Source organism: Methanoculleus sp. UBA374, assembly GCA_002508705.1.
Taxonomy (GTDB): domain Archaea; phylum Halobacteriota; class Methanomicrobia; order Methanomicrobiales; family Methanoculleaceae; genus Methanoculleus; species Methanoculleus palmolei.
In genome coordinates this window covers 196,885-254,555 of sequence record DAYL01000029.1, presented here as the reverse complement: position 1 = coordinate 254,555, position 57,671 = coordinate 196,885, and the positions used below count along the sequence as shown (strand labels likewise).

Here is a 57,671-nt window from a genome sequence, read left to right as displayed (position 1 = left end):
ACTGGCACCGGCGGATGCCCCGAGAATATCGGGAGAGACAAGAGGGTTCTGGAACATTCCCTGGTATGCGGCGCCGGCCGTCGACAGGGCGGCCCCGACGAGAAGTGCCGCAAGAATTCTCGGCAGGCGGATATTGAAGACAACGCTGTACATCGCATCGTCCCAGGCCTCCGTCGCGGGAACGATCGGCGAGAGGAGAATTTGAACAATATCGCAGAGAATCGGGATATTCAGCGATATGACGAATTGAAAGACCGACGAGAGGAGAATAAGAATAACGTCGGAGATGCCGATCGAGAATCTGCCGACGACAAAAGAGAGGATGACGCAGAGAGCGACGGCAATTACCAGAAGAACGAACCGAAGCAGGTAGTTGGGGAGGTCCCGATCCGACACGGACGGGGCTGATACCGCATCAGCCGTGTGCAACTGATCCGCCGATGTAGCGCCGTCTGGTCCTGTAAGAGGCGATCTCGTCGGTACTGCATCAACCATGGATAGGTACTGGTTCTTTTTCAAAGTTAATTAATTATCTTAAATAATACCCACAATGTTAATTAACTAACGCTAACAAAAGACGTGGCCGGATAAAAGTTCGGCCGCCGCTTTTCACCTTTCCGGAACGGGACTTCGGGAATGCGGCACAGAACTGCGAGCCATTTTTTCACTGCCCCTCGACGGAAGGCGGCGGATCGAGTCGCGATCGGATGGCCGGACCCCCCTGCTAACGGATCACGGGACAACGGCGGACGATCGTCTTCTCCGCGGACTTACCGAAGAAATGATACCCGGAACCGCCCTCTGCGATCATATCGAGCAGGTCGTTGGGGCTGGTGACGCTATCCCCCCCGAGTATCGTCACGCCGCGCCGGAAGAATGCATCCGGGAGCATGCTGGCGGTCGGCCCGACGACGACGATGGAAGCACCGGGCCGGGCGAGGGAAAGCAGGGGCTCGAGCGTGTTGTTGATGAGGGTGGTGCCGGTGATGACGAGCATGTCGGCCCTGCGGGTCTCCGCATCCGCTTTATCCTGAGGGACGGCATAGGGCAGTTCGTCGGGCTTCAATGTGCGCAGGTCGAGTTCGAGGATCCCAAAAGGCTTTCCTCGCGCTTTGAGCCGCCGGATGATCGGCACGAGCGCCCCCACCACCACGACATACCCGTCTTCAGGCAGCGGCACGGTATCGAGCACGTCCCGCCCGCTCTCCCGGATATACCCTCTTTCGGGCCGGCGCTTCCAGCAGGATTCGGAAAGTGCGTTCAAGATTGCAATACCGACCGCTTTTTTGAGCGGCGGCGCACGGGGGAGGTCGCGGAGAAACTCCCCGGCGCTTCGCCCCGTGAACCGGCCCGGATACGGCATGGCACGGGCTGAGCTGGGGCAGCAGACCGCTTCCGGGATCTCTTTTATCGGGGTAAAGCAGAGGCCACCGGAGCCGTCGCTGAGTTTCACGCCGGTAAAGAAGATCCCGATCACGACCCTCTCCACGGTGATGGAGTCAAAATCGCTCCCAAGGATTGTCTGGATCTCTTCAAGGGTCTCTTCGAGAATCGAACCGGGACGTACAGACGAGGTAATCATGGAGTTTCCTGGTTATAGGATAAGGGAGTGCGCCCATTTAACCTGTAGGATGAAGAGGGGGGAGCGAGAAGTCCATGGTCGAGAGATCGGGGATGGAAAGTTAAACCTTAATAACGAAATGCACAAGATCATAGACAACGGCTGTCTATGAAACAAAACTCGTTCTACCTTCTGACCGGCATCGTTGCGCTCGCCGAGGTTGCCATCTTCTGGCTCTCGGTGGAGAGTGAGCAGCCGCTCCTGATCCAGGTTGCGTTCGTCCTCGGCGTCCTCCTGATCTACGGAGCGCGGAGGACGGTCGAAGAGAGGATCGAGGACGAACGGACGGCGCTGATCACAGAGAAAGCAGCGCTCCGGACCCTGGAAATCTTCTGGGTGATCTTCTTTGCGGTCAACCTCGGAAGCGCGGTCGTTGCGTTTTCGAGGCCGCTCGGACTGCGTCCTCCCCACCCGCCGGGCTCTCCCGGCACGGCCCCTCCCGACATGTTCGAGTTCCCGGTCATCGGCAATTTTGCTACCCTCCAGATGGCGCTGCTCTGCCTGATGATCTTCCTGTATGTCGGATTCAGGGAATACTACGCGCGCAAGTACGGAGACTGGGATACCGATGAAGAACAGGATTAAGGTCTACCGGGCGATGCACGACCTCACCCAGGAAGGGCTCGCAAACGAACTCGGCGTCACCCGACAGACCATCCTCGCCATCGAGAAAGGGAAGTACGATCCGTCGCTCGAGCTCGCCTTCAAGATCGCCCGGTTCTTCGGCGTCGCCATCGAGGATATCTTCATCTACAGCGATGCGGCAGGGAGAACCTGATCCGTCGAAACGATCCCTCCAGATTCCCGGCGTCTGCTCATGTCTCACCGGGAAGTGTCGAAGTCACCCCAAAAGTATCTAGCGCTGAAGATTCATATCGTTCAGAGTATTTTGACACATCCTCGGGAGGAATTGAGCAATTTTTGGTGTCAAATTGCTGACACGGCTTCCCTCCGGGTATCGCCACGCGGGGAACGACTGCCGGTACGGCAGGAGTTTGAGAAGACCGGAGGTCTTCGAGTGAGGGATCGGGAGGTGCGCCCGGCGGAACGGCGGGTGCATGAGCACCGCTAGGTGCGATTGGGTTTCCCCCTCCCGGCTGAGGTGTTTTGGGACGACCTCGTCGAGACAGACTCCGACCCATGGAAAAACCCGGGAGACAGTAACGTTTTAATAACAAAATGTACACTATACCGAACGTGACGGTATAACTCCGCCGCCCCGCACGGGATCACCGCTGTGCCGCATCCTGGGGTACAGCGCATTTCACGCTCCGCCACCTCCCGTGCGGGATCACCTCCAACAGTTCTTGCATCCCAAGAGAGATGAAACCCGAACGTTTTTGCGAGAATGTCGAGTTTACGATCCATTATGTCTCGATTTTCTCCAATTAGTAACCAATAAATAACAATATGTAAAATATACATTACATTGTCGAAAGCCCCGCAGATACCCGGGCACGACAACGAAGCAGTTAACCAAGAGAGTGAAAACATGAAAACCACCGGAACAATGCCGGAACAGCATCTATGCCGTGAGATTCATGCAGATACCACAACGCGCCGGAGACAGAGATAATGAGGCGAAACCTATGCATTCTCCTCCTCCTTCTGTCGGCACTCGTGGGCGCCGCTGCGGCGGCCGAGACAACGTCGGCGGAAGCACAGATCGCAGTCACCGGGGTAAACGTCAGTCCCGACACGCTCATGCACGGGGATACGGGCACGGTGACGGTTGAAGTCAAAAACACAGGAGAGACAGGCGTTGCCGTCAACAGGGCTGAACTGCTACCCTATGGGATCTCGGTCGTCAACGACAAGACCTACGATGCAGTGGGCGTCATCGGTCCCGGGAACACCATGTCGTTCACGTTCACCGTGAGAGCCGATACTGCGGACGGCATCTACTACCCGGTCTTCTATCTGGACCTCCAGAACAGCGGGAGCGTCCGCTACTCTATTCCGGTGACGGTCGAGAGCACAGATCTCCGGGTCTCCGTCATCGACGCTCCGGAGACCTATCCGGCAAACAGCAAAGACACCGTGGTCCTGTCCGTCGGAAACCCCCGCGAAGGCAGCGTGAACGGCGTAACCGTCACTGCGACCGGCGAAGGCGTCAGGACCCCCAAGACAGCCGTCTTCCTCGGGGCTCTGGCGCCGGATGAGGAAAAGAACGCTTCGTTCGAGATTACAGCGTCGCAGTCTACCGAACTCACCTTCGACGTCTCCTACCGGAACGGGATCAACGAGCATCACGCCACCCTGACCATACCCGTAGAAATAGGCCAGAGAACGGTCGAACCGGATATCGTGGTCAACAACATTGAGGTCGTCCAAAGCGGCGGCACGGTCACGTTGACCGGAGACGTGACCAACGCCGGACTGAAAGACGCATATTCAGTCAAGGTCACCGTCGAGGACCCGGCGATCCCGACCGATCCCTACCCGGTCTATGTGGTCGGCGGCCTGGAGCCGGACGATTTCTCAAGTTTCGAAGTCACGTGCAATGCACAGGACGCATCCTCCATCCCGCTCGTCGTTCAGTACCGGGATGAAGACGGCAACATCTTCACCGAGACCGTGACCGTCTCCTCCGCAGGACGGGCATCGCAGACGGGCGCGGGCGGTGAGATCCCGGCCGGACCCGGCGGCGGCACGGGCAACGGAAGAGGAGGGATGGGCATGTTCGGATCGTTCGGCGGCGGATTTGCGCAGATCCCGGTCGTCGAGATCCTCCTCGCGCTCATCGGGTGCGTGGCTGTCGCCGTCGCATGGCGGAAGGGTTACCTCGGAAAGATCCTTACGCGGGTCCGGAAGTAACATCCGGGGATGAAGATCCATGAGCAGTCCGGTTATCGAACTCGATAACGTCACGAAGATCTACCCTCTCCCGGCAGGCGACGTCACGGCACTGAAGGGGATATCCCTCACCATCGACGAGGGGGAGTTCGTGGCCATCATGGGGCCGTCGGGGTCGGGCAAATCGACCCTTCTCAACCAGATCGGGTGCCTGGACCGTCCAACGTCGGGCAACCTCCTCCTCTCCGGAAAGAACACACGGGAGATGGACGACCGGGAATTGACCAGCCTCCGGCTCTCTTCCATCGGCTACATCTTCCAGAAGTTCAACCTCATTCCCCTTCTCTCCGCCTACGAGAACGTCGAGTACCCCTACATCATGAAACACCGCAAAAACGACGATACCGGACGGGTGAGAGATCTCCTCTCCCTCGTAGGGATCGACGAATCCCTCTCGACCCATAAGCCCAGCGAACTGTCGGGGGGCCAGCAGCAGCGGATCGCCATCGCAAGAGCGCTCGTCAACGACCCGGCGATCCTCCTCTGCGACGAACCGACCGGAAACCTGGACTCGCAGACGAGCCTCCAGATCATGGAGATCCTTGCAGACCTCCATAACCGGGGCCGGACGCTCGTCATGGTGACCCATAACCCGGAGACCGCCACATACGCGGACCGGACGATCACGATACGGGACGGGAGAGTGGCATGATCAGAAAGGATATCATCTTTGCGCTCTCGGCAAGAAGCGTCCGGCTTCATTTCCTCCGATCGGTCCTCGCCGCCCTCGGCATCGTGATCGGTGTCGTCGCCATCGCCTCGATCGGGATGATGGGGGCAAACATGACGCTCTCGGTCACGGAAGAACTCTCCGATATGGCAAACAAACTCACCGTTACCGCATACCGCGGAGGCGGAGGTGGAGGCGGTATGATGGGAGGACCCGGCGGTGGAAATTCCGACGACGAAGACGCGATCACCGAGGACGAGTTCCGGGATATCCAGCGCATCGTCGCGAAGTACGGTACCGCGTACACCATCAGATCCGAGTCCGACGAGATCGAGGTCGGGTCGGATACCGGGCGGGCGACGATCTACGGCCTCGACCCGGAGGTCATGCGTGAGATTCTCACCGTCGAGACGGGAGAGTACCCCAAGAGCACGACCTCGGTGGTGGTCGGGCCGACGCTCGCCGAACGGCTCGACCTCAAGGTAGGGAGCAAGATCGACATCGGCGACCCCGACGAAGGGGCCACAACAACCGTCCGGGTCGTCGGTATCCTCGAGGAGCGTGGAATGTCCATGGACCTCAACACGGACATGGCAATCATCGGCAGCGATAAACTCTTCGTCGGGATGTACGGCGGCGAGGGCGAGTACGATCAGATCAATGTCGTCGTGAACGATCTGACCAATATCGACACGGTCAAGACGGCGATCGAAGACGAGCTCAACAGGAAAGAGGATACCGTCACCGTCCAGGACAGCAGCCGCATGATGGAGAGCATCACCTCGACGGTCTCCACGATGACGACATTCGTGATGGCGATTGCGGGGATCTCGCTCCTCGTTGCCGCGGTCTCGATCTTCAACGTGATGATGATGTCGGTGAACGAACGGGTGCGTGAGATCGGAATTCTCCGCTCCATCGGGACGCAGCGAGCCGAAATCCTGCGGATGTTCGTTTACGAGGCGGGAATCCTCGGGCTCGTCGGGGCGGTCATCGGTGCCGTTGCAAGCATCATCATCGGCTACATCGTCGTGCTCGGCATGGTCGGCACCGCCGACTACTTCTTCGCACCGGGGAGTATCGTCTACGTCCCGATGGCCATGGCCATCGGCGCCGCGATATGCATCGCGACAGGCGTCTACCCTGCGTGGCGGGCATCGAATCTCGACCCGATCGAGGCGTTGCGGGCCGAATAGCGTAAGGACCAGAGAAAAAATCATTGTAAATGGAGATCAGAGTATGACTACGAAAGAACCGACAAACATTTTCGAAATCATCACTCGCACCGTTCACGCCCTTGCAGCCGCGTGCGGGTTTAAGAACGCGAGCGAAGAACGGCAGCCTGCAGGGCTGCCACCGGAAGGGACGGAAACACCGCAGACGAATGATGCGTGTCGACCGGACGGGACATTCCCTGCAGAGCAGGAACCTCAGGCCGGACCGGGCATCGGCTGTGACCCCCCGGCCATCCGGGAAGAGGGCGCAGGGAGCGGTGAGGGGGAGGGACGATGAAACTACCGATGGCAGGTATATTTGCAATCGCCGCTCTCGTCGCTCTTGTAACCGTATGCGGGTGTACGAGTACGGACGACGGAGCGCAACCTCCAGGAGTCCAACCGGAAGGTACGGGAGCACCGCAGATGAACACCTCGTTCCAGCCGAACGGAACGTTTCCAGAACAGCGCGGGCAGCCTCAGATGAACCTGACATCCGCTGCTGCCGCACTCGGAGTCACCGAAGAGGAACTCCAGACAGCGCTTGGTGAACCGGGCGAGGGACAGACCACCTTTGCTGTTGCGGCAGCAAAACTCGGGGTCTCCGAGGAGGAACTCATCGAAGCGTTAGGGATTCCAGAAGAGAGAGCAGATGGCGGAATACCCGGCGACAGGGAAGGCGATGCCTCTTCGGAGCCACGATAGAGGAGGATGTCCGGGAACACGCGGCGATTCGATGAAGAAAAACACCGGTCTTTGGAAGAGGACAAAAAAGGAATTAAAGATCCGTGATCCCGGCCGGAGACGCGATCGATCCCCCTCCGGGCTCTCCGACCCGCACATGTTACGTCCGGCATCGTTAGATCGACGACATCCCGTGCATTTCGCCGTCGAAGTCCCGATAAAGTCTGCCAGAGATACGTTCGCGGTCTTCATCGGTCGCATCCGCGACCCCCTGCAGGTGATCCAGGCCGAAACAGACCTTATGGAAGAGAGAGTAATCGCCGGGAAGATCCATGAACAGATACTCCGGATTAACGAGGTCCTCAAACGTCTCGAACACGACCGGGAAGAATCCCGGCGGCAATCGAGACGGACGGCGGAGGCCGGGAACCGTACCCGATCACGCCCGCGCCGGCGGGATAGACTCCGGAAATTCACGGACGGGGAGCAACCGGCCTCTTCCCCCTCCGGGCGAGTTCCCGAAGCACCGCCCGGGCCAGATCGACGTTATCAAAGTCCTGTTCGGTCACCACGTCCCGGACGCAGGCCGGGACCTCGACGAGCCGCTCCGCCTCCCGGATCTCGGATGCAAGCGCCGTGAGGTTCCCCCTCTCGCGCATACGCTCTCGGTGCCAGGCTGCAGACCTGCGATCCGGGTCGATCTCAAGGACCGCCTCGTAGCAGGCTGCCGCTTCATCGTACCTGCACATGGCTTCAAGCACCCAGCCCCGACTTTGCCAGGCGAGGACATGGTGCGGGTCCAGCCTGAGCGCTTCGTCGTAGCAGGCGACGGCGCCGCTGTGATCGCCGAGTTGAGCGAGAACGTATCCTTTCCTCTGCCAGGCGCCCGCATTCTCCGGGTCGATCTCAAGCGCCCGGTCAAAACAGGCTGCCGCCGAAGCGTAGTTGCAGGACTTAATGAGAGCGAAGCCTTTCCGCCTCCAGAGAACCGGGTCGTCGGGGGAAAGTTCAAGGGCTTTATCGTAGCAGACGACCGCCTTGTTGTAGTTCCCGGAGTTGCAGAAAGCCTGCCCTCTGTGATACCATGTTCCGGCACCCTCTTCTCTCGTCGTCATCGGACCTTAAATGGGGATCAATCCATAAGAACCTAACCCGTACCTCCCGCAACGAATAAGACCGGTTGAACGAGAGATAACTGTATCATGGCGGATAGATTTCTTGTTGCCTATGCCACCCGCTACGGCTCGACCGCAGAGGTAGCGGAGGCGATCGGCGACGAACTCCGGAAGGCCGGCGAAGCGGTTGATGTCAGGCCGGTCGACGAAGTCCGTGACCTCTCCCCGTACCGGGCGGTCATCATCGGGAGTCCGATATACATGGGAAAATGGCTCCCGGAGCCGCAGGTCTTCATTGAACAGCACCAGAAGCGCCTGCGCACCATACCGGTCGCTTACTTTGCGGTGGGGCTGACGATTGCAGACGGGGACCCCGACACCCTCCGGAAGGCTGAAGCATCAATGGACCAGGTCAGGATGCTCTTAAACCCGGTGGACATCGGGCTCTTTCCGGGGAGACTGGAGGACGGGAGCCTCTCCTTCCCGGACCGCACCATCATCAAACTTTCCCGGGCAAAGACGGGAGACTTCCGGGACTGGGACGCCGTTCGTGCCTGGGCGCGGGAGGTGCGCTCGAAGGTCACCGGGCCGTGACCCGACCAAAAAAGCGCATATAGGGCGACAGCTCACGTGTACGAAATCAAATTAGGTGAATCGGGTGAACAAATACTCCTTCATCGCCAGAATGCCGGACAAACCGGGAGCGCTGCACCGCGCAGCCGAGATTGTCAAATCTTACGCGGGCAACATCGTCCGCATCCAGTACGACCGCAGGATCGACCCCGCCACGGTCTTCTTCGAGGTGACCGCCACACCGGAGACCTACTGCCGGATGAAGGAAGATCTCCACGCGATCGGCTACCTCCAGGAAACGCTCCCTATGCTCGGGTTCCTCAAGTTCTCCGTATACCTCCCCCACGAGCCCGGGTCGCTCTTCGACCTCCTCACCTACATCACCGGGGCGGGGGCGAACATCGCCTATATCGACTTTGACGACCGGCGGTGCGACCTGGGAGGGTTCGTAGAACCGGAGCAGGAGCACCGAAGATGCGACTCAGGGCGTGTCACCATCAGTTTAAACGTCGAAGAGACCGTGATCGTGGAGAACCTGCTCGACCGATTGAAGTCACGGTACCGCCTCGAGATCCTCGAGTACGACACGACCGGCGAGAGACTCGACGACACCGTCTTCTACGTCAGGTTCACCCAGGCAGTGCGGGGGCTGATCGGTACGGCCGAGGACGGGTTCCTGCTCTCCTTCCTGCAGGATGTCAACCACATCGTCCAGGAACTCAACAGCCGCGGGCAGGACCCGCGAGAGGTCTTTGAGAGCATCCTGCTTACGGGAAGAACGCTTAAAAACACTACCGGAGACCAGTTTTACGCGGACGTTCAGCGTATCCCGGTCAGCGACAACGTCGAGGTCTTCTGCTTTCAGATGCCGGGCGGCGGGAACATCTTCCTGCTCCGGGCCCCGGACGAGACCGTCATGGTAGACACCGGATACGGGATCTACCACGAGGACGCCGTGCGGATGTTCCGGCATTACGGCCTGGGGGACATCAAGAAGATCAAACGGGTCTACATCACTCATGCCGACGCAGACCACTGCGGGGCGGGGGGGCTCTTTGACGCAACGGCGTATACGCACACCGGGTCCCTGGAGATCATCCGCCGGGCGAACCGGGCCTACGGCTCGCGCAACGAGACCTCGATCCTCGAAGAGGTCTACACGACCGTCATCAACCTCTTCTCGCACTTCGCTCCGCCGGAGAACCCCGAACTCTTCCCGGAGGAGCCGATCGGCATGCGGTCGATCTTTCCCATCCTTGCCCGATTCACGGTCCATGACCTTGAGTTCGAGGTCCTTGAGTCACTGGGCGGACATATGCACGGTCAGATCTATCTCTTCTGCCCCGATCACGGGATCATCTTCACCGCCGATACATTGATCAACTTTGGGAGTCTCGATGAGGACCGGAAACGCTACAATTCGCTCGCTGATTTTCTGGTGACGTCGGTTAACGTCGACAGCGAGTGTGCACGCCGGGAACGCAAGGCGTTGCTTGAGTTGATTCAAAAGCAAAATGAAATATTCGCCCCGTATGGGCGCCGGTGCCTGGTCGCCTGCGGCCACGGTGCCGTCTCCGTCCTGAACGATGGAAGACTGGAAGCGGTCGGGCCGATCGAGCGTTATCGGGCCGGTGAGTAGAGAGGGAGTTAGGCGGCCACCAGCCCGAAGGGTATGTCCCACGGCGGTGACGAAAACCCCTCCCTCATCGGAGGCAACTCTTGAGTTTGCAGTTACTTCACCGCCGCCCGAATTTATTGATCTCAGTAGCCGGGGCCGTATCCCGCCCATTGAAATGACCCGGGAATATTGATCCTAAAGCGTCGCCTGAGAAAAGAGGGTTTTAAGAGAGGCTCAGTCGATCCGGACAAAGCCCTCTTCTTCGACGATCGCCTGACCGTCAGGGCTGAGGATGAAGTCGATATACCCCTTTGCAAGATCGGTTGCCTCGCCCTTCGTGAACATGAAGACTTCGCGCGATATCGGGTATGTCCCGGCCTTCACGGTCTCGATCGTGGGTGCAACTGCGGCCCCCTCTGTCCCGACGGAAATGCCTTTCACGGTGTTATCGAGGTAACCGAGCCCGACGTAGCCGATGGCACCCGGGGTCTGGGCGATGGTCTGCGTCACGGCACCGTTCGAGTTCTTCTCGAGCTGACCGCTGACGAAGTCTTCCTTCTGCATCACGAACTCCTGGAAGTATTCCCGGGTTCCAGAAGCGCTGTCACGGCCGACGACGACGATCTGCTGGTTCGATCCGCCGACCTGGTTCCAGTTCGTGTAGGTGCCGTTGTAGATGCCCCGGATCTGATCGAGGGTCAGGTTGTTAACGGCGTTCCCCGGATTGACGATGACTGCAATACCGTCGATGGCAACGGTGTGCTTGACAAGGTCCGGGTATTTCTCCTTCTCAGCATCTTTCAGGTCCCGGGAAGCCATGCCGATGCCTGCGGTGCCTTCACCGACAGCCTGGATGCCGACACTGGACCCACCGCCGCTGACCTGGATATCAGCACCGGAGTGGTCGGCCATGAATGTCTCGGCGGCCCGTTGAGCAATCGGGAGAACGGTCGTCGAGCCGGTGACCGAGAGAGTTCCGGAAATCTCGTCCCCTCCCGGCGTTTCGTTTTCGGTACCTGCCGTACAGCCGGCAATAAGCGTTACAGAGACAGCAAGGAGCGCAAGAACCACCAGGAGCGCACCGCTGCGCCGTACAGACGGTTGGCCTGTCATGTATACCCGGTAGGAGACGAGGAGTATAGAGATTCTCGAAAGGAACTCTATCGGAGTATAGCACTTCTATATAATATATTGGGCTATCGTGCCGCCGCGCCACGGAACCGCCGCTCCCCTGCCAGTGCAATCCCGATACCGAGAACGATCAGGGTCCCGCCGACCAGCAGTACTAGGCGATCCAGCTGGGTGAGGAGGAAGAGACATGCGATGATCCCGACAACCGGGATGATCGGCAAGAACCCGATGGCTCCCGGTATCCGGAACGGCCGCTCAACATCCGGCGCACGGTAGCGGAGCAGGATCACGGATGCGTTGATGACGACGAACGTCACAAAGAGCGTGAAGTTGGCGACGTTCGCGACAAAGTCAATCTCGCCGGCAAAGAGGAAGACCATGGTGGCGAGGGCAACGGCAATGATGGCCGTCCACGGGGTCCGGGTCAGGGAATGCACCCGGGCGAAGACCGCAGGAAGCGAGAACTCGGAGGCCATGCCGTAGATGATCCGGGACGATGCCATCATCATCAGGAGAGCGGTATTCGCGGTGGCAAAGAGAGCGATAACGGAGATAACGGTGAACGCGACGGGACCGAGAGAGATGGATGCAACGTCGGCGAATGGTGCCCGGGAGGCGGCGAGTTGCTCCCAGCCGACGACCGAGACGGCGGCGAGCGAGACCAGGATATAAAGGAGAACGGAGATGCCAAGCGCGATGATCAGGGCAATGGGGATAGTCCGCTCCGGATTTTTGGTCTCCTCCGAGAGTTTTACCATCTCCTCAAATCCCATATAGGCAAAGAAGACAAGTGCCGACGCCCGCAGGAGACCGGGGATCCCCTGAGGCATCTCAAGATAGTTCACCTCTCCGAGGTGCGGGAGGCCGATCAGGATGACCATGACGATACCCCCAACCTCAATGAGCGTCAGGATGATGGCGACCCGGGCGGTCTCCTTGATGCCGGAGAAGAGTATCCCGGCAAGGATGAGGATGATCAGGATCGCGGAGAGGAGGAGAGGCAAGCCGACGAGGTCCGAGAAGTAGCCGGCAAACCCGAGCGATACGGTTGCGGCACCCAGGATGCCGGAGAGGATGATCAGCCACCCGACGACAAACGCAAGCTTTCTCCCGAAGGCATGCGAGACATACTCGAATTCAGCACTTGCGCGGGGATACATCGATGAAAGCTCGGCATAACTCAGGGCACTGAAAGCAGCGATGGCAGCGGCGATAGCGAACGTCAGCCAGACGGCGTTGCCGGCCATGCCGGCCGCCTCCCCGAGCAGGGCATAGATCCCGGCTCCAAGGATGATCCCTACGCCCGAGAGAGTGACTGCCGGCAACCCGAGCTCGCGTCGGAGGTGCGTACCGGGACTCAAGGCGTCCGATGCCTCTTCCACCATGTGATAATCGTATGCGCCTGTCCCATTTATGGCTTATCAAGCAACGTTCATCGGGCCTTTACTGAACGAATTTGCAGGACCTCGTGACTCCGCCACGGAAGGAGCGGGTCAAGATGATACCGAAGTCATCCTAAAAGTTTCCAGCGGCTGACGATTCCTATAGTTCAGAGCATTCTGTCGCCTCCCCGCGAAAAATTGAATGATCTCTGGCGTCAAACCTCTGATACGGCTCCCCTCTGGGTATCGCCACGCGGGGAACGACTGCCGAAACGGCAGTCGTTCGAGAAACTCGAAGAGTTTCGAGTGAGGGATCTTCGAAAGGTGTCCCCCTCCCGGCTGAGGTATTTCGGGATCACCTCACCGTAACTTCGGGAAGAGGGACAACGCTCTTCTTCTCACGCGTCGGGACCGGGCTCCAACCTGCGACCGCCGGGTGATCTCCTCCGGCTCTTCAAGGCGGAGTCCGGAAAACGAGAGTTACTGCCTGGAACCTGGAATCCGACATAACCCATATATACCAAACCTGTCCATGCAGGTCCTCCGTGCAGGAAGGAGGAAGCGATCGAATGGCGCAGAATATTATTGACACCCTGAAACAGGAACACCGGATGGTACTCTCGCAACTCTCAGAACTCTCAAGCAAGGGCGTGAGCGACCGGGGGAGAAAGTATGACGCCTTGAAACAGAACCTCGTACCCCACCTCGTCGGAGAAGAGAAAGCCCTCTATCCGAGACTCGAAAAAGAGGCAGATATGCGGGATACGACGCTTGAAGCAATCGAGGAGCACAATGCGGTCAAGATGCTACTAAACCAGCTCGATAGGGCGGCTATATCAGAGGAAGCGAACTGGGTGGCAAAACTGATAGTGATCCAGGAGAATGTGAAGCACCACATCAATGAGGAGGAAGAGCGGATCTTCCCGCAGATGCAGCAGAAGATGGACAGCAACGAACTCTCAAGCCTCGGCAGCAGGTATGAGGAGGAGAAACGAAGCGCAATACCGGTTGCCACGGCCGAGTAAAGCCCGGAACAATCGATGATGGAGGAGCCGGACCATCGTGCGATCCCGGCGCGGGGGCCCGACTCCGGGCGGCTTTGCGCGCCTGCCGTATCCGGAAGCGTACCGAACCAACCCTAGGCGACCGGCGGGCATCGGAGCAAAGCACTTCCCACCCGGGGTGCAGGACATAAAAGAAAACCGATCGTGACCACGGCCTCACTCAAGTCGACTCATGTAAACAGAATGAATTAACAGATAGATAAAGTTAAATACTTATGATTTATATGATCAGTATGGTGCCATCGCAAATAGCGGTGCATCATGGATCAACTGGAGGATAAACAGGAACACCAGAAGATTCCTCCCAAACGTCGACGACATGCCGATGCAGGTCGCAATCAAGCCCTGAAAAAGCCATTCTTCATTAAAACCCGGGGTACCCGTGGAAAGGAAAGGAAACGCACCGGACGATTGTCAAACCCGGATGCCCCGGGCGCTGCCATGTTGGAGAACAGGCTGGACGACCTCCCGTTCTTGCCTCATACCACTGCCATTCTTCGTGGAACCGGCTCCCCGGCGGGCTGCCGGGAAGGAGCGAACTCCTCCGGCAGCCTTTAAAACCTTAAACGATGGATGAATCACAAAAACGTGCGTTACCGAAAAGAAACATGCAGAAGAATGAACGCTCGTCGCATAACAGTAATAACAGTAAGAAAAACAGCACTTTACTGTAAAAGGAAGGTAATAGCAGCGAACCATGCTTCCCGAGGGCTCGCGCACCTCAGTACCACAGAGTACGTGAGAGGGCTTAACTTCTGGGTTCGGAATGGGTCCAGGTGTTTCCCCTCTGCTATGGCCGCTATTACCAGTTACATCCGGGTATGATGCGTCAATCGAGTCGAAAACCCTGACGGGTTTTCTTCCCCATCGGCCGCTACGCGCCCGAATGGAAGCCAAGGCCCGGACTTGAACCGGGGTGTAGTTGATCTGCAGTCAACCGCGTGGCCGCTCCGCCACCTTGGCAAGCTGTGTTGCCTCCTTTCCTACGTCCTCATCCTATTTAAGGGTTACACCCTCAACGGGACTGAGCACGAGAGGCTCAGGTGCGTACTCCGGATTTCGTCTGAGTTCAGCGGAAGGCATCGGACGTTAGTACCTGCGGACTGAACATGTCGTTGCCTTCATGCTTACATCCCAGGCCTATCAAACGGGTCTTTTACCCATGTCCTCAACGGAGTCTCTTTTTAGGTCAGGTTTCAAGCTTAGATGCTTTCAGCTTTTACCCCTTATCGCGTAGCTGCTCGGCATTGCCCTGTCGGACAACCGATCGACCAGAGGCGACGACGGAAAGTTCCTCTCGTACTATTTCCATCTTACCCTCAGACTCCCGACACTCCAGATAGATAGTAACCGACCTGTCTCACGACGGTCTAAACCCAGCTCACGATCCCCTTTAATAGGCGAACAACCTCACCCTTGGCCGCTGCTGCACGGCCAGGATGGAAAGAACCGACATCGAGGTAGCAAGCCGCCGGGTCGATATGTGCTCTTGCCGGCGACGACTCTGTTATCCCCGGGGTAGCTTTTCTGTCGTCAATGGCCCTCATCAATAAGGCTCATTGGTTCGTTAGACCCGAGTTTCCTCTCGCGATTACTTGCTATGCGTAATCGCGTCAGGCCAACTTATGCTCTTGACACTCTCCTGTGAGTTTCTGACTCACATGAGTTGACCATAGGGCACCCTTGATATTTTTTCGAGGGTGTGGCGCCCCACCCAAACTGCCTACCTACCGTTGTCCTCAAGAATTTGAGTAAGTGTTACAGTAAACCAAGGATGGTGTCTCATCGTCGGCTCCCCACCCCCCGGAAGGGATGGATCGACACCTCCCATCTACTCTGCGCAAGGAATACCGTAACACAGCGACAGGCTGCAGTAAAGCTCCACGGGGTCTTCACTTCCCATCTGGAGTCCCTAGTCTCTGCACTAGGACAAAATGTTCAACGGCTTCGTGTTAGGGACAGTAGGGCTCTCATTAATCCATTCATGCAAGTCGCCAATTAAGCGACAAGGTACTACGCTACCTTAAGAGGGTCATAGTTACCCCCGCCGTTTACGAGTCCTTCGTCCGGTTGAACCCGGTATTCAGATACTCGCACTGGGCAGGAATCAGTGACTATACTAATCGTTTCCGAGTTGCAGTCACCTATGTTGTTATTAGACAGTTAGAGCCCCCTAGTCACTGCGACCTGCCTGATCACCAGGCAGGCACCCCTTATCCCAAAGTTACGGGGCCAATTTGCCGAGTTCCCTTAACACGATTACACCGACACGCCTTAGCCTTCTTAGCTAGGGGCACCTGTGTCAGATCTCGGTACGGACATTCATCCCCCTTTTCACGGGCTCCAGGAATTTGCCGAATTACTCCATCACGCTTTCACTCGCTTCTCACCATGGCGGTACTCCACGAGTTTGAACGCTTGGACAAGGCGACGACCCTGCCCGGCATATCCCGAAGCGTCAGGGCGGTAAACCGCTACGGATGAATGGTACAGGAATATTAACCTGTTTCCCTGTCGATGTGCTCGAATTACGACACACCTTAGGACCGACTAACCCTCGGCTGACGAACATTGCCGAGGAAACCTAGCCCCTCCGGCGGTTGGGATTCTCACCCAACTTTGCTTCTACTAATGCCAGAATTCTCATTACTACCCGGTCCACAGGAGCTTACGCCCCTGCTTCTGCCCAGGCAGCACGCCTCTCTACGCCGTCACTCTTGCGAGTGGTCCGTGGTATCTGTAGTAGGCTTTAGCCCCGTCCATTTTCAGTGCCCCAAACCTCGACTGGTAAGCTGTTACGCACTTTTTAAAGGATAGCTGCTTCTGAGCTCACCTTCCAGTTGTCTTTGGCCTGGGACGCCTTTCAGTGTTGACACTTAGCCTACATTGAGGGACATTAACCACGGTCTGGGTTGTCTCCCTTACGGACTACAAGCTTACCCCGTAGTCCGGACTGCCAGCCTTCTTCGATGACGGGGAATTTGGAGTTTGACAGGGGGGTGAGAGATTTCTCTCCCAGCTCCCCCAATCAGTGCTCTACCTCACCGTCGATCTCCAGCCAGGTCATGCTACGGCATGTTTCGAGAGGAACCAGCGGATGCCCAGCTCGATTAATCTTTCACTCCTATACGCAGGTCACGCGAATGATTTGCATATCAAAACCGCATTCGGTCCTCCACGCGCCTTTCGGCACGCTTCAACCTGCCCACGCATAGATCGCTAGGCTTCGGGTCTTACCCTGCAGACTCCACGCACTTTTAATACGCCGTCCCATGCCCGAAAGCTACGGACCTGTTGGTTTCCCTTCGGCTCCCCTTTTGGGTTAACCTTCGCCTGCAGAATAAACTCTCTGGCCCGTTCTTCAAAACGTACGTTACGACACCGGCAACCACGCCCGTACTACCGCCTCGCGACGGGTTCCTTCACGTGGAAGATCCTTTCGCGCCGTAACTCACCATCACCTATCAGTTTCAGGCACTTTTAACCACCTTTCAAGGGTTACTTTTCAGCCTTCGCTCACGCTACTAATGCGCTATCGGTTTCGAGTAGTATTTAGCTTTGGAAGTTGATGACTCCCAGATTCCCGCGAGAATTCCGACCCGCGGTACTCAAGACACTACCAGGATACCTCGGCTTACATGTACGGGACTGTCACCCTCTCTGGTACCACATTCCAGAAGACTTCCACTTAACCTTGGTATCCGGACGGTAGGCTTACTACACCACATCTCCCCGTGAGGGGATTCAGTTTGAACTTTGTCGTGTTCGATCGCCTCTACTAGCGACATCTCGATTGATTTCTTTTCCTCCCCCTACTGAGATGTTTCAATTCGGGGGGTTCCCGATCCTTACGGATCAACACCGAAGTGTTGGGATGTCCCATTAGGGAATCTCCGGATCGTAGACTCCATGCGTCTTCCCGGAGCTTATCGCAGCTTGGCACGCCCTTCTTCGGCACTCGAACCGAGCCATCCACTGACAGGCATATCGCCGTTCCGCTGAACTCATTTAACGTCCAGAGTACGCACCTATACACAGCCTCTTCAGGTCAAAGACCTTCAGCCCTTCCCCGGGGACTCTCATCTCCGGGTGCATTGTCGGGCAGGACTGCTTGGCCCTGCCGAGTGGACTCAGGGGGATTTGAACCCCCGGCCTCCGCCTCGCAAAGGCGGCGCTCTTCCAACTGAGCTATGAGCCCGAATCTCTCCGTTGACATCGGCAATTTTACGTTTTGTCCAGCAACCGCAAAACCCAAGTAATTTCATTAGGAGGTGATCCAGCCGCAGATTCCCCTACGGCTACCTTGTTACGACTTAACCCTCCTTGCGGAACCTAGATTCGACTGCGGCAACGACCGCAGCCTCATCCAAACCCCACTAAGATGGTTTGACGGGCGGTGTGTGCAAGGAGCAGGGACACATTCACCGCGTTATTTTGAAACGCGATTACTACGGATTCCAGCTTCATGTGGGCGAGTTACAGCCCACAATCCGAACTACGGACAGGTTTAGGAGATTGCCTTCACCTTTCGGTGTCGATACCCATTGTCCTGCCCATTGTAGCCCGCGTGTAGCCCGGATAATTCGGGGCATGCTGACCTACCGTTGCCCATTCCTTCCTCCTCTTTAGCAGAGGCGGTCCCAACAGTGTCCCCATCAGTCCGGAGACCATGCTGGCAACTGTTGGCGTGGGTCTCGCTCGTTGCCTGACTTAACAGGATGCTTCACAGTACGAACTGACGACGGCCATGCACCTCCTCTCAGCTAGTCATGCAGAGTCTTCAGCCCGGCAATCATTCAGCTGTCTTATCCGGTGAGATTTCCGGCGTTGAGTCCAATTAAACCGCAGGCTCCACCCGTTGTGGTGCTCCCCCGCCAATTCCTTTAAGTTTCAGCCTTGCGACCGTACTTCCCAGGCGGCACGTTTCACGGTTTCCCTTCGGCACCTCGGTGACTCGTGGTCACCGATACACCTAACGCGCATCGTTTACGGCTGGGACTACCCGGGTATCTAATCCGGTTTGCTCCCCCAGCTTTCGTCCCTCACTGTCGAAGCCGTTCTGGTGAGGCGCCTTCGCCACAGGTGGTCCCTCGAGGATTACAGGATTTCACTCCTACCCCCGAAGTACCCCTCACCTCTCCCGGTTCCAAGATTGCCAGTATCCCTTAGACGCCTGACGGTTAAGCCGCCAGATTTCCCAAGAGACTTAACAACCCAGCTACGAACGCTTTAAGCCCAATAAAAGTGGCCACCACTCGAGCCGCCGGTATTACCGCGGCGGCTGGCACCGGTCTTGCCCGGCCCTTTCTTCAGGTGTGTTTTAGACACCTGGACAGCCTGCATATACAGGCACTCGAGGTTCCCTTATCACGGTTGCCCGCATTGTAAAGTTTTCGCGCCTGCTGCGCCCCGTAGGGCCTGGATTCGTGTCTCAGAATCCAACTCCGGGCTCTTGCTCCCACAACCCGTACCGATCACTGGCTTGTTGGGCCATTACCCCGACAACAACCTAATCGGCCGCAGATCCATCCTAAGGCGTCGGAACTTTCGATTACAGAGCATTCCAGCATCTGTAGTCTATAGGGTATTATCCCCAGTTTCCCGGGGTTATCCCCTTCCTTAGGGTAGGTTATCCACGTGTTACTGAGCAGTACGCCGAGGGCCGAACCCTCTCGACTCGCATGGCTTAATCGAACCCCGATAGCAGTGACCTCTGGCAGGATCAACCAGAATTTGGAAGTATGCACACTACTAAACTTGGGAGGAATTAGCGGTTACTGAACAAATTTCCGCATTGCCAATGCCAACGTCAGAATCAACCCGTGTCATGCGCGGTCGCGTTGATTCTCCATCAACAGGGAAACAATGTTTGTCTTACGAGTATTTAAACATTGTCTCCCTGCATCAGATTCAAGTTTGATGACTCGAACCGTCATTATCCATCCGGGAGGCAGGGAAACCCGGCTTGAACCGGTTCGCCTCACCCGTGCGAGATTAAATATTTATGCGTTCCCACATATAAACATTTGTTTCGCACAGAGATCCGCTCCGGAACCCCTGTGGGGTTCCCGATTCGCCCCGATCTTGAGGACCACAACATTTGCGCTTTATCGCATATAAACATTGTGTCCCCGCTGGGGGACGAACCGGAAATCCCTCAAACACCCCCGATCTGGCACCATCAGACCCACCGGTTTTCACCGGGGACCGGCATGCCGTGCGAGGAATTATGTTGGGCTTCCAGAGATATAAACATTGTCACCCGCATCAGACCCAAGCCAGAACTTGAGTCGTCACAACGGTTGAAGGGACAGAAGGACCAGACCACCCGGAAAGGGCTGCACGATCCGACGTCCTGACAACACAGCCTTACAATGTTGTCATCAATGATATATTATTGTTTCCCTGCTCCGTCGGATCCGAGCATCCGGCTCGGACCCCCATGAACGTCGGAAGCCCCGGACATTCTGCACAGGAATGCAGAATCAGGCTCGGAATTTCCTTCCGACTTGACTATAACATGTTATCCTCGGTGGTATTTATAGATTTACCCCAGATCCACACAGAAAGCAGGTTTCAGTTGCACGCTCACCCCGGACCGCCACCGAACGGGGCAATAACATATAACTGAAAAACAGATGGTGCCCGCGCGCGCAGACACCCGGGCCCCTGCCGAAGGAATTCCTTACGGCACCCGCACACAAACCAGCCAGTCAGGGGGACGCTTCGGTGCCATGCTCGGGAATGTGGTCGCCGACGTAGATCTCACCAAAGAACTCATCCTGCCAGAGAGCGAGTTTTCCCTCAAGCATCAGGAACAGGAGCGGGATGTAAACCTCGCGCTGGGTCCACCCCATTGCACCGGACAGGCCGTCGAGCGTCAGGACACTCCCCTCCCGCATAGCCCGCTCGAACTCTTTCATCACAGCCGGGACTGCCTTCTGGTAACCCTCATCATGCGCTACCGCCACAACATCCCCGGCGTTGAGGTTGAGATCCGGTTCCCGGAGCGCCGGAGTTCGCCTCCGTTGCTTCCGACGCTGCTCCTTTTCCGCCGTTTTCAACTGCTTGATGAGTTCATAGAGCGTGACCGGCGGACGCTTGCGCAGGCTTTTCCGGTCCAGACGCCGCTGGATCTCCCGCTCCAGACGTCCCATCGGTTCCCTCTCGTCGCCGGGCTCAAAATCAAAGTCCGGGTAGGAAAGAGAATCATCATCCTCTTCCTGTAACGATCCCTCATCCTCGTCATCATCCCACCCGTCAAGATAATCCGACTTCAAGCGCAACAGACACGCAGCATAAAAGAGCGTCCGCCCCGAAACCCGCAGGTCAAGTTCCTTACGATGGTCGAGTTCAGCGAGGAACCGATCCGTCACATCCACGATATCGATATTCCAGGGATCGACCTCCCCCCGCTCGGCCATGCCCACCAGGATCTCGACCGGTTCCTCATCCATTGTTCTGCACACCGGTCACGTAGGTACTCTTATCCTGGCGGATCGTCACGCCCACAATACGGTCGGCGCGCTCGATCATCGGTTTACGGAGCGAGACAATGATCGACTGTGCGTTCCCCGTAAGATCGCTGATCATGGCGGCGATCTTGCCGACATTGTTCCCGTCGAGGAACATATCCACCTCGTCCAGCGCATAAAACGGCGCGGGCATGTACTGCTGGATAGAGAAGATGAACGCGAGCGTGGTAAGCGACTTCTCGCCCCCGGAGAGCGCGGAGAGAAGGTGGACCTTTTTATCCCGCGGCTGAACCGCAAACGTCATGCCGCCGGCAAACGGGTCTTCCTCGTTATCAAGGACCAGTCTCCCGCTTCCATCAGTCAGCCGCGCGAAGATCCTCTGGAAGTTCGCATCAATCGCGGAAAACGCCGTCATGAAAGCATCGTACTTCATCTTCTCGTATTTCTCAATCCGTTCAAGAAGCGTCGCCCGCTCCCGCGAGAGCACCTCCTTTTTCGCGGTCCGTTCCTCGACGCGCGCACTGACCCGGTCATACTCCTCGATCGCGAGCATATTCACCGCGCCGATCTTTTTGAGCGCACGCTCGGCCTCAGCAATACCCGCATCGATGGCGGCAAGGTCGAGGTCGGTCTCCACATCGCCGGCCTGCTCCCGGAGCGCCTCAAGTTCCACAAGCAACGACCGCTCACGCTCCGTAAGGGCATCGATCTGCATCCGGGTACGTTCCATCGCACCCGAGAGTTCGAAGGCGTGCTGGTCCAGCACCCGGATCTCGTCGAGGATGCGGTCCCGCTCCGCCTGCAGACCGGCAAGCTCGTCGGAAAACTCCTTGCGGCGCGCTTCCAGCTGAACGATCAGGCGACGCTGGTTCTCGATCTGCTCGGTCGTGGCGGTGATCTCAGCGTCGATCTCCCGATTCTTTCCCTCAAGACGGGCCCGTTCCGCGGCGAGTTCTTCAATACGGTTTGCAAAGTGCTGCCGCTCGCGTTTGGCGTCGGTGATATCGGCGTCTTTGTTCCGGAGCCGGCGCTCGAGGTCCTCAACCGACTTTCGGCAGCCCTCATACTGCTCGGTGAGGCCGGGGACCTCGGTATCGTCGAGTTTCTTCTTGAGGGCGTCGACCTCCGCCGAGACCTGTGCAATCTCTCCGGAGGCTCGCTCGAGATCCGTTTCAAGCCGCGCAAGTTCCTCACTGCCCGTCTTTGCACTCTCGAGCATCTCCCGCAACGTCTCCCCGAGGGTCTGACTCTCCCCGGCGAGCACGTCGGTACGCTTCCGGAACTCCTCCACAAGCATGCGGTAACGTGCAAGTTGTTCGTCGATTGCGCTCCGTTCCGCTCGTTTCGCCTCTGCAGCCACAGTAAGGCGACCGATGGAGGCCTCGACCTCTCCCGCCTCCGCCTCAAGACCGACAAGCGCGGCACGGACCCGGGTGATCTCGTCGTCGACCGCCACGCCGAACCCCCGGATTTTCTTCGTCTGCGTGCCGCCGGTCATGGCGCCGCTCTTCTCGACAAAGTCCCCGTCCAGGGTGACCATCTTGTACCGGCCCATCATCCGGCGCGCCCGCTCAAGGGTGTCCACCACCACCGTCGCGCCGAAGACGACCCGGAACGCGCGGTCGAGCGCCGGGTCGAACTCCAGAAGGTCGACCGCATAGCCGACAATGCCCGGGTCCGCCTCAAGCGGCGAGAGGATCGGGGGACGGAGTTTGTTGAGCGGCAGGAATGTGACCCGCCCGAGGCGGTTCTCCTTCAAGTAGCGGATGGCATCGGCCGCAACCGCATCGGTATCGACGATCACCCAGCGGAGCCGGCCCATGGCCGCTACATCGAGCGCGGTCGCATACTCCGGCGGTGCCCGCCCGAGCTGTGCAACGGTGCCGTGGACGCCATCCATGCCGAGGACAACGTCCATCGCCCTCCCGCCGGCATCGCCCTGCGCCTGCTGCTGCGCTTCGTAGCGCATCAGGCTCTGCTCGTTCTCCCGGATCTCCTTTTTCAGCCGGTCAAGGGCCGAACGCCGCGCGAAGAGCGTACTCTCGGCCTCGGAAAGGTCGCGCTCGATCCGGCGCTTCTCCCCCTCGCAATCCGCCATACAGGAAGAATAGTCCGCGACCTGCGCCTGCTTGTTTGCGAGTTCCTCCTCGACCTGGCGGAGACGTGCCTCCAGGCGCTCCCGCTCCGACGTGCGCATCCGGCTCTTCTCGATGAAGATGTCCTGTTCGTGGAGGATCTTCGCCCGGAGTTCCTTTCTACTCTCAAGATCCTGCAGCCGGGCGAAGAGCTGGTCCTTTACCCCCTCGACTTCCTTGCTCTCGCTTGCGATACGAGCCTCGACCGCCTTCATCTCTTCGCGCTGCGTCGAGAGTTCCATCGCAAGGTTCGCCCGGTCTATCGAGAGATTGCGGATCTGTCCGGCACACTCCTCGACTTTTGCCTCGGCGCGCCTGCTGTCCATGTAGACCCGCTGGACCGCCTCAAGGTTCTCGTCCCGCCCGGTCTTCAGTTGCTCGAGAGTCTTTTCACCGACCTTGATCCCGCCCCGCGCCTCCTCAAGGCGTCCGACAAGTTCAAGATACTCGGGACCGCTCTTGCGGTTGATCTCTTCTTCAACGGCCTGCTGGCGCCCACGCGCCTCGTCAAGGCTTGCCCCGACAGCCTCCGCCTCGCTGGAAGTACGGCCGAACGCCGCCTGCTGATCCGCCACCAGGCTGCGAAGGGCCCCGATCTCCTGCTCCTTCTGGCGAACGAGCGCCGCTCCGCGGCACCGCTCGAGGTGTTCCAGCTCCCCCTGCCGCCGCCGGTACTCTTCCGCCTGTTCACGCTCGTGCTGGAGCGCATCCAGCCGCGTCACCAGTTCGGAAAGGAGGATCTCCTCACGCTCGATCCGCTCCCGCACCACCTCAAGCTCCGAGAACGCCTGTTCGCGCTTATGATCGAACTCGGCAACACCTGCGATCTCGTCGATGATCTTCCGCCGCTCTCCATCGCTCATCTCCATGATGTGGGTGATATCACCCTGCATCACGACGTTGTAGCCCTCCGGCTTGATCCCGATCTTCGCAAGAAACTCGATGACGTCGCTCTGTTTGCAGAGACGGTTGTTTAAGTAGTTGTAACTGTAGTATCCCGTAGGCGTCCGCTTGATCCGGCGGCGTATCGTCGTGCCGTCCGAGAACGTGATCGTCACCTCAGCGGTGTTCTTCCCGGTGTTGACGTTGATTAAATCGGTCAGTTTCTCGGCTCTCAGCCCCCGCGCGCCGGAGAGCGCCAGGACAAAGAGAATACTGTCGATGATGTTGCTCTTTCCTGACCCGTTCGGACCTGAGACGACGGTGAATCCTTCGAAAAAAGGAATTTTCGTCTTTCTGGCGAAAGACTTGAAGTTGTCGATCTCAAGCTGCGTGATGTACAAGGATCAGACTCCCTTCACCTACCGGTCGAGGTCGACCGTGTCATCCTCGTCAGCCTGGATGACGTCGTCAACCGGACGTCTCTTCTGTTCGACGAAAAGTGTCCGTTCGGATGGCCTGCCGCCCTTTCCCCGGCCCTTCACCGGAGCGTTCCCGGATCGGGTACTGGCGACGATATACTCCGAGGGCCTTCTCGTCTCCGGTTTCAGTGTCCCGTCGTTCTGCATGATGAGTTCCATGTCCCCGTCGTCCGGAATGGAGCGGGCCGGCCGCTTTTCCACCGGGCGCGCGGGAGCGCGGGGTTCCGCGGCACGCGACGGTGGCGCGGGTTCGGCACTGACCCGGGGCTCCGCCTGAAGCGTGGCTGCCGTCTTTCTTTCATTGGCAACCACCGGCGTCTTCCGGCGCTCGTCCGCATCGCGGGAGAGTTTCATAGCCACGGACTTCACATCCAGTACCTCTTCCGTCAGGCCTTTTACCAGGGCCTCAAGTTCCCGCACCTTCCGCTCCAGGTCGCGCAAGCGCTCTTCCCCCGCCTCCAGACGCTCCTCGCTCGCCCCCGACGCCCTCGGCTGATCGTATTCCTTCATCGTCTCCATCTCCTTCTCGCGCTCTGCGAGTTCGCGCTCGAGAAACCGTATTCTCGCATCTTTCTGCGCCATTATCTCCCTCAAACTAATCCTTGATAATAGTTACGTAATAATATTACTATAGATCCCTCGAAATGAAGAATTATTACATGTTATCGGGGATGCGACGGATACCGTGAACCGCGGCGACGCAACCGCTGCATTGCCGCCTCGACGCGCGGATTACGGGCAGGTGCCGTCGAGGCTTTTTCCCTCCGCGGCTTTGAGCGGGAAATGGACGCATAAGGGGAGAGTACGTTCGGGAGACGGACCGTATCGCGCCGGTAACACGACGAGGATGAACTCCGTTCTCGATCCTGAAGAAAGACTATTACCTCACCGGAGCAACCCTTTTTCTGCATGTCAAGTCTGGAAAACTTCGATCCTGAAGTCGCAGGCCTCATCGAGAAAGAGCGCCTGCGGCAGATCAACGGATTGGAATTGATCGCCTCCGAAAACGTCGTGAGCAAGGCGGTTCTCGAGGCGATGGGTTCAATAATGACCAATAAATACGCCGAGGGGTATCCGGGCAAGCGCTACTATGGAGGATGCGAGTTCCACGACATCGTCGAGAACCTGGCGCGCGACAGACTGTGCAGCCTCTTCGGAGCGGAGCACGCGAACGTCCAGCCGCACTCGGGAAGTCAGGCAAACCAGGCGGTCTACTTTGCCTATCTCAACTATAAAGACAGGATACTGAGCCAGAGCCTCACTCAGGGCGGCCACCTCTCCCACGGTTCGCCGGTTAACATCACCGGGCGCTGGTACTCCATCTTCCAATACGGCGTCGACCCCGAGACGGAGACGCTCGACTACGCAGCAATCGAGGAGATGGCGCGGATCGTAAAGCCGCAGATCATCGTCTGCGGTGCAAGCGCCTACCCGCGCGAGATCGATTTCAAAGCGTTTCAGGAAGTCGCCGATACGGTCGGCGCCCGGTGCATGGCGGACATCGCCCACATTGCCGGGCTCTGCGCAACCGGGTATCATAACTCCCCGGTCGGGGTCGTCGACATCGTGACGACAACGACGCACAAGACCCTCCGCGGCCCCCGGGGCGGCGCCATCATGTGCAGCAAGGAAGATGCCGCCGCCATCGATAAGTCCGTCTTCCCCGGCATGCAGGGTGGTCCGTTGATGCACATCATCGCCGCAAAGGCAGTCTGCTTCAAGGAGGCGCTGACCCCCGCATACAAGGACTACTGCGGACAGATTGTCAAGAACGCACGCACGCTCGCCGATGTCCTCATCGAAGAAGGGCTCGACCTCGTCTCCGGCGGCACCGACAACCACCTGATCCTGCTCGACCTGACCAGCATCTCCACAAACGGCGAGCACCTCACCGGCCTTGCGGCCGAGACCGCGCTCGGCGAGGCAGGCATCACCGTGAACAAGAATACCATCCCCCGCGAACACCTCAGTCCCTTCGTGACGAGCGGGCTACGGATCGGCACACCGGCCGTCACCTCCCGCGGCATGAAAGAAGAGGAGATGAAGCAGATCGGCCACTGGATCGCCCGGGTCGTCAAGGATATCGCCCGGGACAGGACCTCGAAGAAGGCAATCAACGAAGTGAGGGAAGAGGTTATTGCCCTCGCGAGTAAGTATCCCCTCAACCCAGAAGTAGCATGATACTCGACGGCAAAGCAACCTCGGAGAAGAGGCTCGAAATCCTCAAGGAGGAGATAGAGGAGTCCGAACTCTACCCGCGCCTCGCAACCGTCATCGTGGGCGAAGACCCCGCATCGCAGATGTACGTCCGCATGAAGCACCGGACGTGCGAGCGCGTCGGGATCGGGTCGGTCGGCATCGAACTCCAGAAGGATGCCTCTACCGAGCGGGTGCTCGAGGCGGTCGCACGCCTCAACAACGACCCCGACATCGACGGCATCCTGGTCCAGCTGCCGCTCCCAAGAGAAGTGGACACCACCCGCATCATCGATGCGATCGCACCCGAAAAGGATGTGGACGGGTTCCACCCCTACAACCTCGGGCGGCTTCTCGCCGGAACCCCGGTCTTTGCCCCCTGCACTCCGCTGGGGATCATGACACTCCTCGCTGAGTACGAAATCCCGACCGGAGGACAGCGCGCGGTGGTCGTCGGCCGGAGCATCGACGTGGGAAGGCCCATGGCCGCCCTGCTCCTGAACGCCGATGCAACCGTCACCGTCTGCCACTCAAAAACGGAGAACCTCGAAGACGAGATGCGAAGAGCCGATATCCTCGTCAGCGCGGTTGGGAAAGCAAAATTTGTCAAACCCGATATGGTCAAGGAGGGTGCGACGGTCGTCGACGTCGGTATCAACCACGACGAGCAGGGCAAACTCTGCGGCGACGTCGACTTTGAGGCGGTGCGCGAGCGGGCGGGAGCGATAACCCCCGTTCCCGGAGGCGTCGGTCCCATGACAATCGCGACGCTGATGGAGAACACCTTCCGTGCGGCCAGGCTAAGGACATGCTGCAACACCACTGTACGGTAAACCATCTCCGGATCGGCGGCGACGCGCCGGTTCGCCTGATGGGCATCATCAACTGCAGCCCCGAATCGTTCTACCGGGGCTCCTACACCCCGATAGGGGGAATATACGACCGGGGCCTCGCCATGCTTGAAGCGGGCGCCGATATGATCGACCTCGGAGCGCGGAGCACGGCCCCGGGCTCGCGCCCCATCACCGTCGCCGAAGAAGAGAAACGGGTGGATGCAGCGCTCTCGGAACTCGACGGGACCGGGATTACCCTCTCGGTGGACACCCGGTATCCGGAGGTGCTCGAGGTCTGCCTCCGCCATGACATCCATGCGATAAACGACATCTCCGGCCTTGCCGACGAGCGCTACGCGAGGCTGGTCGCCGACTCCGGGCTGCCGGTATTCGCGATGGCGAGTTTCAAGAAGCCCGGCGATGCCGTCGGGCTTGCCGCAACGCTCTCGGCACTCGAAACCGTCGTGACACGGTGCGAGAGCCTTGGAATCGACGAGTACGTCCTCGACCCGGCAGTCGGAGGATGGACCCCGGAGCGGACGAGTGAGGACGACTGGGAACTCTGCCGGAATTTCAAGGCGTTTTCGGCCTTCGACCGCCCGGTGCTCGCCGCAATCTCCCGAAAATCGTTCATCGGAAACCTGCTTGCCCGGGTTCCCGAAGAGCGGCTCGCGGCCACGCTCGCGCTCACGACGATGCTGGTGGACAAGGGAGCGGCCATCGTGCGGAGCCACGACGTGCGGGAGACCGCCGACCTCCTACGGGTCTATGAAAAGATGAAGCAGACATGACGGCACCATCATTCCATGTATACGGCCTTGCGACCCCCCTGGTCTGTTCGGGGGACGATATGACGGCCCATATCCTTGCGGCCGCCGAATGCTCGGAGTCCCGGGGCCTCCAGAGGGGGGACATCGTGGTCGTTGCAGAGTCCGCCGTAGCCACCGCCGAGGGGCGGGCCAGAAGGCTCACAGACATCAAGCCGTCGGCAAAAGCCATCCAGCTCGCCGAAGATTACCGGATGGACCCCCGCCTTGCCGAGGTGGTGCTCGGCGAGAGCGACCGGATCGTCGGGGGCATCCCCGGGTTCCTGCTCTGCATGAAGAACGGCACGCTCCTCCCGAACGCCGGGATCGACGCCTCAAACGCTCCGTCCGGCTCCGTCCTCCTCCTTCCTCTCGACCCGGATGCATCCGCCGCGCGTATCCGTGCAGCGATCGCCGCACGGACGGGAGTGGACGTCGGCGTCCTCATCGTCGATTCCCGGACGCACGCGATGCGGCTCGGGTGCAGCGGGGTTGCCATCGGGTGTTCGGGCATCCCCTCCGTGCTCGATGAACGCGGGAAAAAAGACCTCTTCGGCCGTGAACTCGAAGTCACAAAGCGGGCGGTGGCGGACTGCATCGCATCAGCCGCCGAACTCGTGATGGGAGAGGCCAACGAGTGCATCCCCGCGGTTATCGTGCGGGGGCTCGGGCTTCCCGTCGGCGACTACGCCGGGATCGCCGCCATCGACGCTTCAGAGTGCCTCTTTATGGGCGTCGCGCTTCACGCCGACCCGTCCCTTCTCGTCGATGGCAAGAGAGAACCCTGACTCTTCCAGGAACTCCCGGCTCTTTCTTCCCCTCCCATGGATGAGGATCTCGACCAGGTCCTCCTTCTCATCGATATCGGTCGACATCCGGAACGAATCGATCACTTCGACGGAGAAGCCGCACTCCCCGGCGACACGGAGGTGATCGAGGAAACTTGCGCCGTAGAAGTCGGCGTGGAAGCATCGCGGTTTCTTTAAGAATATGACGTTCGTCCCGCCGCCCCGGCCCGGCACGATGGACATATCCTTCTCGGTGCGGATCAGCCGCTGGATATCCCCGGCCGTCACCAGGGGAAGGTCGGCCATGATGATGAGCGCCGGACAGTGGAACTGACCGAGCGCCCAGTTGATCGCATCGTTCAACGACTCTTTCCGGACGGCAATGAGCGCGTTCTCGTATTTGAAGGGGTGGGTGCAGAGCAGGGTGGCGCTGCACCCCGACTTCAGCACGGAGGCGATCACGTCTCCAAGCATCGCCCGGGCGAACGCCTCACGCTCTTCCTGGGTGAGGATGCAGGAGAGGCGTGTCTTGGGGTTCGTAGGCTTAAAAGGAATGAGCGCGTGAAAGTACATTGTGAATCGGTTGTCGGGACACTCTCAAAAAGGCATCGTTACGGATGCGTCGCATAAAACCCATATCACTTGTCTTTAGACAATTTTATTGTAGTATCGCTTCGGACGCACCCGAGAGATCGCTCCCTAAAGTTCATGTCGGGGGGAGACGACATATATCCATGCGCCGCCGCGTGATCACCTTTTCAAAAAACGTATTCCTCCCCATAACAACAGTCTGCGCCAACCATTGCGGTTACTGCTGCTTCCGGACTCCGGTGCGGGAGGGGTGCATCATGCCCCCCGACGAGGCGATCAGGACCATGGATGCGGGTGCCGGCCTCGGCTGCACGGAGGCGCTCTTCACCTTCGGGGAGCGGCCCGGCAGGGTGCCCGGCTTTGCGGCGAAACTGGGGAAACTCGGCTATGCAGATATCCTCGACTACCTCTACGACCTCTCTCTTGCGGCCGTAGAAAGAGGGCTCCTGCCGCACACCAACGCCGGCATCCTCTCCTACGAGGAACTTGACCGGCTCCGCGAGGTGAACGCGAGCATGGGCCTGATGCTGGAGACGACCGCGGACGTCCCCGCGCACCGGGACTCGCCGGGAAAAGATCCGGCGGTCAGGATCGAGATGATTGAGAACGCCGGAAAACTCTCCATTCCGTTCACGACCGGGATATTAATCGGGATCGGAGAGACGCCGGAGGACCGGGAGGAGTCGCTCCGGGTCATCCGGGACCTTCATTCGCGGTTCGGCCACATCCAGGAGGTGATCGTGCAGAACTTCTGCCCTAAGCCGGGGACGCCGATGGAGGGCGCTCCGGCTCCCGAAACAGACGACTTACGCGCGACGATAACCCTCGCCCGGGAGATCCTCCCGGCGGATGTGGCTGTGCAGATACCCCCGAACCTTGCCGACGCCGCCCGCCTCGTCGAGTGCGGCGTGGACGACCTCGGCGGGGTCTCCCCGCTCACCATCGACTACGTCAACCCCGAACACCCCTGGCCGCAGATCGAGGAACTCCGGAGAGTGGCCGGAGACGCCGATCTCGCCGAACGGCTCTGTATCTACCCGCAGTACATCGAGAAAGGGTGGTATTCCCCCGTGCTCGAACCCCTGATCCGGCGGCTCGCGGAGAGGATCGCGGCACCAGGCCGGAGGGAGGGAGCATAACCTCATCATTTAGCCCGACAACATCTATCAGGAGATTTTGCCCATGAAACAGGTTGACCTCCTCTACACAGGGAAGGCGAAGTCCGTCTATCGTACCGACGACCCGGGAGTATACATCATGAAGTTCCGGGACGACATCACGGCCTTTGACGGCGAGAAAAAAGATACCCTGGGCGGCAAGGGGAGATATAACGCGGAGGTCTCCTCCTTCCTCTTCAGGTACCTTGAAGAGAACGGGGTCCGGACCCACTACCTCGAAAGCATCGAGCCCGCCACCCTCGCAGTGCGGGCGCTCACGATGATCCCGCTTGAGGTGATCGTCAGGAACGTCGCAGCCGGGTCCATCGTGCGCAACTACCCGTTCAGGGAAGGGGAGCCGCTCGACCCGCCGGTGATCGTCATCGATTACAAGAGCGACACCCATCACGACCCGATGTTGAACGACGACCTGATCTACGCTCTGAAACTCGTTGCGCCCGAGGAGCTCGACCAGATCAAAGCCGAGGTGCTCGCGATAAACGAGATCCTCCGGGAGTACCTTGACGCGCGCGGCATTACCCTGGTCGATTTCAAACTCGAATTCGGCCGTTACAACGAAGAGATCTTCGTCGGCGACGAGATCAGCATGGACTCGATGCGGCTCTGGGATAAACAGACCGGAACGTCTCTCGATAAGGATGTCTACCGCTTCAACAAGGGAGACGTTATGGAGACCTACGCCGGGGTCGCGAAACGCATTCTCTCCCCGCCCCGGGGTGAATCCGCATGAAGTACAACGTTACCGTCACCATTGGACTGAAAGAGGGAATGTTGAACCCCGAAGCGCGCGCCATCCAGCACGCCCTCACAAACCTTGGGTTTCCGACCGAGGATCTGGACACGGCACGGCTCTTCCGGATCACGCTTGATGCGGCGGACACGGCGGCGGCGCGAGAAGCAGCAGGACAGATGTGCGAGCGGCTCCTTGCAAACCCGGTCATTCACCACTACACGATTGAGGTTGAGTAAGGCATGAGGTTCGCTGTGGTACAGTTCGGCGGCAGCAACTGCGACCGGGACACCTACCACGTCCTTGCGGACGTCTGCGGGGTCGAGACGGATCTCGTCTGGTACAAGGACGGACTCAGACGACCATACGATGCGGTGGTGCTGCCCGGCGGGTTCTCCTACGGGGATTACCTCCGGGCCGGAGCCATCGCCGCACGGACCCCGATCATGACCGACATCATCAGGCACGCGAAAGAGGGGAGACTGGTCCTCGGGATCTGCAACGGTGCGCAGATCGGCTCGGAGGCCGGACTGGTCCCGGGCACCTTCACGCTGAACGCTTACCCCAAGTTCATCTCGCGGCATGTCTGCCTTCGCGTCGAGAGCACCGGATCGCCGTTCACCGCGCTCTACCACGAGGGCGAGGTCATCCGGGTGCCGATCGCTCATGCGGAGGGGCGCTACGTCGCCCCCGATGATGTGATCGCGCGGTTGAACCGCGAAAAGCGGGTCGCGTTCCGGTTCTGCGACGAGCACGGCAACGCGACGCCGGAGAGCAACCCGAACGGGTCGGCGGAGAGCATCACCGGCGTCCTCTCGGAAGCGGGGAACGTGCTTGCGATGATGCCGCATCCCGAGCGAGCGAGCGAACGGGCGCTCGGCTCGGAGGATGGGATAAAGATATTTAAATCGATGATAGCCCATATCGAAGAGTACGGGCGCCGGAAACCCGGATGATAGGAGTTAGTTGTATCATGACAGCAGAAGAGAAAATCGAAGCGGAGCGGACCAGGGCAAAGGTGTACGCGAAGGAGAAAGGCTTTGTCTTAAACGTCGACGAGAAGCAACTCTCGGCCGTTCTCCGCGGGCTCGCACGGAACCAGGAACGGCTCGGGGCGGCATACTGCCCCTGCAGGCTCCGGAGCGGGGACGTCGAGAAAGACCAGCTCATCGTCTGTCCCTGTATCTACCACGAGAAAGAGATTGAAGAGCAGGGGGCCTGCCACTGCAAGTTGTTCTTCAAGAAAAAGTCCGAATAACTTTTTTTACGTCCGTCTCAGCCCGCTGTCAGTCAAAACCCGGGTTTCACCGGAGAGCGTGGCCGTACCTGAGAACCCGATAGACTGCATAGAATCCGACAAGCACCGCAAACACGTAGCCCAGGGTGGCGAGGATCGAGACGTATCCAGGAACCGGGAGATCGGCCACCCGGAGCACCACCGACGAGCCCACGACGATTGCAGCGACCACCAGTCCGACGACGATCTTGTCGCTCGTCCGGTCGATGACGCCGACGATTGCGGTGAGGTCGCGGTTCGCGAGTTTGACCGTGATGGTGCCCTCCGAAAAGGCCTTCAGAGTCTCGTTCACGTTCCCCGGGATGGCAAGCAGATTCTCCGTCGCACTCACAAGGGACCGTATCGCACCCGTCATGTTATCCGGAGAGAGCCGCTGCCGTGCAGCGATCTCCGTCAGGTACGGTCGGATTCGCCGGTCAAAGTTGAACGTGGGGTCGAGCCGAACGCCGATGGCCATCACCATGACGATCACCTTCATCATGAGCATCAGGGTGGACGGCACCCGGATGCGATACCTGCGGAGGGCATCGGTCAGGCCCTGAATCGTTGTCGCAAAGTTCACCTGCTCGATCTTCGTCTCCCGATAATCAAGCAGCACCAGGTAGAGGTCGTCCTTGAGGGCATCGAGAACCGCCGGGCTGATCCGGACGTCGAGCCTCTGCAACGCTGTAATCACGCCGTCGACGTCCGTCCGGGTCATGGCGAGGAGGAGATCGACGAAGACCCGTCTTCTCTCCAGACGGAGGACGCCGACGATCCCGAAGTCGAGGAAGATGACCTCCCCTCGCTCCGTCACCAGAAGGTTTCCCGGGTGGGGGTCCCCGTGAAAGAAACCGTCGACGAAGATCTGCTTGACATAAGCCTCAAACCCGATCTCGGCAATATCTTCCGGGAAGAGACCAAATCTCCGTAGAGCCTCCACGTCGTCGATCCGGACTCCTTCGACGTAGTCCATGGCAAGCAGGTGGGGCCCGGAGATCTTCCAGTGGATGCGCGGGATCTTCACGCACGGGAGACCACTCATGTTTCGTCTGAGTCGGTCCGCGTTCATTCCGTCCTGGGTAAAGTCCAGTTCGCGCCGGATCTGGACCGAAAATTCGTCGACCATGCCCTGGAGGTTATAGACCCGCAGGTCAGGAAAGATCGACTCCGCCCGGGCCACAAGCGACCGCAGGATCACGAGATCGGTCTCGATGAGGTCGGGAATCCCGGGGCGCTGCACCTTGAGGGCGACGACCCGGCTGTCCTTCGTCACCGCGCGGTGCACCTGCGAGAGGGAAGCCGCTGCAACCGGCTCCTCCTCGACGACGGCGAAACACTCCTCGAGGTTCGGGCAGTACTGCGTGATCACCGGTCGGATCTCCTCAAACGGGACCGGAGCCACCCGATCCTGGAGCTTCTGCAGTTCCTGGATAAGCTCCGGCGGGAGGAGCTCCCGGCGTGTGCTCATTATCTGGCCGAACTTTATGTACGTGGGCCCCAGTTCCTCGATGGCAAGGCGGATACGTTCGTACACCGATCGCTTCTCTTCCGGGGCCCGGTGGAGCCCCCGGCGTCGTTCGCTCCGGGAGACGAACTCGTCGACGAGGATCTCAAAACCGTATCGGGTCAGCACATCCGCGATCTGCCGGTAACGCTGAAGCCGGGTGACCATCGGGGATGAATCGGCACTCCCGGTACTTAAGGAGTTTGGGGCGGGGTCGTCCCCCGGGAGGAGAGCCGGCTCCGTCCGAGGGATTTCCAGGGGTAGGAAGTGGCGAGGAAGAGCGGAACGGCAAGGACAATCGCAAGCGGGATCGTCATGAGGCCAAGGGAAAGCGAGGTCATATCAGCGATGGCGCCGGTGACCGCAACCCCTATCCCGCCCACGCCGACCGCGAGCCCGAGCATGAGGCCGGAGACGAGCCCGGCGTTCCCCGGGGCCATTTCGTGGGCCATGGCGACGGTGACGGCAAAGGTCGACCAGAGGATGAACCCAAAGATAATCAGCGCAACGATGGAGACGATACCACCGGTGGTCAGGAATACGGCGAAGGGCGGGATGGCGGCAACAAGTCCGCCTATCGTGAATTCTTTGCGGCCGTAACGGTCGGAGAGCGCACCCCCGACGAGTTGCCCGACGACCCCGGCGATAAGCATACCCGATACGATCAGGTTCGCGGTCACAAGGTCGATGCCGCGCTCGGTGAGGATGGTGGGAAGGAACGCGACCGAGCCGAATATGGCCCATGCACGGAGGCTTGAGGCCGCGACGAGAAGAACGATCGCCCGGTACGCGGACCGTTCAGTCCGGACCTGCGCCGCCGGGACCGCTGTATGTCCGGGAGCGGACAGGGTCCACCGGAGCACCGCCGCCATCACGAGGCCGGGGATGACAAGGACGGCAAGGCCCGGAAGGCCCATCAGCCCGACAACGATGCCGGCACAGATAGGACCGAGTGCGTAGCCCAGGTTTCCGCCGATGACGAAGAATGAGGTGATCCTGCCCCGGTGTGCATCCTGGGTCAGCCGGCTGACGGTCCCGAGCGCGCTCGGGTGGAAAGAAGCGTTTCCCAGCGCCGCGACGGCGGCGGAGGCGAGGACGAGGAAGTAGTTGTCCAGGAGGCCTATCACGGAGATGAACACCGCGCTGATGAGGACGCTCACGCTGATGGGGACGGCGATCCCCCGGGTATCGAAGAGCCAGCCGGCGAACGGCTGCACGAACGACGACGTGAGGGTGTAGACCGTGACGATCAGCCCGGCAAGGAAGAACGAGTAGCCCTGGTCGACGATGAGGAGCGGCAGGATTGCAGGGAGAACCGGCGAATAGAGATCGGTCACCAGGTGGGCGGCAGAGAGCCTCCAGATCGGTTTTATATCGGCGGTCACGGACGTCAGATCCGCCTTAAGCGTATGACTTCTACCGGGATATCCATGCGCTCCCGGCGGTGGTGGGCAAACGTCCGCTTGAGCGGAAACGCGCACCGGATCACCTCCTCAACCGTCGCCCGGCCCTCGGTATAGGCGGCGACAAACGGGGCCGAACCCTCGTTGAAGATGCCGTAGACCACCACCGCGAGTTCAAGCGAGAGGTCGATGAACGGCCGGTCGGCGTGCGCCCTCTGCGCTCCGAACGGCGGGTTCATCACGACGGTGTCGCAGGAAAGCCGCCGCCGATCGAGGTCGGGGTTTCGGACGTCGGCGACGAGAAATTCCACCGAAACGCCGAACTCCCCGGCGTTCCGCCGGGCCACATTTATCGCGGCCGGATCGATATCAAGCCCGATCACGGCGGCTGCGTCGAGGAGGGCCGCGCCCAGGGCAAGGATTCCGGTCCCGCACCCGAGGTCGCAGACCCGACGCCCCGTGATCGCCCCCTGCATGGCGGCATGGTGGAGGAGGCGGGCGGCCACCGGTGCCGGGGTCTGATACTGTTCGAGGCGCGTCGTCGGCCGCTCAAAGCCCTCCAGATGCTCAAGCCGCATCTCAAGTTGCCGGAGGTTCATGGTGCGAGGTACTCGTCGATTGTATAGTCGTCCCAGGCCCGGACCCCGCAGAGGATCTCGAACTCCGGCGGCGTCAGCACCGGGACCGGGAACCGGGCCTGGTCGTCGTAGGCGAGCCGGGGGCAGGCGGTGTTCACGTAAGCCGCAAACCCGAGGTCGAGCATCTCTCCGGGCGAGACCTCGCGCATCGCGACGATCACGGCCCGGTCGGAGAGGGCGACGAGCCGCCGGGCAAGACTCATCCGCTGCTGACCGCTCTTGGTGCTGACGATGATTCCGAAACTTGCGGCATCACGGGCTTTCTCCATAACCGCGGCACGGCGACGGACCAGGCGGGAAGCGTCCACCTCCTGCGCCTCGCGGGTGTAAGGGTCGAGCGCCACCACCCGCGCCCGGGTGGCGAGCCGGATCCCGAGGGGATGGAAGACCCCGGTCCCGACGAAGAGGATCTCGCCGGCCCCCGTCGCCCGTGCAGCGGCGAAGTTGCACCCGAGGACCTGTCCGGGGAGCGGCGTGCGCCCGTCGCCGGGGGCGACGACCGCTTCGACGCCGTGCTCACAGAGATATGCCGCCATCGCACCGATCAGGTGGGCGTGCTGGACCGTGGTGACGAGGCCGATGCGGCGGGAACGGAGGAGGGGGAGGGCCGTTTTGAGCACATCCACGTCAAAATCAAAGCGGACGGGTTCGTAGAGGACGTCCGGCCGCTCCTCGACCGGCGCATGGCCGAAATGGACCAGAACGTCGGCGTGGGCGAGGGCGTCGAGCGCAAGGTCGCAGGCGCCGTAGCAGGGATCGCCGCTGACGATCACCCAAAAGCCCGCACCGCGGAGTGCGGCGGCTACCTGCGGCGCCTGTCGCGCGAGTCCGGCGGGGAACTGGAGAGCAACGCTCCGCGCTCCACGCTCATGGAGCCGCTCAATAAGGTCGGAGACAGGTATCAACGACACGCACCTGCGTCTCGGAGACCTCAACCCGGACCAGGGTCTTGAGCGGCCGGCCAACATCCTCGTCGCCCCGGCCGATGACCACGCAGATATCGGCGATCTCGGCGCCGGTATGCTCGATCGCACCGATAAGAGCGCGGAGCGTGCCTCCGGTGCTGCAGACGTCGTCAACGATCACGACCCGGTCGCCCGCACCGACACCGTTCAGGTAAAGTTCTCCTTTCGAGTAGCCTGTGGTCTGGTGCACCGCGACCTCGCCGGGGAGACAATAGGGGCGCTTTCTCACGACAACCAGCGGGATGTCGGTCATCAGCGAGAGGACGACGCCGATGTGGATGCCCATCGCCTCGCAGACGACGATCTTGTCGACCCGCGAGAGGTCGAGGCACCGCACCATGGCGCACCCGATCTCGCGGAGAAGCCCGGGCTCAAGGAGCGGCACCCCGTCCGTGATCGGATGGATGAAGTAGTTGTACTCGCCCCGTTTCATAACCGGAGCGGTTTCCAGAGAATGGATCAGCCGTTCAAGCATTCAGGTTCCCCATATCTTCAAGGAATTTTTCGACCACGTCGCGTGTGACGTGGGGCATGCAGACGATCCGCATATGGCCGTTCCGGGTCCTCGATACCCGCCATCCGGCAGGCGCACGCTCACAGGAGAACGTCGCCACGTTGACGTCCGGGGTCACCGCTCTCGGGCAGCCGAGCGTCTCCATCCCCTCGATCAGCCTTCGAGCGTTCTCCATGCATCCGGCGACCACCGCTCGCATGCCGTCCATCCCCAGGTATTCAAGAACCGCGAAGGCGGCGGCCACCGGGGCCCCGGGTCGGGTGCCGGCGAGGGTGCACTCCCGCTTCACCGTCAGGTAGGGCGTATCGACGTTGAGGCACGCGAAGGAGTCCGGGTCACGGACGAGGAGACATCCGGCCGGGATGGTGCTCATCCCCATCTTGTGAGGGTCGACGGAGATGGAGTCGACGCCGGAGAGCCGGAAGTCGAACGGGACCGGGCGGTCGAGAAACGGGACGACCATGCCGCCGAAGGCGGCGTCGACGTGGAGGAAGACGTCCCGGTCGAGCGCCACGTCGGAGAGAGCGGCGACGGGGTCGACCATGCCGTACTCCGTCGTCCCGACGATACCGACAAGAGCGACCGTATTTTGGTCGATAAGGTCGTCAAGCCCCTCCATGTCCATCCGGAACCGGGCATCGAGCGGTGCCGTCCGGATCTCAAGCCCCAGGATATCGCCGGCCTTCTGGAACGAAAAATGGCTCGATGCCGGGACCACGACGTTCGGGAACTTCACCGGTTTTTGCTTCTTTGCAATCCGAAGCGCCTGGATATTGGACTCCGTCCCGCCGGAGGTCGCATAGCCTCCCGCGCCGGGGTGGTGCATCAGCGCACCGAGCCGTCGGACGAGGAGTTCCTCAAGCGCGGCCGTCCCGGGGAAAAGCCCCGGGTCGCCGAGGTTGGTCTCGAGGAACAAAGCATGCGCCCGCGCCGCGACCGGATGGGGCGGCGTGCACATCGAGCTTAAGATATGCCGGTACCCGAGGTCCTCCCGTCGTTTTGACGAGAGGAAGGAGAAAAGGTCTTCCTCAGGGCAGCCAACCTCACGCATGTCTTCTCGCCGCATCAAGGAGGATCTGCCGCTCTTTTCGTGCTACAGCCTCACGGATGCGCGGAACCGCATCGATGTTTGCGGAGACGCTGGTGATGCCGTGTTCGACAAGCCAGGCTGCCATACGGGGATCGGAGCCGGCCTGGCCGCAGATGGAGCACTCGACGCCGTGCTCCCGACAGGCCCGGATCGAGTGGTCGATCAGCCGGAGCACGGCGGGGTGCTCCGGCTCGTACATATCGGCGACGTTCTCGTTGTTCCGGTCGATGGCGAGCGTGTACTGGACGAGGTCGTTTGTTCCGAACGAGGCGAACCGGATCCCGGCCTTGATGAAGTCTTCGATCAGGATGGCGCTGCTCGGGATCTCGACCATAATGCCGAGAGTCACGTTCTCCACGTCGACACCCCACTCCTTCATCATCGTCCGGGCCTGGACGAATTCATCGGGGTGGTTGACGAGCGGGAACATCACGCCGAGATTGCTGTATCCCGCGGCCCAGAGCCTCTTAAAGGCCTCTATCTGCATACGGAACTGTTCAGGGCTCCGGAGGTCACGGCGGATGCCGCGCCAGCCGAGCATCGGGTTGTGCTCGATCGGCTCGTCCTGGCCGCCCTCCATATTCCGGAACTCGTCGGTTGGGGCGTCCAGGGTCCGGACCCAGACGGGCTTTCCCGGGAAGGCGTCGAGCACCGTCTTGATGCCGTTGTAGAGTTCACCGATGAACTCTTCCTCCGCGCCGTGCTCGATGTACCAGCCGGGGGTTTTGGAGAGGCCGAGGATCAGGTGCTCGATCCGGAGGAGACCAACACCGTCCGCGCCGGTTGCGGCGGCACGCTGTGCGGCTTCAGGCAGGGAGACGTTCACCTTGACGAGCGTGCCGGTGATGACCGGAGCGGACGCCGACGCAATCGCCACGGATGCCGGTGCCGCCGTCGCCGACGACGCAACCGCTCCTTCGTAGATAAGACCTTTTTCGCCGTCGACGGTGATGATCTGTCCGTCTTTGAGCAGCGTCGTTGCTTTCTTGCTCCCGACAACCGCCGGTGTCCCGAGCTCCCGGCTTACGATGGCCGCATGACAGGTCATGCCGCCTTCGTCGGTGACGATGGCGCTGACCCGCCGCATCGCCGGAACCATATCGGGGTTAGTCATTCGGGTGACCAGGATATCGCCGTCTTTGACGGAACTCGTGTCCTTGACGTCCCGCACGATCACGACGCGGCCGCTCGCGACGCCGGGAGAAGCGCCCTGGCCCTCCAGCAGCACCACACCGAGCGTACCTTTCGGCTGTCCGGCACGTTCGGCTTCGGCACCGGGGATCTCCGGCCGCCGGATCGTCGTAATGGGCCGGGACTGGAGGATGAAGACGCCGTCGCCGACGATTGCCCACTCGATGTCCTGCGGGACGCCGTAGTGGTCTTCGGCGATCTTGCCGAGCGTGGCAAGGCGCGCCACTTCCTCATCGGAAAGGACCGGGGCGGTGCGCCGCTCGGCGGAGAGGTTGACGGTCTTCGTCCCATGCTGGCCCTCCGGGACGATCATGATCTCCTTCTCGGCGATCAGGCGGTCGACCACCCGCCCGGAGCGCAGGTCATAGACATAGTTGTCAGGGGAGACACTTCCTGAGACGACGGCTTCGCCAAGGCCCCATGAGCCCTCGATGATCATCAGAGGTTCCCCGGTGACGGGGTGGGAGGTGAACATGACACCGGACTTCTCCGAACGGATGAGTTCCTGCACGACGACGGCGATGTTGACACTCCGGTCGTCGAAGCCCTGCTTCGCTCGATAATAAATGGCCCGTGCACCATACAGCGAGGCCCAGCATCTCTGGACCGCATCGAGAAGGTCTTCTTCGCCGAGGATATTAAGATAGGTCTCCTGCTGTCCGGCGAAACTGGCATCGGGAAGGTCTTCGGCAGTGGCGCTCGAACGGACGGCGACGACCGTTCCGTTCGCTCCCATCCGGGTGTATGCATCAGTGATCTCCTCTCTAATCTGATCGGGGATGCCGACACTCATGACGAGGTCCTGCACGTCCCTGGAGACCGACTCCAGCGCTCCGTTGTCGTCGACGTCGAGACGCTCCAGCTTGCGGAAGAGAGAATCTTCGATCCCGGTTTCTATAAGAAACCTGCGGAACGCCTGAGCGGTCACCACAAATGCTTTCGGCACGGGGAGACCGATCGAGGTCATCTCCCCAAGAGAAGCCCCTTTTCCACCGACAGAAGGGATATCTTCCTTTTTTATTTCTTCGAGCCACAAAACGTTGGGCATTTCCTTCATGCTCGCACCACACATATACTTCTCACCATTACTTAAAAGATTTCGGAGGAAAAAGCATCAATACATATGATGTCGAAGTAGATATGGGTTGAACTGTGAAATATAGAGTGCTGGTCAGCGACCCGCTGGCAGAGGAAGGGCTTGACATCCTGAAGGAATTCGGCGATGTGGACGTCAATACCGGGCTAACCGAGGATCAACTCGTTGCTGTTATCGGGGACTACGATGCCCTGCTGGTGCGCTCGGGCACCGAGGTTACGGCACGCGTCATCGACGCGGGAACGAAACTCAAGTTCATCGGCCGTGCGGGAGCCGGGGTCGACAATATCGATACCGAGGCGGCGACACGCCGGGGCATCGTCGTCGCGAACGCCCCCGAAGGAAATACCCTGGCGGCTACGGAGCACACGATGGCAATGATGCTCGCACTCGCGCGCAATATCCCCCAGGCGACCGCATCGCTCAAGAAAGGCGAATGGAAGCGCTCCAAATTCATGGGTGTCGAGTTGAACGATAAAACGCTCGGCATCGTGGGATTCGGGCGTATCGGGCGCGAGGTCGCAAAGCGCGCCCAGGCGATGGCGATGAAGTGCATCGCCTACGATCCGTTCATCAGCAAGGAGAAGGCTGCAAGCCTCGGCGTGGAGATGGTGCCGCTTGAGGAGCTCTTCCGGAGGGCAGACGTCATCACGGTCCACACGCCGCTGATCAAGGAAACCCGCCACGTCATCAACGAGAAGACCATCGCCACGATGAAGGACGGCGTCCGGCTGATTAACTGTGCACGCGGCGGGATCATCGACGAGAAAGCCCTCGTTGACGGGATTACCAGCGGTAAGGTCGCCGGTGCGGCGCTGGATGTCTTCGAGACCGAGCCGCCGACGGGCTCTCCGCTCCTCGCCCTCGATAAGGTAATCGTGACGCCGCACCTCGGGGCAAGCACGGTCGAGGCACAGAAGAACGTCGCTATCTCGGTGGCGAACCAGTGCATCAGCGTTCTATCGGGCGGCGCTGCGAAGTACGTGGTGAACGCACCGATGATCCCTGCGGAACAGCAGGCGGTGGTCGAGCCCTACGCGGCCCTCGCAAAGAAGATGGGCAGCCTTCTCATCCAGCTTGTCGAGGGGAGGCTCGAATCTATCGCGATCACCTACGGAGGCGAGGCCGCGGGGCTGCCGAACACGAAGTTCATCACCCGCGTCATCTTAAAGGGCCTGCTCGACCCGGTCCTGCAGGTGCCGGTCAATATCGTGAATGCGGAGTTCGTGGCAAAGGAGCGCGGCATCCGGCTGAGCGAGACGACGACCGAAGAGGCGCAGGGCTTCCGGAACATCATCAGCATCACCGCGAAGACGGATATGATGACGGAGTCGGTGAGCGGCAGCGTCTCCGGCCCGAACCGGGCCCGGATCGTGAGCATCGGCGGTTATATGACCGACCTGACCCCGACCGGCCATGTGGTCATCTCCCGCCATACCGACAAGCCGGGCGTCATCGGCAAGGCCGCCACGATCCTCGGCCGGGCGAACGTGAACATCGCGGGAATGCAGGTGGGGCGCCATAAACCCGGCGAAGAGGCGCTGATGGTCCTCACCGTCGACTCCGCGGTGCCTGCCGATGCAATGGAAGAGATCAAGCGAATCGACGGCATCCACACGGCAAAGCACGCCGAGATCTGATCGGTCCCGGCCGTCACCTCCTTTTATCTCCGCGGGGCTCTCGGGGCAGAGCGGGAAGACCCCCTGCGCAAGTTGGGGGATGGGAGCGGCGCCCCTTCGTCCGTTCACTTTCACCCCGCGCACGGCTCTTCTTTATGACAAAGAACCGGATATCCTTCATGAGAGAACCTGCAGGAGAGTTTCCGATGCACATTGCCACAAAGATCAAGATTCCGGTCACACCCGTTCAGGCCGACGTGCTCTGCCATCTCTCCGAGAAGTGCCGGTTGCTCTACAACTTTGCTCTTGCCGAGCGGAACCAGAACTATCAGGAGAACAGGGATCGACCCGATACACAGTCAGTATATCGGGTATGTTCAGCAGGCCAACGCTCTTCCGGAATTGAAGAAGAGATTCCCCCGAGTATCGGTGGGTCTACTCCCGGACTCTAACCGCTCCACCCAGAACGCGGGCCACCTCTCAAGGTTCATCGGATTGTTAACCTACAAGGCAACTCTTGCAGGTAAGAGAGTAATAAAAATCGATGAACGGGACACGACGAGGATCTGCTGCGTCTGCGAAGCGGTTCACGATATGCCGCTCGGGAAACGAGTTATGGACTGTGATTGCGGGAACTAGCATCGACCGAGACCGGAACAGCGCGGTCAACATCAGGGTACGGTTCCTATCACAAAATGCCCTGTGGACGGGCTATCGGCAGTTCGCCGGTAATCTGCGACAAACAGGTCCGAAGATCCCTATGATCCAAGGATACTCGCAGGAAGCCCCACCCGTAAGGGTGGGGTAGTTCATAAGCACGTACCGGCCTCCGCCCGGCGGGGCCGACACGGAACGGTTCCCGGGACGAGAATTGTTTTTATACCCGGAGCACCAACATTATTGGGCAGGCACGGGCTCGTGGTCTAGCTGGTTATGACGTCGCCTTGACATGGCGGAGGTCCTGAGTTCGAATCTCAGCGAGCCCATTGCTGATTTTGAAATAAGCGATATTTAGGTCTCCGTTTTCAGGAGAGAGATCCTTTTAAAGTGCCGATAGATGGAACAATTCCAGTTTGCATGTGGATATGGAGTCAGGCATATTAAAATACTTGTTCTGAGTCTGGGTAGATTTTTTCAGATTTTGGACCTGCTGTCCACGTGCATTTTCTCACATTTTCAACACATTTAACGCCGCCTATCTGGCGTCCAAGGAGGATGTGGATAACAGCCGTCAAACGCTCACGACGGAGGCGGCAGAGCCAGCGGGTCATTGTTATACTTCGGCTCGCACAACTGTACGGGCAACCGGGGAAGTAACCAAAGGTCATTGCAACATGTTGCAATTTATTCTCGTGGATTCCGGCTCCGAACCACCGCTCGACCCGATCGGCATCGACATACAGAACAACACTGACCTGCACGAGGGTCACGTTTTCCCAAGGATGATTCTCTGATTTTAAGGACAAGAGCAGAAAAGGTAAAAAAAACCTGCAGGCTTTATCCCCTGCCATAATTGCTCGATGTTCATTGACATCCGCCCGATAACAGATCGAAACATGTATATGACCGTTCATAGAACTGTAGCACAATGAAGAACGCCTCGTGAGCGACAATGACCAATGCAGTGCGGGAGATCCACTTCCCTAAAACACATCATTTCTGGATGGACGCCGGCCTTATAGGATTTTATGAACTCGCCGAGCAGGAACACCCAGAACAGTGGGATGTTTCGATCTACCTCAACGATACAGGCGTCACCCTCAAGGGCGCCGAAGACAACCTGCAAGCACTTCTCGAACATGTCTACAAAGTCCTCCTCGATCGATACTACAATACATCCTCCGAACAGCAGCGCGCAGACAATGCAGGATTTTACTACGATACCGCACAGGACACCTTTGTCCGTTTCCCAAAGGTAAAAACCCGGGGCATCGCGGCGTTTATCTTCGACAAGGCTCCCCGACCTACGAAGGATGCAGTCCGGTATGCAGGCAAGGGTATCCTCCCTCCTGAATATGCAGACCTGCAGGAGCGGTTCGACGCTTTTTTGCAGGAAAACAACCTCAAAGTCGGTGAGGTGAAAAACCTTCTCATCGACGGCCCGAATGCGCACCAGCCACAGGTGCTGGTGCTCCAGAAGAAGATCCTATCGCCCAAAAAAAAGGCAACATCAGAGGGCAGCTGTTTCATCTGTGGTCATGAAGCTCATGCCCTCACCGATATCGGAAGTACGGTCTTCCCATTGATCACCGGGAAAGACGGCATACTCTCCTTCAACTCAACCTGCGGGAACCCGACAAAGGTATGCTGGAAATGTGATTACATCGGTAAATTCGTACCCATCAGTGGGTTTTACGCCACCAGCGACGGCACCTGCCACATGTACTTCCCCTACTCCCCAAGCCTTGTGAAGATGCATGAGGTCTTTCGTCCTCTCGAAGCGATCAAGGCGCCCGACCCGAACTATTTCAGGAACTTCAATCAGGACCTCGGTGGGTACTTCCAGAAACCGTATGAGATGTTTCTATCGTTCCTCTACTCCGTGTATCGGCGGGCGCTCAGCAGCAAGGACCCGGCGGAGCAGGGAGACGAAGACCCAGGGTTTAACTTTACTAAATTCTACCAGATCACGACCGCATGTGCCCCTCTAGAGTATGTCGTGATGTATACGGAGCCGCTCGGCAAGACCCAGATGGCAAAGATGGTCTGGCCGTTCAAGCGTTCGGTCTACATTTTCCGGCTCTTGGACCGTCTCGAACGACAGGGGCTCCAGATCCGGGAAGTTATGCGCGAGCTCGTCGATTTTGAACAGGATAAGAACAAGTACAAAACCCTCATGCGGAACCGAGTCTGTGAGCGGATCCTCAATCAACAGAGTATTGTCGATCTCGTCGATCAGCACGTATTTCATGTGAACAAATCCAAAATGCAGTATATCAAGTCTCTGCACGATTTCACCATCGCGTATGAGAAAATTCTCAACCAGGAGAGAAGACCCATGCACCAGAAATTGATAGATGCAGCAGTAAGCCTAGGGAAGACCATCGGTATGAGTGTCGCCCCCAGCGGCAAGAAAGGAAAAGGCGATCTCTTCCGCCTTCGGAAAGCACGAAAAGTGGAAGATTTCCTCAACGAGGTAAACAGGATCCAGATTAAGTACGGAGCGCTGGTTACCTCCGACCTCTACAACAAGGGTGAAGCGTTCGGGGAAAATTTTGCCGAATTCAAGCAGTTCTGCATGATCGCGGCGTTAAATACCTTCAACGGGAAGAACCGAGAACCCGAGAACGGAGGGGCCCCAGATCAGAGCAACAGGTGAAACAGCATGAGTTCAAAAGCAGATTTTGCAAAAGCGAAGGCGCTGACGGTCACATATCTCACTCCCGTATCGTTTGCGTCGTTAAACGGATCGGATAAAGAAGCAGACAACATCTCCAGCATCAAGAAGATCTCGGCAGGTGTAGAGCAGTACCCGTACGTATCCGCCCAAGCGGTGCGCCGTGCGTTACGCAACCAGCTGGAAGTACTGGGCTGGACGCTTTCAGAGGGCGCAGTAGCGACTATCAAGAAGGGAGCCGCGACCACTAAACAGGAGCCGGAGAAATACATCGATGATGACCTCTTCGGGTTTATGGGAACAGAGTCCGGTGAGGGTGCAGGGCCAGGATCTGCACACAAGCGGACCTCAGTAGTCCGGGTCTCTCCGCTCGTCGCGCTGAACCCCTACCAGGGCGATCTCGACTTCGGTACCAATTATATGGGAGTCGGAGCTGGCGGTAACCCGAACATATTCGAGACCGAAGTCCACGCCGGCCTCTACCGTGGGACCATTCTCATCGAGCTCGACCGCGTCGGGTGCGGTGATGGGTTTGCAAAACCCCTCGATAACAATGAGAAAGCCAAGCGTGTGAAAGCGTTGCTTGCCGCCGTGAAGAACCTCTGGGCATCCGGACGGCAGAGCAGGTTCCTCGCCGATATCTCGCCGAAGTTTATGGCAGGAGCGTTGCTGGTGGTGAAGAACCCCATATTCCTCGAGAGCGTTCTGGTCGACGGTGCAGACCTCAACACTAAAACGCTCATCGAGACGCTGAAAGACTACGAGAGTGAAACGCTCGCCACAGTAATTGGGGCGAGAAGCGGGTTCTTCACCGGCATACCGGAGAATACCGTTTCGATCGGTGAGGCGTTCAACACAATGGCCGGGTGGGTGGACCAGTATTACGAGATAAAGGATAACTGATGTTTGCCTTTTCCGTCACCGGGAGGGCCATAACGGCATCGTTCCGTGTGCCCGAGACGCATACCTTTCACCAGACGCTCCCCCTCCCCCCGCGGCCCACGATCATCGGCATGATGGGCGCCGCGCTTGGCCTCGACCTGAAGAGCGCTCACCGGTTCGCGGACGAACACGAGATTGCTGTGAGTGTCTGCGGCGATCACCAGGGTACGATGCGGGACCTCTGGAACTATCGAAAGGTGACCATTAAGGATTATGACCCGGAGAAGATCCGGAAACGACTCCACTATAGTATCCTTATTCGGGAGTATCTCTACGACTGCTCCTTCACGTTCTTCTTCGGTTCGCCATCCCGGGAAGCGCTTGAAGAGGTGCGGAATGCTCTGCGATCTCCCGTGTATGCACTGACCGCCGGGAACAGTGACGATCTGATCAAAATAACAGCCGTTTCCGGGGTTGTCGAGGCCGAAACAGCGGCTCTGACGGAATTCGAACATACAATCCTCCCGGGGGACGTCTCGACCCGGTGCACCCCGACCATTGACTTCACAACCCTCCCCATAACCACGACCATCGTATCCCCGCAGGTCTTCCTGCTTCCGACTCGATTCGCGTTTGAGGGGGACAGACGCGTCGTCCTCGAACGACAGCCATTCACGTTTGTAAGGTCTCCGGTGAGGCTCAGCGAACCAATGGACGGGTATATCATCGACAATCATCGGGTTATTTTTCAATGAATCAGACAATGTGGGCCAAGCGTGACCAGACCTATGCGGAGCACGTGCTGGCAGCCTACGCAGCGTGGCAGGCGACGGTCAAAGCCAAACGACCGCTCATACAGAGGCTTGGCAAGCGGTGGGGGTTTGAGGAGGAACGATTCCTGCAACGGTCGCTCTTCACCGTCATCCTCCACGACATCGGGAAGAATATTCTGCCGTTTCAGCGAATGATGCAGATGCTCCGAGCCGGACGACGACCGACATGGAGTGAGAACTACCGGCACGAGCTCGTCTCCTACTCAGTTATGCTCCGGGGTAGTGTGGCACTCGACCGTCAGGAAGGCCCGCTTCTAGATGTGGCGATGCCTCTTGATGCCCTTGCAGTCCTCGGCCACCACAAACGGCTGAATCCTGACCTGCAGTCGTTTGAGCGGGAACTAACACTCCCGCCCCCGCAACTCTGCGAGCAGGGAATGCAGGACGCCCTCGATCTCGCGGCGACCCTCTTTGAGCAGGAGGGATATCGATTTCCATCACTTACACTCAAGAACCTCAATCCCGCCAACGAGGTCAGGGAGTTGATCGGGCCTGAGGGTGTATTCTTCAAGTTTTACGAACAATTTGCCGACCCTGCCGCCCTTCGGGAGACATATGCGGTTCTGAAGGCGATCCTGCACTATGCAGACTGGTATGGCTCTGCAGGAAAACCGGTGAAGTACACCCTGCCGACCGGAAGCACAGAGCTTCGTTATAGAATTGCAGACCGGTGTCGTAAACGAAATATCTCCTTCGCTGGCCTGTTGCCGTTCCAGGAGACATGCGCCTCGACATCCGGGCACTGTATCGCGATCGCGCCAACCGGGAGCGGTAAGACAGAAGGGGCTCTACTATGGGCGCTCCACAATATTGCAGAGATGAGGAATGGAAAACTCCTCTACCTGCTCCCGACGATGGTAACAGCCAACAGCATCTACCGGCGCCTTGAGGAGTACTTTGGGAAGGGGAACGTCGGCGTCTCTCACTCGACAGCATCACTCCTCTTCCTGGATGAGGAAGATCTCCGCACTGCCCGGGACGCTCTTTTCGACCGGTCTTTCATTCTGCCGGCCACAGTGGCGACTGTTGACCAGCTCCTGACAGCGGGGTTCAACACCGGGAGGTGGACGCTGATTGAGGCAAATGCCGCAAACAGCGTGATTATCATCGACGAGATCCATGCGTATGACCCCTGGACGCTGGCACTCATTCTCCGGTCGGTCGAGCATTTTGCATGTCTGGGCGCCCGGTTCATGCTGATGAGCGCGACAATGCCCAGGAATCTTCTCAATCTCCTGCAAACGGCGCTCCCCGGGGCAACCGTGGTCAGGGACACGTCACTCCTTGACTCTGCTCGAAACACATTTGGGGTGGTCGATGCCGAGATCGAGGAGATGACCGACCAGATTCGGGAGGCTGTGTGCGACGGACGAAAGACCCTCGTGAGCGTGAACAGCGTGGGGAAATGCCAAGACCTAACACGGACATTTGCTGACCTGAACCCGATCTGCTACCACTCCAAGTTCACGCTCCAAGACAGGACTGAGAAGGAGAAAGCAATTGATGAGAAAGAAAAGGCAACCGATTCAGGTTCGTTCCTGATCGCCACTCAGGTTGTGGAGGTCTCCCTGGATATCAACTTTGATCTCATGTTCACCGAATGCGCCCCACCCGATGCGCTTGTGCAACGGGCGGGTCGGATTAATCGACGGAGAACAAAGGAAGACACTACCGTCACTATTTGCCGCCCCTCCGAGATATCCAGAAAGATCTATGAGTCAAACAGCACGGACCTCTTGGCCAGATCGTATGCAGCGTTCCAGGCAGGTCCTGCCCGTCCAACCGAGGCGGATCTGACAGCGATCGTGGAGCAGGTCTACACAGGCACCGAGATCGTGGAGGATCCGCGATTCCTAGAGGCATCGAAAGCATACGCACAATCACAGCGCCGGCTTCTCGGGGTCTACGATAACCCCATCCTCGATACAAACTACGAAGTCACCCGAAAGGTTGATTACCCACAGATCCCGGTCATCCCCCTCCAGTTCCAGGAGACCGTTCGGGATCTGCCGCCGATCCGACGCCAGTATTACGAGGTGAAGATGCCCCTCTGGTATGTGAAGAAGCACCGAGAGGTCCGCGGCGATGTAGTCTTCTGTGATATGGAGTATGACCCCGAACTTGGAGCACGGTTCACTGAACGACCTGAAGAGGCATACAGGATCATATGATGGACCTCGAAGTATTCACCCTGACGCTCTCCTCGGATCGGCCTATCGAGGGGACGGCTTCCCAACTCCGCGGGTTTTTCGCCACGAAGTTTACGGAGTATACACTCCTACACCAGCACGATGCGGGAACACTGGTCTATCGCTATCCACTGGTGCAGTACAAGGTGATTGAGGGGACGCCGACAGTTATCGGAATTAATGAGGGATCGGATGTGTTGAAGGAGATCTTCCATGCAGCACGGTCTATTCGCCTCGGGGACCGGGAGTTCCGTATCACCGAAACCGGGATAGACCTTCGCCGCGTGCCGTTCGGTCTGAGCGACTGGATCTCTTCCTACGACTTCGTCACTCCCTGGCTGGCGCTGAATCAGGAGAACTACTTCAGATATTACGGAATGAAGAACGATGCCGAGCGACGCGACCTCCTCCGCAAGACGCTTATCGGAAATCTCATCTCGATGTCCAAGTCCCTCACCTACGAAGTTCCCGGCCAGATCAAGTGTGATGTAGAGGTTTTACCTCGAAAACGGCGGCTGAAAAATGTGAACCTGATGGCGTTTTCCGGCAGGTTCCACGTCAACTTCCAGATCCCCGACCTCCTCGGTATCGGGAAGTCCGTATCCCGGGGTTTCGGGGCGGTTCGGCAGATCCAGCCGAGGGGCAGGTGAGCGCGGCATGCAACTCGTTATTAATTCCTACGGTTCCTACATTCGCAAGGAACACAATTGTTTCCTGATCAAAAACGCGGAGAAGACCTTCGAGATAGCGGCAGGGAAGGTTGAAAGTATTCTCATCTCCACTTCTGCAACCATCTCCACCGATGCAATTGAGTTCGCTGTCGCCAATAACATCGACATTGTCTTCCTGAACAAGTACGGCTTCCCCTATGGTCGGGTTTGGCACGCGAAACTCGGGAGTACAGCTCTTATCCGGCGGCGACAACTCGAAGCAGCCACATCTCTGGTGGGTTTTTCCCTCGTTAAGGGCTGGATTAGAGAGAAGATCCAACACCAGATCGCGTTTGTGAAGGATCTGAAGAAGAATCGTCCTGCACTTCGCGACGAGATGACCCAGCACATCGATGCGCTGACCGACCTGCGAGAGAAACTCGATGTTCTCCGCGGTTCCATCGAGAAAAACCGGGGTTCAATTATGGGGATCGAGGGAATGGCATCGGCGCACTACTTCGATGCACTGAGTATCGCCCTCCCGAAGCAGTGGCAATTCTCTGGACGGAGTCGAGACCCGGCGAAAGATGCGTTCAACTGTCTGCTCAACTACGGCTACGGCATTCTCTACTCGCGTGTCGAGAAAGGGTGCATTCTTGCCGGGTTGGACCCGTACGTGGGGTTTCTACATACGGATAATTATAATAAAAAGTCATTTGTCTTTGATTTCATTGAGATCTATCGTAACTACATCGACCGAGCAGTTATGGGCATCTTTGCGAAGAAACAAGTCCATGAGGGTCTTTTTGATCCGATCCCTGGCGGCTTATACCTGAACCAAGATGGGAAGGTGGTTCTGATCGCCGCCGTGAATGAAATGTTCGACCGTAATGTCCCCTACCGCGGTCGGAACGTCAAGATACAGAACATGATCCCAATGGAATGTCACCGGATTGCAAACAGCTTGATCAAGCCGGAGGCTGAGGCATGACGATGGTCTGGGTCATCTACGACATCGCGAACGACAAGGTCAGAAACAAGGTCGCCCGGGCGTGTCTAAACAAGGGGTTGTATCGGGTTCAAAAAAGCGCGTTTTTAGGGACACTAAACGCAAATAACCGCGATGCTCTGTCACTTGAGTGCGAAGCGCTGATCGATCTCAATGCAGATTCCGTCTACATCTTCCCGATGGATACAGCGTCATTTAAGCAGGTGAAACTGCTTGGACAGGCGTTTGATAAAAAACTCGTGAGCGATGAGGTGCTCACCAAGTTCTTCTGACCTATGGATGATAACGGCCCGATGATTACCATCTCCGATGTGCTGGAGTACCTCTTCTGTCCCCGGTTCATCTATTTCATGTACTGTCTGGACATTCCGCAACACCAGGAGTTGAAGTACAAGGTGATCCGTGGGAGAGAAGTTCACGCAGAAAAGCGGACAACAAACCCACATTATCTCCGGAAGAAACTCGGTGTGATCCGACGGGAGCACGAGGTCTTCCTAGCGTCACGAGATCTACGGGTCAAGGGGATCGTCGATGAGGTATGGTTCCTTGATGATGGAACGGCAGCACCATTCGAGTACAAGTTCGCTGAGTTCAAACATGGGGTCTTTAGCACCTATCGCTACCAACTAGTGCTCCATGCGCTCATGATACAGGAGTCGTTCGGGGTTGCCGCAACTCGTGGTTTCATCTGCTTTGTTCGGAGCAATGATCACGTTGAAGAGGTACGGTTTTCTGAGGAAGATTTCAAACAGGGCAGAAGAGTTATTCAGGACATCCTTGCTATTATCGAGACCGGGCATTACCCCAAACAGACCCGTACTGCGTCGCGATGTATAGACTGCTGTTACCGGAACATCTGTGTGTAGTTTCTTCCCTACATATGGGGAAGAATAATTTTGGATCAAGTACAACAGGTGTACAAAAGGTCAGCCTTCCTTTAGAGAAGGGGGGAAATACGTAAAAAAAAGCGGGCCTTTCAGACTGACATCCAAAAGAACAAGGATTGAAACTCTTGTTTAAGTGCTCTGCAAGTTGCGGCGCTGTGCTTTCAGACTGACATCCAAAAGAACAAGGATTGAAACATACCTTTGGCGATGCCCTCACCCTGCATCACGAGCTTTCAGACTGACATCCAAAAGAACAAGGATTGAAACCCGCATATCCGGCATTGATGCCTAGCCGATGGGGTAGCTTTCAGACTGACATCCAAAAGAACAAGGATTGAAACATGATTACGGGGCGACGTCAAGCACCCCCGACGCATCCTTTCAGACTGACATCCAAAAGAACAAGGATTGAAACATCCATGATAGAATCGCGCTGGAGGACTCCTCTGGCTTTCAGACTGACATCCAAAAGAACAAGGATTGAAACTTCAGGGCCGGGTCCGACTCGTAGTCCTCGTCGCTCTTTCAGACTGACATCCAAAAGAACAAGGATTGAAACCGACCGATCTCTCAGACGATACGACGCAGTGGCGGCTTTCAGACTGACATCCAAAAGAACAAGGATTGAAACACTATTAAATTAGACGGTTCTTAAATACACGCCACGCTTTCAGACTGACATCCAAAAGAACAAGGATTGAAACAAGAAGGCACTCGCCCCGAAGCAGCAGCGGATCCCGCTTTCAGACTGACATCCAAAAGAACAAGGATTGAAACAAATGGAGCCCATGGGGAGCGGGAAACTTCGGCTCCTTTCAGACTGACATCCAAAAGAACAAGGATTGAAACTCGATGTGGTAAAGGCTGGCGCTGCCGGGCTCCTGCTCGCTTTCAGACTGACATCCAAAAGAACAAGGATTGAAACTTGGAGATCTCGGGACAGTCGATCTCAAAGTGCGCCGTCTTTCAGACTGACATCCAAAAGAACAAGGATTGAAACAGGATGTTGACACGCTCCTCGCAAACCGGGAGGCGACCTTTCAGACTGACATCCAAAAGAACAAGGATTGAAACTCTGCTGCATGTACCCTTCCCGGGTTCCATTCGAGCTTTCAGACTGACATCCAAAAGAACAAGGATTGAAACCCTCAATTGGGATTAGGTTGAGTGTCGCCTTCCGGATCTTTCAGACTGACATCCAAAAGAACAAGGATTGAAACTCCGCGCCGACGAACCCATACTCCAGCCGCTTCGCCTGCTTTCAGACTGACATCCAAAAGAACAAGGATTGAAACCTCCGGTGAGTCGGGACTTCGCGACCAGGCGCACTTCTCTTTCAGACTGACATCCAAAAGAACAAGGATTGAAACATCACAGGCCATACGACCCTGAATGCGATGCAGTCCTTTCAGACTGACATCCAAAAGAACAAGGATTGAAACAGGTCAAGTTCCCGCCGATCCTCAAGCACGACCTCACTTTCAGACTGACATCCAAAAGAACAAGGATTGAAACCTGGACGCACAGGCATACCTGGCCGCCGCACCCTCGTCTTTCAGACTGACATCCAAAAGAACAAGGATTGAAACCAGCGGCACCTCGGACCGTCGCAGTAGAGGCCCCCCTGCTTTCAGACTGACATCCAAAAGAACAAGGATTGAAACCCGGCCTCGACGGGCTCGCGATCGCGATCACCTACCCTTTCAGACTGACATCCAAAAGAACAAGGATTGAAACCTCATCGTGCCGCCGTCGCTCAAGATCACGGCGATGCTTTCAGACTGACATCCAAAAGAACAAGGATTGAAACCAAACGACGCGGACACCCCCACCAATGAGGCGTAATCTCTTTCAGACTGACATCCAAAAGAACAAGGATTGAAACATAGGTCTTCGCGAGTTGCATCAAGAGCAGGAACTCGCTTTCAGACTGACATCCAAAAGAACAAGGATTGAAACACTTCGACTTCGCAGCAGGGGCTCTCGCCGTCGCACTTTCAGACTGACATCCAAAAGAACAAGGATTGAAACGCAGATGCAGCCGGGGCTGAATACCCTGACCTACGCGCTTTCAGACTGACATCCAAAAGAACAAGGATTGAAACTGGGCCGCTCGGCCGGTGTCCGTCGTTCGATAGCGTACTTTCAGACTGACATCCAAAAGAACAAGGATTGAAACATCTTGCACCACATCTCGTAGGATGCAGGGTATTCACTTTCAGACTGACATCCAAAAGAACAAGGATTGAAACCCTCATTAACGGATAGAACATCTTTCGGGTGTACTGGCTTTCAGACTGACATCCAAAAGAACAAGGATTGAAACTCATTGACGTACTTGACGTATTCCGCCCAGTTCGCCTTTCAGACTGACATCCAAAAGAACAAGGATTGAAACAGAGAGCACGCTTCTCCCACTCTTCCGGGCTTTTCGCTTTCAGACTGACATCCAAAAGAACAAGGATTGAAACTGATTCTCCACGCTTCTGAGAAAAACGCCGTGTAAACTTTCAGACTGACATCCAAAAGAACAAGGATTGAAACTGGATGATACGAATAGTAATACAGTCGTCTCATGGTCTTTCAGACTGACATCCAAAAGAACAAGGATTGAAACCTTCGTAGTCGGCTTTAAGCCCTTTTAACCTGTCGCTTTCAGACTGACATCCAAAAGAACAAGGATTGAAACAGAAGGATCTGAACGCCGGGCACTTCACTACCCTGCTTTCAGACTGACATCCAAAAGAACAAGGATTGAAACATATCGAGTGAAGTTACGTCGTATCCTTGGTAACAGGCTTTCAGACTGACATCCAAAAGAACAAGGATTGAAACCCATTCTTCCCCCGTCCCCACAGGATGAACATGACTTTCAGACTGACATCCAAAAGAACAAGGATTGAAACCCGGCAAGTTCCTCGATTGGCTACCGGGCGCCCGGCTTTCAGACTGACATCCAAAAGAACAAGGATTGAAACAGTATGTGCGCCCGGAGGTGTCGGAATGATCGACACTTTCAGACTGACATCCAAAAGAACAAGGATTGAAACATGTCTACTACCTCCTCGTGGTGATGGAGCACCCCACTTTCAGACTGACATCCAAAAGAACAAGGATTGAAACCCGACCATGCAGATTGCGTCGGACCGGCGGAGGAGCTTTCAGACTGACATCCAAAAGAACAAGGATTGAAACTTGAACTGCAAGAACGGGACGCTTGAGTTGGATACGCTTTCAGACTGACATCCAAAAGAACAAGGATTGAAACCTGCCGTTCACCGTGACGATCCCTGAGGATAGGCGCTTTCAGACTGACATCCAAAAGAACAAGGATTGAAACCTGGCAATCACGATGGCCGCCGGCTGCACGTCGACATCTTTCAGACTGACATCCAAAAGAACAAGGATTGAAACCGTACTGCTTGTGGTAGACGCAGACCGACGGGGAGGCTTTCAGACTGACATCCAAAAGAACAAGGATTGAAACAGGATATCCTCGTCGCGATAGTCCGAGGTGTTCCACGCTTTCAGACTGACATCCAAAAGAACAAGGATTGAAACCGCATCGCATTTCTTGCGCATTCTTTGCACCATCCCGCTTTCAGACTGACATCCAAAAGAACAAGGATTGAAACATGGTCTGCAGCGCGACGGGCATCAACGAACCCTACCCTTTCAGACTGACATCCAAAAGAACAAGGATTGAAACCCGTTCTCGTCATACTCGACGTGGTATGTCCGGGCCTTTCAGACTGACATCCAAAAGAACAAGGATTGAAACTGGCCTACGCCTTGCGCGCAGGACGCGTCGAATTCCTTTCAGACTGACATCCAAAAGAACAAGGATTGAAACACCTCAAAAACCCCCGGGCGATCGCCGCCATCAAAGCTTTCAGACTGACATCCAAAAGAACAAGGATTGAAACCGGAGGGCCATAGGTTTTACTATGACTCCCTGCCCGCTTTCAGACTGACATCCAAAAGAACAAGGATTGAAACCCCAGCTCGGCAACTCTCTCTGGGGCTCCGGTCTGCTTTCAGACTGACATCCAAAAGAACAAGGATTGAAACTCCCGGCTCCCGACGTAAATACCTCATCGGAGGAGCTTTCAGACTGACATCCAAAAGAACAAGGATTGAAACAGTCGGGAGGGGGGAGCCCCCAGGATCCGGCAGATCCTTTCAGACTGACATCCAAAAGAACAAGGATTGAAACAAGGAACTTATCCTCGAAGCCCAGGACGCCACTGCCTTTCAGACTGACATCCAAAAGAACAAGGATTGAAACTCAAGAGCCGGCCGAAAAATACCGCCCGCTCGTATCGGCTTTCAGACTGACATCCAAAAGAACAAGGATTGAAACCGATAATACACGATCGGCCACTCCTGCACGGTCGGGCTTTCAGACTGACATCCAAAAGAACAAGGATTGAAACTATGGAACGGGGATCAACATAGGGCATCACGGCATTCTTTCAGACTGACATCCAAAAGAACAAGGATTGAAACTGGAGGGCGTCCCTGGCTACCCCGACGGGCTGATTCTTTCAGACTGACATCCAAA

46 protein-coding genes, 3 tRNA genes, 3 rRNA genes, 1 pseudogene and 1 CRISPR repeat array (1 of these 54 running past the window's edge) are annotated in these 57,671 nt (G+C 57.9%); of the genes and pseudogenes, 31 read left to right on the top strand and 22 right to left on the bottom strand.

Translation table 11 applies throughout. The features are described 5' to 3' along the window. Together BRA42_RS09940 and BRA42_RS09935 are read right to left on the bottom strand one after the other, a co-directional pair. Positions 1 to 396, bottom strand: partial view of a FecCD family ABC transporter permease gene (locus BRA42_RS09940; RefSeq protein WP_292407718.1) — the 5' portion only. The gene continues 693 nt to the left of window position 1, outside the view; only the first 396 of its 1,089 coding nucleotides appear in the window; its start codon is at positions 394 to 396; its stop codon lies beyond the left edge, outside the window. 328 nt (positions 397 to 724) lie between these two features. Next, positions 725 to 1,582: a DUF364 domain-containing protein gene (locus BRA42_RS09935; RefSeq protein ID WP_342770516.1), complete on the bottom strand. Its 858-nt coding sequence runs from the start codon at positions 1,580 to 1,582 to the stop codon at positions 725 to 727. A 147-nt stretch (positions 1,583 to 1,729) separates the two neighbouring features. Between BRA42_RS09935 and BRA42_RS09930 the strand changes: the two genes are divergently transcribed. The 7 genes from BRA42_RS09930 to BRA42_RS09900 all read left to right on the top strand — a co-directional run bounded on the left by BRA42_RS09930 (position 1,730) and on the right by BRA42_RS09900 (position 7,066). Next, positions 1,730 to 2,206, top strand: a complete 477-nt coding sequence (locus BRA42_RS09930; protein WP_292407711.1) for a DUF2178 domain-containing protein — start codon at positions 1,730 to 1,732, stop codon at positions 2,204 to 2,206. Beyond that, a complete protein-coding gene (locus BRA42_RS09925) occupies positions 2,190 to 2,399 on the top strand; it encodes a helix-turn-helix transcriptional regulator (RefSeq protein WP_292407708.1) in 210 nt (69 codons plus the stop codon). The genes BRA42_RS09930 and BRA42_RS09925 overlap by 17 nt, the downstream gene beginning before the upstream one ends. A 797-nt stretch (positions 2,400 to 3,196) precedes the next feature. After that, the gene (locus tag BRA42_RS09920) at positions 3,197 to 4,438 is read left to right on the top strand and encodes a hypothetical protein (protein WP_342771818.1); all 1,242 of its coding nucleotides are present in this window, start codon (positions 3,197 to 3,199) and stop codon (positions 4,436 to 4,438) included. Positions 4,439 to 4,457: 19 nt separating this feature from the next. Further along, the gene (locus BRA42_RS09915; RefSeq protein ID WP_292407702.1) at positions 4,458 to 5,129 is read left to right on the top strand and encodes an ABC transporter ATP-binding protein; all 672 of its coding nucleotides are present in this window, start codon (positions 4,458 to 4,460) and stop codon (positions 5,127 to 5,129) included. Continuing rightward, entirely contained in the window at positions 5,126 to 6,343 is a 1,218-nt protein-coding gene (locus tag BRA42_RS09910; protein ID WP_342770514.1) for an ABC transporter permease, read from the top strand. Before BRA42_RS09915 ends, BRA42_RS09910 begins: the two co-directional genes overlap by 4 nt. A 43-nt stretch (positions 6,344 to 6,386) precedes the next feature. After that, complete coding sequence (locus BRA42_RS09905) at positions 6,387 to 6,659, top strand: hypothetical protein (RefSeq protein ID WP_342772133.1); 273 nt, start codon at positions 6,387 to 6,389, stop codon at positions 6,657 to 6,659. Next, positions 6,656 to 7,066, top strand: coding sequence for a hypothetical protein (locus BRA42_RS09900; protein ID WP_342772132.1), 411 nt, complete (start codon positions 6,656 to 6,658; stop codon positions 7,064 to 7,066). Before BRA42_RS09905 ends, BRA42_RS09900 begins: the two co-directional genes overlap by 4 nt. Positions 7,067 to 7,220: 154 nt before the next feature. Here the strand turns inward: BRA42_RS09900 and BRA42_RS09895 are convergent, their stop codons facing one another. Then, positions 7,221 to 7,379 carry a hypothetical protein gene (locus tag BRA42_RS09895; protein ID WP_292407692.1) on the bottom strand — a complete coding sequence of 53 codons (159 nt, stop codon included), beginning with the start codon at positions 7,377 to 7,379 and terminating at the stop codon, positions 7,221 to 7,223. A 139-nt stretch (positions 7,380 to 7,518) separates the two neighbouring features. Continuing rightward, on the bottom strand, positions 7,519 to 8,160 hold the full coding sequence (locus BRA42_RS09890; protein ID WP_292407690.1) for a tetratricopeptide repeat protein: 642 nt from the start codon (positions 8,158 to 8,160) through the stop codon (positions 7,519 to 7,521). Between the two features lie 87 nt (positions 8,161 to 8,247). Between BRA42_RS09890 and BRA42_RS09885 the strand changes: the two genes are divergently transcribed. After that, positions 8,248 to 8,754: a flavodoxin domain-containing protein gene (locus tag BRA42_RS09885; RefSeq protein ID WP_342770512.1), complete on the top strand. Its 507-nt coding sequence runs from the start codon at positions 8,248 to 8,250 to the stop codon at positions 8,752 to 8,754. A 91-nt stretch (positions 8,755 to 8,845) separates the two neighbouring features. After that, positions 8,846 to 10,081 (top strand): annotated as a pseudogene (locus tag BRA42_RS09880) (MBL fold metallo-hydrolase); the annotation flags it as partial. Between the two features lie 504 nt (positions 10,082 to 10,585). On the opposite strand, the gene BRA42_RS09875 reads toward BRA42_RS09880, so the two are convergent. Then, a complete protein-coding gene (locus BRA42_RS09875; protein WP_292407682.1) occupies positions 10,586 to 11,464 on the bottom strand; it encodes a phosphate ABC transporter substrate-binding protein in 879 nt (292 codons plus the stop codon). A gap of 83 nt (positions 11,465 to 11,547) precedes the next feature. Continuing rightward, positions 11,548 to 12,867, bottom strand: coding sequence for an APC family permease (locus BRA42_RS09870; RefSeq protein ID WP_292407679.1), 1,320 nt, complete (start codon positions 12,865 to 12,867; stop codon positions 11,548 to 11,550). Positions 12,868 to 13,433: 566 nt separating this feature from the next. Here BRA42_RS09870 and BRA42_RS09865 point away from each other — a divergent pair. Further along, on the top strand, positions 13,434 to 13,889 hold the full coding sequence (locus tag BRA42_RS09865; RefSeq protein WP_292407675.1) for a hemerythrin domain-containing protein: 456 nt from the start codon (positions 13,434 to 13,436) through the stop codon (positions 13,887 to 13,889). A 721-nt stretch (positions 13,890 to 14,610) separates the two neighbouring features. Here BRA42_RS09865 and rrf read toward each other — a convergent pair. The 8 genes from rrf to BRA42_RS09825 form a co-directional block, all read right to left on the bottom strand. Then, a 5S ribosomal RNA gene (gene rrf, locus BRA42_RS09860) occupies positions 14,611 to 14,732 on the bottom strand. Between the two features lie 87 nt (positions 14,733 to 14,819). After that, positions 14,820 to 14,891, bottom strand: a tRNA-Cys gene (locus BRA42_RS09855). A gap of 106 nt (positions 14,892 to 14,997) precedes the next feature. Next, positions 14,998 to 17,930: ribosomal RNA gene (locus tag BRA42_RS09850) — 23S ribosomal RNA — on the bottom strand. A 123-nt stretch (positions 17,931 to 18,053) separates the two neighbouring features. Further along, positions 18,054 to 18,126, bottom strand: a tRNA-Ala gene (locus BRA42_RS09845). A gap of 68 nt (positions 18,127 to 18,194) precedes the next feature. Next, a 16S ribosomal RNA gene (locus BRA42_RS09840) occupies positions 18,195 to 19,661 on the bottom strand. The 16S, 23S and 5S rRNA genes sit together here with 2 tRNA genes alongside, the layout of an rRNA operon. A gap of 980 nt (positions 19,662 to 20,641) precedes the next feature. Then, entirely contained in the window at positions 20,642 to 21,385 is a 744-nt protein-coding gene (locus BRA42_RS09835) for a segregation/condensation protein A (RefSeq protein WP_292407672.1), read from the bottom strand. Further along, positions 21,378 to 24,821, bottom strand: a complete 3,444-nt coding sequence (gene smc / locus BRA42_RS09830; protein WP_292407669.1) for a chromosome segregation protein SMC — start codon at positions 24,819 to 24,821, stop codon at positions 21,378 to 21,380. The genes BRA42_RS09835 and smc overlap by 8 nt, the downstream gene beginning before the upstream one ends. 18 nt (positions 24,822 to 24,839) lie before the next feature. Beyond that, positions 24,840 to 25,481, bottom strand: coding sequence for a DUF7518 family protein (locus BRA42_RS09825; RefSeq protein ID WP_292407666.1), 642 nt, complete (start codon positions 25,479 to 25,481; stop codon positions 24,840 to 24,842). Between the two features lie 327 nt (positions 25,482 to 25,808). Here BRA42_RS09825 and glyA point away from each other — a divergent pair, with 327 nt between their 5' ends. Genes glyA through cofE form a run of 4 tightly spaced genes read left to right on the top strand, consistent with a single transcriptional unit; the run spans position 25,809 to position 29,522 of the window. Beyond that, positions 25,809 to 27,080: a serine hydroxymethyltransferase gene (gene glyA / locus BRA42_RS09820; RefSeq protein WP_292407663.1), complete on the top strand. Its 1,272-nt coding sequence runs from the start codon at positions 25,809 to 25,811 to the stop codon at positions 27,078 to 27,080. Next, entirely contained in the window at positions 27,077 to 27,928 is an 852-nt protein-coding gene (gene folD / locus BRA42_RS09815; RefSeq protein ID WP_292407660.1) for a bifunctional methylenetetrahydrofolate dehydrogenase/methenyltetrahydrofolate cyclohydrolase FolD, read from the top strand. The genes glyA and folD overlap by 4 nt, the downstream gene beginning before the upstream one ends. Continuing rightward, complete coding sequence (gene folP / locus BRA42_RS09810) at positions 27,904 to 28,719, top strand: dihydropteroate synthase (RefSeq protein WP_292407657.1); 816 nt, start codon at positions 27,904 to 27,906, stop codon at positions 28,717 to 28,719. The genes folD and folP overlap by 25 nt, the downstream gene beginning before the upstream one ends. After that, positions 28,716 to 29,522, top strand: coding sequence for a coenzyme F420-0:L-glutamate ligase (gene cofE, locus BRA42_RS09805; RefSeq protein ID WP_292407654.1), 807 nt, complete (start codon positions 28,716 to 28,718; stop codon positions 29,520 to 29,522). Before folP ends, cofE begins: the two co-directional genes overlap by 4 nt. Here cofE and cofC read toward each other — a convergent pair. Further along, positions 29,448 to 30,095: a 2-phospho-L-lactate guanylyltransferase gene (cofC, locus tag BRA42_RS09800; RefSeq protein WP_292407651.1), complete on the bottom strand. Its 648-nt coding sequence runs from the start codon at positions 30,093 to 30,095 to the stop codon at positions 29,448 to 29,450. The genes cofE and cofC overlap by 75 nt on opposite strands. Before the next feature lie 161 nt (positions 30,096 to 30,256). On the opposite strand from cofC, the gene cofG reads away from it, so the two are divergent. The 5 genes from cofG to BRA42_RS09775 are packed head-to-tail and all read left to right on the top strand — an operon-like array spanning position 30,257 to position 33,279. After that, entirely contained in the window at positions 30,257 to 31,252 is a 996-nt protein-coding gene (cofG, locus tag BRA42_RS09795; RefSeq protein ID WP_292407647.1) for a 7,8-didemethyl-8-hydroxy-5-deazariboflavin synthase subunit CofG, read from the top strand. A 43-nt stretch (positions 31,253 to 31,295) separates the two neighbouring features. After that, complete coding sequence (gene purC / locus BRA42_RS09790; RefSeq protein ID WP_292407645.1) at positions 31,296 to 32,021, top strand: phosphoribosylaminoimidazolesuccinocarboxamide synthase; 726 nt, start codon at positions 31,296 to 31,298, stop codon at positions 32,019 to 32,021. Then, positions 32,018 to 32,260, top strand: coding sequence for a phosphoribosylformylglycinamidine synthase subunit PurS (gene purS, locus BRA42_RS09785; protein ID WP_292407642.1), 243 nt, complete (start codon positions 32,018 to 32,020; stop codon positions 32,258 to 32,260). The genes purC and purS overlap by 4 nt, the downstream gene beginning before the upstream one ends. 3 nt (positions 32,261 to 32,263) lie before the next feature. Further along, positions 32,264 to 32,977 (top strand): phosphoribosylformylglycinamidine synthase I, encoded by a 714-nt coding sequence (gene purQ, locus BRA42_RS09780; protein ID WP_292407639.1) that lies wholly within the window; start codon positions 32,264 to 32,266, stop codon positions 32,975 to 32,977. Between the two features lie 17 nt (positions 32,978 to 32,994). Further along, positions 32,995 to 33,279 carry a ferredoxin-thioredoxin reductase catalytic domain-containing protein gene (locus tag BRA42_RS09775; protein WP_292407635.1) on the top strand — a complete coding sequence of 95 codons (285 nt, stop codon included), beginning with the start codon at positions 32,995 to 32,997 and terminating at the stop codon, positions 33,277 to 33,279. A gap of 46 nt (positions 33,280 to 33,325) precedes the next feature. On the opposite strand, the gene BRA42_RS09770 is transcribed toward BRA42_RS09775, so the two are convergent. Genes BRA42_RS09770 through ppsA form a run of 7 tightly spaced genes read right to left on the bottom strand, consistent with a single transcriptional unit; the run spans position 33,326 to position 41,662 of the window. Then, the gene (locus tag BRA42_RS09770; RefSeq protein ID WP_292407632.1) at positions 33,326 to 34,972 is read right to left on the bottom strand and encodes an ABC1 kinase family protein; all 1,647 of its coding nucleotides are present in this window, start codon (positions 34,970 to 34,972) and stop codon (positions 33,326 to 33,328) included. Between the two features lie 26 nt (positions 34,973 to 34,998). After that, entirely contained in the window at positions 34,999 to 36,189 is a 1,191-nt protein-coding gene (locus BRA42_RS09765) for an MFS transporter (protein WP_292407629.1), read from the bottom strand. A gap of 5 nt (positions 36,190 to 36,194) precedes the next feature. After that, entirely contained in the window at positions 36,195 to 36,806 is a 612-nt protein-coding gene (locus BRA42_RS09760) for an METTL5 family protein (RefSeq protein ID WP_292407626.1), read from the bottom strand. Beyond that, entirely contained in the window at positions 36,803 to 37,750 is a 948-nt protein-coding gene (gene dph2 / locus BRA42_RS09755) for a diphthamide biosynthesis enzyme Dph2 (protein ID WP_394339250.1), read from the bottom strand. The genes BRA42_RS09760 and dph2 overlap by 4 nt, the downstream gene beginning before the upstream one ends. Next, positions 37,725 to 38,285, bottom strand: coding sequence for a hypoxanthine/guanine phosphoribosyltransferase (gene hpt / locus BRA42_RS09750; protein WP_342770511.1), 561 nt, complete (start codon positions 38,283 to 38,285; stop codon positions 37,725 to 37,727). The genes dph2 and hpt overlap by 26 nt, the downstream gene beginning before the upstream one ends. Then, complete coding sequence (gene mfnA, locus BRA42_RS09745; protein ID WP_342771342.1) at positions 38,278 to 39,375, bottom strand: tyrosine decarboxylase MfnA; 1,098 nt, start codon at positions 39,373 to 39,375, stop codon at positions 38,278 to 38,280. Before mfnA ends, hpt begins: the two co-directional genes overlap by 8 nt. Continuing rightward, positions 39,368 to 41,662 (bottom strand): phosphoenolpyruvate synthase, encoded by a 2,295-nt coding sequence (ppsA, locus tag BRA42_RS09740; RefSeq protein WP_292407613.1) that lies wholly within the window; start codon positions 41,660 to 41,662, stop codon positions 39,368 to 39,370. Before ppsA ends, mfnA begins: the two co-directional genes overlap by 8 nt. 95 nt (positions 41,663 to 41,757) lie before the next feature. Here ppsA and serA point away from each other — a divergent pair, with 95 nt between their 5' ends. The 12 genes from serA (at position 41,758) to cas4 (ending at position 53,086) form a co-directional block, all read left to right on the top strand. After that, positions 41,758 to 43,341 carry a phosphoglycerate dehydrogenase gene (gene serA / locus BRA42_RS09735; RefSeq protein WP_342770509.1) on the top strand — a complete coding sequence of 528 codons (1,584 nt, stop codon included), beginning with the start codon at positions 41,758 to 41,760 and terminating at the stop codon, positions 43,339 to 43,341. Positions 43,342 to 43,475: 134 nt separating this feature from the next. Continuing rightward, positions 43,476 to 43,772, top strand: coding sequence for a helix-turn-helix domain-containing protein (locus BRA42_RS14565; protein WP_394339247.1), 297 nt, complete (start codon positions 43,476 to 43,478; stop codon positions 43,770 to 43,772). Further along, positions 43,750 to 43,959, top strand: a complete 210-nt coding sequence (locus BRA42_RS14560; protein ID WP_394339246.1) for a zinc ribbon domain-containing protein — start codon at positions 43,750 to 43,752, stop codon at positions 43,957 to 43,959. Before BRA42_RS14565 ends, BRA42_RS14560 begins: the two co-directional genes overlap by 23 nt. A 273-nt stretch (positions 43,960 to 44,232) precedes the next feature. Then, a tRNA-Val gene (locus BRA42_RS09730) sits at positions 44,233 to 44,306 on the top strand. A 626-nt stretch (positions 44,307 to 44,932) separates the two neighbouring features. Next, positions 44,933 to 46,639 carry a hypothetical protein gene (locus BRA42_RS09725; RefSeq protein WP_342770779.1) on the top strand — a complete coding sequence of 569 codons (1,707 nt, stop codon included), beginning with the start codon at positions 44,933 to 44,935 and terminating at the stop codon, positions 46,637 to 46,639. A 6-nt stretch (positions 46,640 to 46,645) separates the two neighbouring features. After that, positions 46,646 to 47,560: a type I-B CRISPR-associated protein Cas7/Cst2/DevR gene (gene cas7i / locus BRA42_RS09720; protein ID WP_342770780.1), complete on the top strand. Its 915-nt coding sequence runs from the start codon at positions 46,646 to 46,648 to the stop codon at positions 47,558 to 47,560. Next, complete coding sequence (gene cas5 / locus BRA42_RS09715; protein ID WP_342770781.1) at positions 47,560 to 48,294, top strand: CRISPR-associated protein Cas5; 735 nt, start codon at positions 47,560 to 47,562, stop codon at positions 48,292 to 48,294. Before cas7i ends, cas5 begins: the two co-directional genes overlap by 1 nt. After that, positions 48,291 to 50,543, top strand: a complete 2,253-nt coding sequence (cas3, locus tag BRA42_RS09710; protein WP_342771341.1) for a CRISPR-associated helicase Cas3' — start codon at positions 48,291 to 48,293, stop codon at positions 50,541 to 50,543. Before cas5 ends, cas3 begins: the two co-directional genes overlap by 4 nt. After that, a complete protein-coding gene (locus BRA42_RS09705; RefSeq protein WP_342770782.1) occupies positions 50,540 to 51,211 on the top strand; it encodes a CRISPR-associated endonuclease Cas6 in 672 nt (223 codons plus the stop codon). The genes cas3 and BRA42_RS09705 overlap by 4 nt, the downstream gene beginning before the upstream one ends. Positions 51,212 to 51,218: 7 nt before the next feature. Then, the gene (gene cas1 / locus BRA42_RS09700) at positions 51,219 to 52,202 is read left to right on the top strand and encodes a CRISPR-associated endonuclease Cas1 (RefSeq protein WP_342770783.1); all 984 of its coding nucleotides are present in this window, start codon (positions 51,219 to 51,221) and stop codon (positions 52,200 to 52,202) included. Then, positions 52,199 to 52,492 carry a CRISPR-associated endonuclease Cas2 gene (gene cas2 / locus BRA42_RS09695; protein WP_342770784.1) on the top strand — a complete coding sequence of 98 codons (294 nt, stop codon included), beginning with the start codon at positions 52,199 to 52,201 and terminating at the stop codon, positions 52,490 to 52,492. Before cas1 ends, cas2 begins: the two co-directional genes overlap by 4 nt. Positions 52,493 to 52,495: 3 nt before the next feature. Further along, positions 52,496 to 53,086, top strand: a complete 591-nt coding sequence (cas4, locus tag BRA42_RS09690; protein ID WP_342770785.1) for a CRISPR-associated protein Cas4 — start codon at positions 52,496 to 52,498, stop codon at positions 53,084 to 53,086. A gap of 107 nt (positions 53,087 to 53,193) precedes the next feature. Then, positions 53,194 to 57,616: a CRISPR direct-repeat array (repeat unit 37 nt; unit sequence CTTTCAGACTGACATCCAAAAGAACAAGGATTGAAAC). Positions 57,617 to 57,671 lie beyond the last annotated feature (55 nt).

What these genes read in the sequence shown, in the direction of transcription:
- cas4 (WP_342770785.1), top strand. Translation starts at nt 52,496, where the DNA reads ATGGATGATAACGGCCCGATGATTACCATCTCCGATGTGCTGGAGTAC.
- folD (WP_292407660.1), top strand. Translation starts at nt 27,077, where the DNA reads ATGATACTCGACGGCAAAGCAACCTCGGAGAAGAGGCTCGAAATCCTC.
- BRA42_RS09885 (WP_342770512.1), top strand. Translation starts at nt 8,248, where the DNA reads ATGGCGGATAGATTTCTTGTTGCCTATGCCACCCGCTACGGCTCGACC.
- purQ (WP_292407639.1), top strand. Translation starts at nt 32,264, where the DNA reads ATGAGGTTCGCTGTGGTACAGTTCGGCGGCAGCAACTGCGACCGGGAC.
- BRA42_RS09925 (WP_292407708.1), top strand. Translation starts at nt 2,190, where the DNA reads ATGAAGAACAGGATTAAGGTCTACCGGGCGATGCACGACCTCACCCAG.
- BRA42_RS09875 (WP_292407682.1), bottom strand. Translation starts at nt 11,464, where the DNA reads ATGACAGGCCAACCGTCTGTACGGCGCAGCGGTGCGCTCCTGGTGGTT.
- BRA42_RS09935 (WP_342770516.1), bottom strand. Translation starts at nt 1,582, where the DNA reads ATGATTACCTCGTCTGTACGTCCCGGTTCGATTCTCGAAGAGACCCTT.
- hpt (WP_342770511.1), bottom strand. Translation starts at nt 38,285, where the DNA reads ATGCTTGAACGGCTGATCCATTCTCTGGAAACCGCTCCGGTTATGAAA.
- cofE (WP_292407654.1), top strand. Translation starts at nt 28,716, where the DNA reads ATGACGGCACCATCATTCCATGTATACGGCCTTGCGACCCCCCTGGTC.
- purS (WP_292407642.1), top strand. Translation starts at nt 32,018, where the DNA reads ATGAAGTACAACGTTACCGTCACCATTGGACTGAAAGAGGGAATGTTG.
- cas5 (WP_342770781.1), top strand. Translation starts at nt 47,560, where the DNA reads ATGTTTGCCTTTTCCGTCACCGGGAGGGCCATAACGGCATCGTTCCGT.
- BRA42_RS09775 (WP_292407635.1), top strand. Translation starts at nt 32,995, where the DNA reads ATGACAGCAGAAGAGAAAATCGAAGCGGAGCGGACCAGGGCAAAGGTG.
- BRA42_RS09725 (WP_342770779.1), top strand. Translation starts at nt 44,933, where the DNA reads ATGACCAATGCAGTGCGGGAGATCCACTTCCCTAAAACACATCATTTC.
- cofG (WP_292407647.1), top strand. Translation starts at nt 30,257, where the DNA reads ATGCGCCGCCGCGTGATCACCTTTTCAAAAAACGTATTCCTCCCCATA.
- mfnA (WP_342771342.1), bottom strand. Translation starts at nt 39,375, where the DNA reads ATGCGTGAGGTTGGCTGCCCTGAGGAAGACCTTTTCTCCTTCCTCTCG.
- BRA42_RS09905 (WP_342772133.1), top strand. Translation starts at nt 6,387, where the DNA reads ATGACTACGAAAGAACCGACAAACATTTTCGAAATCATCACTCGCACC.
- BRA42_RS09705 (WP_342770782.1), top strand. Translation starts at nt 50,540, where the DNA reads ATGATGGACCTCGAAGTATTCACCCTGACGCTCTCCTCGGATCGGCCT.
- BRA42_RS09910 (WP_342770514.1), top strand. Translation starts at nt 5,126, where the DNA reads ATGATCAGAAAGGATATCATCTTTGCGCTCTCGGCAAGAAGCGTCCGG.
- BRA42_RS09825 (WP_292407666.1), bottom strand. Translation starts at nt 25,481, where the DNA reads ATGGCGCAGAAAGATGCGAGAATACGGTTTCTCGAGCGCGAACTCGCA.
- BRA42_RS09865 (WP_292407675.1), top strand. Translation starts at nt 13,434, where the DNA reads ATGGCGCAGAATATTATTGACACCCTGAAACAGGAACACCGGATGGTA.
- BRA42_RS09835 (WP_292407672.1), bottom strand. Translation starts at nt 21,385, where the DNA reads ATGGATGAGGAACCGGTCGAGATCCTGGTGGGCATGGCCGAGCGGGGG.
- cas3 (WP_342771341.1), top strand. Translation starts at nt 48,291, where the DNA reads ATGAATCAGACAATGTGGGCCAAGCGTGACCAGACCTATGCGGAGCAC.
- BRA42_RS09920 (WP_342771818.1), top strand. Translation starts at nt 3,197, where the DNA reads ATGAGGCGAAACCTATGCATTCTCCTCCTCCTTCTGTCGGCACTCGTG.
- BRA42_RS09760 (WP_292407626.1), bottom strand. Translation starts at nt 36,806, where the DNA reads ATGAACCTCCGGCAACTTGAGATGCGGCTTGAGCATCTGGAGGGCTTT.
- purC (WP_292407645.1), top strand. Translation starts at nt 31,296, where the DNA reads ATGAAACAGGTTGACCTCCTCTACACAGGGAAGGCGAAGTCCGTCTAT.
- folP (WP_292407657.1), top strand. Translation starts at nt 27,904, where the DNA reads ATGCTGCAACACCACTGTACGGTAAACCATCTCCGGATCGGCGGCGAC.
- BRA42_RS09890 (WP_292407690.1), bottom strand. Translation starts at nt 8,160, where the DNA reads ATGACGACGAGAGAAGAGGGTGCCGGAACATGGTATCACAGAGGGCAG.
- BRA42_RS09895 (WP_292407692.1), bottom strand. Translation starts at nt 7,379, where the DNA reads ATGGATCTTCCCGGCGATTACTCTCTCTTCCATAAGGTCTGTTTCGGC.
- BRA42_RS09900 (WP_342772132.1), top strand. Translation starts at nt 6,656, where the DNA reads ATGAAACTACCGATGGCAGGTATATTTGCAATCGCCGCTCTCGTCGCT.
- cas1 (WP_342770783.1), top strand. Translation starts at nt 51,219, where the DNA reads ATGCAACTCGTTATTAATTCCTACGGTTCCTACATTCGCAAGGAACAC.
- BRA42_RS09915 (WP_292407702.1), top strand. Translation starts at nt 4,458, where the DNA reads ATGAGCAGTCCGGTTATCGAACTCGATAACGTCACGAAGATCTACCCT.
- ppsA (WP_292407613.1), bottom strand. Translation starts at nt 41,662, where the DNA reads ATGAAGGAAATGCCCAACGTTTTGTGGCTCGAAGAAATAAAAAAGGAA.
- BRA42_RS09930 (WP_292407711.1), top strand. Translation starts at nt 1,730, where the DNA reads ATGAAACAAAACTCGTTCTACCTTCTGACCGGCATCGTTGCGCTCGCC.
- BRA42_RS09770 (WP_292407632.1), bottom strand. Translation starts at nt 34,972, where the DNA reads ATGGTCACCCGGCTTCAGCGTTACCGGCAGATCGCGGATGTGCTGACC.
- cas2 (WP_342770784.1), top strand. Translation starts at nt 52,199, where the DNA reads ATGACGATGGTCTGGGTCATCTACGACATCGCGAACGACAAGGTCAGA.
- glyA (WP_292407663.1), top strand. Translation starts at nt 25,809, where the DNA reads ATGTCAAGTCTGGAAAACTTCGATCCTGAAGTCGCAGGCCTCATCGAG.
- BRA42_RS14565 (WP_394339247.1), top strand. Translation starts at nt 43,476, where the DNA reads ATGACAAAGAACCGGATATCCTTCATGAGAGAACCTGCAGGAGAGTTT.
- BRA42_RS09870 (WP_292407679.1), bottom strand. Translation starts at nt 12,867, where the DNA reads ATGGTGGAAGAGGCATCGGACGCCTTGAGTCCCGGTACGCACCTCCGA.
- cofC (WP_292407651.1), bottom strand. Translation starts at nt 30,095, where the DNA reads ATGTACTTTCACGCGCTCATTCCTTTTAAGCCTACGAACCCCAAGACA.
- cas7i (WP_342770780.1), top strand. Translation starts at nt 46,646, where the DNA reads ATGAGTTCAAAAGCAGATTTTGCAAAAGCGAAGGCGCTGACGGTCACA.